General features: G+C 47.1%; 58 protein-coding genes and 5 tRNA genes (2 of these 63 only partly in view). 44 read left to right on the forward strand and 19 right to left on the reverse strand.

Annotation, left to right across the window (positions count from 1 at the left end; all coding sequences use genetic code 11):
* From mtnN to folE2, 3 genes are all read right to left on the reverse strand, one after another.
* Positions 1-235 carry the 5' portion of a 5'-methylthioadenosine/S-adenosylhomocysteine nucleosidase gene (mtnN, locus tag MHM89_RS13100; protein ID WP_022944142.1) on the reverse strand. It extends 473 nt beyond the left edge of the window, so 235 of the gene's 708 nt are visible here — the first part of the coding sequence; it begins with the start codon at positions 233-235; its stop codon lies off the left edge, out of view.
* 71 nt (positions 236-306) lie between these two features.
* Positions 307-924, reverse strand: coding sequence for a DUF2726 domain-containing protein (locus tag MHM89_RS13105; protein ID WP_022944141.1), 618 nt, complete (start codon positions 922-924; stop codon positions 307-309).
* Positions 925-992: 68 nt separating this feature from the next.
* Positions 993-1,916, reverse strand: a complete 924-nt coding sequence (gene folE2, locus MHM89_RS13110; protein ID WP_151172349.1) for a GTP cyclohydrolase FolE2 — start codon at positions 1,914-1,916, stop codon at positions 993-995.
* A gap of 237 nt (positions 1,917-2,153) precedes the next feature.
* Here folE2 and MHM89_RS13115 point away from each other — a divergent pair, with 237 nt between their 5' ends.
* Complete coding sequence (locus MHM89_RS13115; protein ID WP_138507774.1) at positions 2,154-3,944, forward strand: hypothetical protein; 1,791 nt, start codon at positions 2,154-2,156, stop codon at positions 3,942-3,944.
* A 42-nt stretch (positions 3,945-3,986) separates the two neighbouring features.
* A complete protein-coding gene (gene arcB, locus MHM89_RS13120) occupies positions 3,987-6,317 on the forward strand; it encodes an aerobic respiration two-component sensor histidine kinase ArcB (RefSeq protein WP_239409004.1) in 2,331 nt (776 codons plus the stop codon).
* On the opposite strand, the gene arcA is transcribed toward arcB, so the two are convergent.
* The 3 genes from arcA to MHM89_RS13135 all read right to left on the reverse strand — a co-directional run bounded on the left by arcA (position 6,318) and on the right by MHM89_RS13135 (position 9,281).
* Entirely contained in the window at positions 6,318-7,040 is a 723-nt protein-coding gene (gene arcA / locus MHM89_RS13125) for a two-component system response regulator ArcA (RefSeq protein WP_022944137.1), read from the reverse strand.
* Positions 7,041-7,147: 107 nt separating this feature from the next.
* Positions 7,148-7,660, reverse strand: a complete 513-nt coding sequence (locus MHM89_RS13130) for a YfiR family protein (RefSeq protein WP_026110996.1) — start codon at positions 7,658-7,660, stop codon at positions 7,148-7,150.
* A 1-nt stretch (position 7,661) separates the two neighbouring features.
* Complete coding sequence (locus MHM89_RS13135; protein ID WP_239409005.1) at positions 7,662-9,281, reverse strand: ATP-binding protein; 1,620 nt, start codon at positions 9,279-9,281, stop codon at positions 7,662-7,664.
* A gap of 69 nt (positions 9,282-9,350) precedes the next feature.
* On the opposite strand from MHM89_RS13135, the gene MHM89_RS13140 reads away from it, so the two are divergent.
* A complete protein-coding gene (locus MHM89_RS13140; RefSeq protein WP_239409006.1) occupies positions 9,351-9,845 on the forward strand; it encodes a DUF3293 domain-containing protein in 495 nt (164 codons plus the stop codon).
* On the opposite strand, the gene MHM89_RS13145 is transcribed toward MHM89_RS13140, so the two are convergent.
* Positions 9,808-10,854 carry a methyltransferase gene (locus tag MHM89_RS13145; RefSeq protein ID WP_239409007.1) on the reverse strand — a complete coding sequence of 349 codons (1,047 nt, stop codon included), beginning with the start codon at positions 10,852-10,854 and terminating at the stop codon, positions 9,808-9,810. The two genes, MHM89_RS13140 and MHM89_RS13145, sit on opposite strands and share 38 nt — an antisense overlap.
* 1 nt (position 10,855) lies before the next feature.
* Entirely contained in the window at positions 10,856-11,581 is a 726-nt protein-coding gene (gene trmB / locus MHM89_RS13150) for a tRNA (guanosine(46)-N7)-methyltransferase TrmB (protein WP_022944132.1), read from the reverse strand.
* A 109-nt stretch (positions 11,582-11,690) separates the two neighbouring features.
* Here trmB and mutY point away from each other — a divergent pair, with 109 nt between their 5' ends.
* The 6 genes from mutY to MHM89_RS13180 all read left to right on the forward strand — a co-directional run bounded on the left by mutY (position 11,691) and on the right by MHM89_RS13180 (position 13,650).
* Positions 11,691-12,788, forward strand: a complete 1,098-nt coding sequence (gene mutY / locus MHM89_RS13155; RefSeq protein WP_239409008.1) for an A/G-specific adenine glycosylase — start codon at positions 11,691-11,693, stop codon at positions 12,786-12,788.
* A gap of 56 nt (positions 12,789-12,844) precedes the next feature.
* The gene (locus tag MHM89_RS13160) at positions 12,845-13,117 is read left to right on the forward strand and encodes an oxidative damage protection protein (RefSeq protein WP_022944130.1); all 273 of its coding nucleotides are present in this window, start codon (positions 12,845-12,847) and stop codon (positions 13,115-13,117) included.
* A 117-nt stretch (positions 13,118-13,234) separates the two neighbouring features.
* Positions 13,235-13,310, forward strand: a tRNA-Phe gene (locus MHM89_RS13165).
* 57 nt (positions 13,311-13,367) lie between these two features.
* Positions 13,368-13,443, forward strand: a tRNA-Thr gene (locus tag MHM89_RS13170).
* 7 nt (positions 13,444-13,450) lie between these two features.
* Positions 13,451-13,526 (forward strand) — tRNA-Phe (locus MHM89_RS13175).
* Between the two features lie 48 nt (positions 13,527-13,574).
* Positions 13,575-13,650: transfer RNA gene (locus MHM89_RS13180), tRNA-Phe, on the forward strand.
* A gap of 283 nt (positions 13,651-13,933) precedes the next feature.
* Here the strand turns inward: MHM89_RS13180 and MHM89_RS13185 are convergent.
* Positions 13,934-14,467 carry a TetR/AcrR family transcriptional regulator gene (locus MHM89_RS13185; protein WP_045978544.1) on the reverse strand — a complete coding sequence of 178 codons (534 nt, stop codon included), beginning with the start codon at positions 14,465-14,467 and terminating at the stop codon, positions 13,934-13,936.
* Between the two features lie 88 nt (positions 14,468-14,555).
* Here MHM89_RS13185 and MHM89_RS18925 point away from each other — a divergent pair, with 88 nt between their 5' ends.
* Entirely contained in the window at positions 14,556-15,245 is a 690-nt protein-coding gene (locus MHM89_RS18925) for a glutathione S-transferase family protein (protein WP_239409009.1), read from the forward strand.
* On the opposite strand, the gene MHM89_RS13195 is transcribed toward MHM89_RS18925, so the two are convergent.
* From MHM89_RS13195 to MHM89_RS13205, 3 genes are read right to left on the reverse strand one after another with little or no spacing between them, the layout of a single operon-like run.
* The gene (locus MHM89_RS13195) at positions 15,215-15,901 is read right to left on the reverse strand and encodes an LrgB family protein (protein WP_239409010.1); all 687 of its coding nucleotides are present in this window, start codon (positions 15,899-15,901) and stop codon (positions 15,215-15,217) included. The genes MHM89_RS18925 and MHM89_RS13195 overlap by 31 nt on opposite strands.
* Positions 15,898-16,290, reverse strand: a complete 393-nt coding sequence (locus tag MHM89_RS13200) for a CidA/LrgA family protein (protein ID WP_239409011.1) — start codon at positions 16,288-16,290, stop codon at positions 15,898-15,900. Before MHM89_RS13200 ends, MHM89_RS13195 begins: the two co-directional genes overlap by 4 nt.
* A complete protein-coding gene (locus MHM89_RS13205) occupies positions 16,262-17,059 on the reverse strand; it encodes a crotonase/enoyl-CoA hydratase family protein (RefSeq protein ID WP_152441097.1) in 798 nt (265 codons plus the stop codon). The genes MHM89_RS13200 and MHM89_RS13205 overlap by 29 nt, the downstream gene beginning before the upstream one ends.
* 257 nt (positions 17,060-17,316) lie before the next feature.
* On the opposite strand from MHM89_RS13205, the gene MHM89_RS13210 reads away from it, so the two are divergent.
* From MHM89_RS13210 to MHM89_RS13230, 5 genes are all read left to right on the forward strand, one after another.
* Complete coding sequence (locus MHM89_RS13210; RefSeq protein ID WP_239409012.1) at positions 17,317-18,492, forward strand: efflux RND transporter periplasmic adaptor subunit; 1,176 nt, start codon at positions 17,317-17,319, stop codon at positions 18,490-18,492.
* A gap of 11 nt (positions 18,493-18,503) precedes the next feature.
* Positions 18,504-21,620 carry a multidrug efflux RND transporter permease subunit gene (locus MHM89_RS13215; protein WP_239409013.1) on the forward strand — a complete coding sequence of 1,039 codons (3,117 nt, stop codon included), beginning with the start codon at positions 18,504-18,506 and terminating at the stop codon, positions 21,618-21,620.
* Positions 21,621-21,741: 121 nt separating this feature from the next.
* A complete protein-coding gene (locus tag MHM89_RS13220; RefSeq protein ID WP_022944113.1) occupies positions 21,742-22,056 on the forward strand; it encodes an HI1450 family dsDNA-mimic protein in 315 nt (104 codons plus the stop codon).
* Between the two features lie 9 nt (positions 22,057-22,065).
* Positions 22,066-22,878: a DUF481 domain-containing protein gene (locus tag MHM89_RS13225; RefSeq protein WP_045978550.1), complete on the forward strand. Its 813-nt coding sequence runs from the start codon at positions 22,066-22,068 to the stop codon at positions 22,876-22,878.
* A gap of 33 nt (positions 22,879-22,911) precedes the next feature.
* Positions 22,912-23,352, forward strand: a complete 441-nt coding sequence (locus tag MHM89_RS13230; RefSeq protein WP_045978551.1) for a hypothetical protein — start codon at positions 22,912-22,914, stop codon at positions 23,350-23,352.
* A 42-nt stretch (positions 23,353-23,394) separates the two neighbouring features.
* Here MHM89_RS13230 and MHM89_RS13235 read toward each other — a convergent pair whose 3' ends face one another.
* The gene (locus MHM89_RS13235; RefSeq protein WP_022944110.1) at positions 23,395-23,883 is read right to left on the reverse strand and encodes a peptidylprolyl isomerase; all 489 of its coding nucleotides are present in this window, start codon (positions 23,881-23,883) and stop codon (positions 23,395-23,397) included.
* A gap of 12 nt (positions 23,884-23,895) precedes the next feature.
* Positions 23,896-24,804, reverse strand: coding sequence for a folate-binding protein YgfZ (locus tag MHM89_RS13240; protein ID WP_022944109.1), 909 nt, complete (start codon positions 24,802-24,804; stop codon positions 23,896-23,898).
* Between the two features lie 145 nt (positions 24,805-24,949).
* Here MHM89_RS13240 and MHM89_RS13245 point away from each other — a divergent pair, with 145 nt between their 5' ends.
* Together MHM89_RS13245 and MHM89_RS13250 are read left to right on the forward strand one after the other, a co-directional pair.
* The gene (locus MHM89_RS13245; RefSeq protein ID WP_022944108.1) at positions 24,950-25,201 is read left to right on the forward strand and encodes a succinate dehydrogenase assembly factor 2; all 252 of its coding nucleotides are present in this window, start codon (positions 24,950-24,952) and stop codon (positions 25,199-25,201) included.
* Positions 25,194-25,619, forward strand: coding sequence for a protein YgfX (locus MHM89_RS13250; RefSeq protein ID WP_151172366.1), 426 nt, complete (start codon positions 25,194-25,196; stop codon positions 25,617-25,619). Before MHM89_RS13245 ends, MHM89_RS13250 begins: the two co-directional genes overlap by 8 nt.
* Here the strand turns inward: MHM89_RS13250 and nadB are convergent.
* Positions 25,594-27,210: an L-aspartate oxidase gene (gene nadB / locus MHM89_RS13255; protein ID WP_022944106.1), complete on the reverse strand. Its 1,617-nt coding sequence runs from the start codon at positions 27,208-27,210 to the stop codon at positions 25,594-25,596. The two genes, MHM89_RS13250 and nadB, sit on opposite strands and share 26 nt — an antisense overlap.
* A gap of 203 nt (positions 27,211-27,413) precedes the next feature.
* Between nadB and rpoE the strand changes: the two genes are divergently transcribed.
* The 11 genes from rpoE (at position 27,414) to MHM89_RS13310 (ending at position 36,302) form a co-directional block, all read left to right on the forward strand.
* Positions 27,414-27,995, forward strand: a complete 582-nt coding sequence (gene rpoE, locus MHM89_RS13260; RefSeq protein ID WP_022944105.1) for an RNA polymerase sigma factor RpoE — start codon at positions 27,414-27,416, stop codon at positions 27,993-27,995.
* A gap of 1 nt (position 27,996) precedes the next feature.
* Positions 27,997-28,599, forward strand: coding sequence for an RseA family anti-sigma factor (locus MHM89_RS13265; protein ID WP_239409014.1), 603 nt, complete (start codon positions 27,997-27,999; stop codon positions 28,597-28,599).
* A gap of 60 nt (positions 28,600-28,659) precedes the next feature.
* Positions 28,660-29,547: a MucB/RseB C-terminal domain-containing protein gene (locus tag MHM89_RS13270; RefSeq protein ID WP_231658110.1), complete on the forward strand. Its 888-nt coding sequence runs from the start codon at positions 28,660-28,662 to the stop codon at positions 29,545-29,547.
* Positions 29,548-29,550: 3 nt separating this feature from the next.
* Positions 29,551-30,000 carry a SoxR reducing system RseC family protein gene (locus tag MHM89_RS13275; protein ID WP_022944102.1) on the forward strand — a complete coding sequence of 150 codons (450 nt, stop codon included), beginning with the start codon at positions 29,551-29,553 and terminating at the stop codon, positions 29,998-30,000.
* Between the two features lie 68 nt (positions 30,001-30,068).
* Positions 30,069-31,856, forward strand: a complete 1,788-nt coding sequence (gene lepA / locus MHM89_RS13280) for a translation elongation factor 4 (protein WP_022944101.1) — start codon at positions 30,069-30,071, stop codon at positions 31,854-31,856.
* Positions 31,857-31,877: 21 nt separating this feature from the next.
* Entirely contained in the window at positions 31,878-32,813 is a 936-nt protein-coding gene (gene lepB, locus MHM89_RS13285) for a signal peptidase I (protein WP_022944100.1), read from the forward strand.
* Between the two features lie 2 nt (positions 32,814-32,815).
* Positions 32,816-33,493 carry a ribonuclease III gene (rnc, locus tag MHM89_RS13290; RefSeq protein WP_022944099.1) on the forward strand — a complete coding sequence of 226 codons (678 nt, stop codon included), beginning with the start codon at positions 32,816-32,818 and terminating at the stop codon, positions 33,491-33,493.
* 1 nt (position 33,494) lies between these two features.
* Positions 33,495-34,394, forward strand: coding sequence for a GTPase Era (gene era / locus MHM89_RS13295; RefSeq protein WP_138547680.1), 900 nt, complete (start codon positions 33,495-33,497; stop codon positions 34,392-34,394).
* A gap of 6 nt (positions 34,395-34,400) precedes the next feature.
* Positions 34,401-35,096, forward strand: coding sequence for a DNA repair protein RecO (gene recO / locus MHM89_RS13300; RefSeq protein WP_130145174.1), 696 nt, complete (start codon positions 34,401-34,403; stop codon positions 35,094-35,096).
* A gap of 7 nt (positions 35,097-35,103) precedes the next feature.
* The gene (gene pdxJ / locus MHM89_RS13305) at positions 35,104-35,835 is read left to right on the forward strand and encodes a pyridoxine 5'-phosphate synthase (protein ID WP_022944096.1); all 732 of its coding nucleotides are present in this window, start codon (positions 35,104-35,106) and stop codon (positions 35,833-35,835) included.
* 71 nt (positions 35,836-35,906) lie between these two features.
* A complete protein-coding gene (locus tag MHM89_RS13310) occupies positions 35,907-36,302 on the forward strand; it encodes a hypothetical protein (protein ID WP_239385726.1) in 396 nt (131 codons plus the stop codon).
* 26 nt (positions 36,303-36,328) lie between these two features.
* Here the strand turns inward: MHM89_RS13310 and barA are convergent, their stop codons facing one another.
* Positions 36,329-39,088 (reverse strand): two-component sensor histidine kinase BarA, encoded by a 2,760-nt coding sequence (gene barA, locus MHM89_RS13315; protein ID WP_239409015.1) that lies wholly within the window; start codon positions 39,086-39,088, stop codon positions 36,329-36,331.
* A 79-nt stretch (positions 39,089-39,167) separates the two neighbouring features.
* Between barA and rlmD the strand changes: the two genes are divergently transcribed.
* The 5 genes from rlmD (at position 39,168) to eno (ending at position 46,520) form a co-directional block, all read left to right on the forward strand.
* The gene (gene rlmD / locus MHM89_RS13320) at positions 39,168-40,481 is read left to right on the forward strand and encodes a 23S rRNA (uracil(1939)-C(5))-methyltransferase RlmD (RefSeq protein ID WP_239409016.1); all 1,314 of its coding nucleotides are present in this window, start codon (positions 39,168-39,170) and stop codon (positions 40,479-40,481) included.
* Between the two features lie 8 nt (positions 40,482-40,489).
* Positions 40,490-42,655 carry a GTP diphosphokinase gene (gene relA / locus MHM89_RS13325; protein ID WP_022944092.1) on the forward strand — a complete coding sequence of 722 codons (2,166 nt, stop codon included), beginning with the start codon at positions 40,490-40,492 and terminating at the stop codon, positions 42,653-42,655.
* Complete coding sequence (mazG, locus tag MHM89_RS13330) at positions 42,655-43,416, forward strand: nucleoside triphosphate pyrophosphohydrolase (RefSeq protein ID WP_239409017.1); 762 nt, start codon at positions 42,655-42,657, stop codon at positions 43,414-43,416. Before relA ends, mazG begins: the two co-directional genes overlap by 1 nt.
* A gap of 107 nt (positions 43,417-43,523) precedes the next feature.
* Positions 43,524-45,158, forward strand: coding sequence for a CTP synthase (locus tag MHM89_RS13335; protein ID WP_022944090.1), 1,635 nt, complete (start codon positions 43,524-43,526; stop codon positions 45,156-45,158).
* 69 nt (positions 45,159-45,227) lie between these two features.
* Positions 45,228-46,520, forward strand: a complete 1,293-nt coding sequence (eno, locus tag MHM89_RS13340; protein WP_045978620.1) for a phosphopyruvate hydratase — start codon at positions 45,228-45,230, stop codon at positions 46,518-46,520.
* Between the two features lie 108 nt (positions 46,521-46,628).
* Here the strand turns inward: eno and MHM89_RS13345 are convergent, their stop codons facing one another.
* A complete protein-coding gene (locus MHM89_RS13345; protein WP_022944088.1) occupies positions 46,629-46,871 on the reverse strand; it encodes a hypothetical protein in 243 nt (80 codons plus the stop codon).
* Between the two features lie 216 nt (positions 46,872-47,087).
* On the opposite strand from MHM89_RS13345, the gene MHM89_RS13350 reads away from it, so the two are divergent.
* A complete protein-coding gene (locus MHM89_RS13350; RefSeq protein WP_022944087.1) occupies positions 47,088-47,411 on the forward strand; it encodes a hypothetical protein in 324 nt (107 codons plus the stop codon).
* Positions 47,412-47,416: 5 nt separating this feature from the next.
* On the forward strand, positions 47,417-47,848 hold the full coding sequence (locus MHM89_RS13355) for a fosfomycin resistance glutathione transferase (RefSeq protein WP_239409018.1): 432 nt from the start codon (positions 47,417-47,419) through the stop codon (positions 47,846-47,848).
* 39 nt (positions 47,849-47,887) lie between these two features.
* On the opposite strand, the gene mutH is transcribed toward MHM89_RS13355, so the two are convergent.
* Complete coding sequence (gene mutH, locus MHM89_RS13360; protein WP_045978562.1) at positions 47,888-48,556, reverse strand: DNA mismatch repair endonuclease MutH; 669 nt, start codon at positions 48,554-48,556, stop codon at positions 47,888-47,890.
* Positions 48,557-49,015: 459 nt separating this feature from the next.
* Between mutH and rppH the strand changes: the two genes are divergently transcribed.
* From rppH to MHM89_RS13405, 9 genes are all read left to right on the forward strand, one after another.
* Positions 49,016-49,537, forward strand: a complete 522-nt coding sequence (rppH, locus tag MHM89_RS13365) for an RNA pyrophosphohydrolase (protein WP_022944084.1) — start codon at positions 49,016-49,018, stop codon at positions 49,535-49,537.
* 9 nt (positions 49,538-49,546) lie between these two features.
* Positions 49,547-51,820 carry a phosphoenolpyruvate--protein phosphotransferase gene (ptsP, locus tag MHM89_RS13370; protein ID WP_239409019.1) on the forward strand — a complete coding sequence of 758 codons (2,274 nt, stop codon included), beginning with the start codon at positions 49,547-49,549 and terminating at the stop codon, positions 51,818-51,820.
* 75 nt (positions 51,821-51,895) lie between these two features.
* The gene (locus tag MHM89_RS13375) at positions 51,896-52,702 is read left to right on the forward strand and encodes a sulfite exporter TauE/SafE family protein (RefSeq protein WP_022944082.1); all 807 of its coding nucleotides are present in this window, start codon (positions 51,896-51,898) and stop codon (positions 52,700-52,702) included.
* A 12-nt stretch (positions 52,703-52,714) separates the two neighbouring features.
* Positions 52,715-53,530: a prolipoprotein diacylglyceryl transferase gene (gene lgt, locus MHM89_RS13380; RefSeq protein ID WP_239409020.1), complete on the forward strand. Its 816-nt coding sequence runs from the start codon at positions 52,715-52,717 to the stop codon at positions 53,528-53,530.
* A gap of 4 nt (positions 53,531-53,534) precedes the next feature.
* Positions 53,535-54,368: a thymidylate synthase gene (locus MHM89_RS13385; protein ID WP_022944080.1), complete on the forward strand. Its 834-nt coding sequence runs from the start codon at positions 53,535-53,537 to the stop codon at positions 54,366-54,368.
* Positions 54,369-54,447: 79 nt separating this feature from the next.
* Positions 54,448-55,041 carry a FlgO family outer membrane protein gene (locus MHM89_RS13390; RefSeq protein WP_239409021.1) on the forward strand — a complete coding sequence of 198 codons (594 nt, stop codon included), beginning with the start codon at positions 54,448-54,450 and terminating at the stop codon, positions 55,039-55,041.
* A gap of 12 nt (positions 55,042-55,053) precedes the next feature.
* Positions 55,054-55,779, forward strand: coding sequence for a FlgO family outer membrane protein (locus MHM89_RS13395; RefSeq protein WP_239385719.1), 726 nt, complete (start codon positions 55,054-55,056; stop codon positions 55,777-55,779).
* A gap of 60 nt (positions 55,780-55,839) precedes the next feature.
* Entirely contained in the window at positions 55,840-56,409 is a 570-nt protein-coding gene (locus MHM89_RS13400) for a FlgO family outer membrane protein (protein ID WP_022944077.1), read from the forward strand.
* Positions 56,410-56,475: 66 nt separating this feature from the next.
* Positions 56,476-56,550 (forward strand) — tRNA-Arg (locus MHM89_RS13405).
* Positions 56,551-56,698: 148 nt separating this feature from the next.
* Here the strand turns inward: MHM89_RS13405 and MHM89_RS13410 are convergent.
* Positions 56,699-57,096, reverse strand: the end of a protein-coding gene (locus MHM89_RS13410; RefSeq protein WP_239409022.1) for a dihydrolipoyl dehydrogenase. Its footprint extends 1,051 nt past the window's final position; the window shows 398 of its 1,449 coding nt (coding positions 1,052-1,449); its start codon lies beyond the right edge, outside the window — the gene reads right to left on this strand; it ends in the stop codon at positions 56,699-56,701.

The raw sequence follows: 57,096 nt of genomic DNA on the forward strand, positions 1-57,096 counted from the left end.
CGCCCGCTGAACCTGTATTGATAACGCAATCAGGGTGAAAGTGGTCGATCAACAAGGTGGTTGCAACGGTGGCAGCGACTTTACCTATCCCTGATTGCACTAAAGTCACAGTCTGAGTATTGAGTTGCCCATGGTAAAAAGTAAAACCACCGTGTTGGTGAGTTTCTACGTCGCTCATGCGTTCACGCAAAATCGCGATTTCTGGCTCCATGGCGCCAATAATACCTACTTTCATAGCATCTCTGATTAATTAGCAAAAACAGCCCTTAGTATATCAAAGGCTGTTTTAATATGGCATTGGCTTAATTAGATCTCTGCAAGTTGGGTCGATGTAGCGATAGCTGAGCCGCTAGTCTGCGCTTTGGCTTGCGAAGGCGAGAGCACTGCTGGGCGCGTTGGCGTGCGCGTCGGTTTACGTTTTGTTGCTGTTTCTGGCTTGCCAATCTTAAATAAAATGGCGTTGCGTACGTCTTCAACGCGGTAGCCACTTTTTACTTTCATACGAATATGAGGAATACCGGCGGTTTCTAGGGCACCGCTAACAAACCAATCGCGCTGTGCCTTGTGGCCGTCTTTATTGGCATTATTGACCAGATCCACGGCGGCGACTATGGTCATTTTCTGTTTATCTAACAATACATAGTCGAGTTGTTTATTCTTAGTTTTAGTCATGGCAATACGCCGTGATTTGCTAGAAAGTCCTGCCTTGCAATCAATGACATCTGCTAATTTGACTCGGCTGACGATCCGGTAGTTATCGCCAACTGCTCGCTCTAGAAGCGATAGAAAGGCGCTCTCAACCTGCGTATAGATCTCTTTTTTACGAACGAAAGGATAAGGGTTTTCGTTATTATCAGTGAACTTGGAAGCCACCACGGAAGCAACAACAACCAGCACCAATATAGATAAAAGCGCGAATTCCATTTTTTACTCCAAAACGAATTTTTGACACGCTTACATTAAAGCAATAAGCGTGCCTAAAATTGAATTGGTTAGGGTTGATAACCCTGGGGCAGGCCTTTGGTCGTGATAGCTACGGCGTCATGGGCGTGAAGCGATTCATAGTGGTTAATGCGAACCCAAAAATCGAGCACGTCTGCCCGCTCATCTAACGCTGCTTTCACCTTACGAGCGGCATCTTCACAAAACATCAAATTGGCGCCATTTAATCGTGCAAACTCTTGCTCGTCTTCTCGTTTCACGGCGGTTTGCACGGGGGTTTTTAGTGTTTGCTCAATTTCATCGATGATGGCGACGAAGTCAAATTCGCCAAGCTGCGCATCCAATAACACCTTGGTTTGTGCGACGGAGCGTTGAGAATGGGGGGTGGCGCTGATCCCCTCTGTTGTGCCCAGCCACTTTAGCACTTGTTCAAAGTTCAGGTTCTCGGCGTCAAAGTCACGTTTAAAGTTTTCTTGAATCAATTGCCTTGCAAGGGCTGCTGAACAGGGGCAAGTAGACGAGTAGGTTACTTCAACACCGGCTTCAACACGCAGCTGTCCTTGATTTAACTGCATGTCTAAGGTGATGGGGTAGAATTTCCAGCCGCTGTTATCGCTTAGTAACGCACTGCGGCGCAATGGAAGCTCAAAACTGAGGCTGAGTCGCGCTCTATCGCTAATATCGTCATGGGAGCTGATAAACGCATCAAGGGTTGTTTTGAGTTGCGCAGGAGTCACGCTGGGCTCATTAGAAAGTTGGTCCAGTGCCAAAAATAAGCGCGACATGTGAATGCCCTTGGCATGGGTGTCAATTAAGTTCACAAAGGCTTGTGCTTTGGCATTAATAACGGTTGCAGCCATGCCCTTAGTCGCAATTTTTAAAGGTATTTCAATGGCGCTCATACCCACCCAATCAAGCGTATGATGTACTGAAGACGCGCTGGTGTTGGCGATATCTGGCATTGGATGTGGCATAGCCTTCCTCATTATTAAAGCAACGAAAAGGCGACATTCTACCTGAAAATGCGCAAATGTGGAGCGGCTCAAAGTTGCAGGATAAAAAGCCAAAGAAGAGATATGTAAAGCAATGCTGGCAGCTAAGTGGCGACAACATGCTTCCTTTATTGTCCAGTAATTGTTAACATTGTGTGTTGCTGTTAAGACGCGCTATTTACACCCATAACTTGCAAAATAACAATAATGACCAGTCCGATGAAATCAATTCTAAAAAAAGCCGCCACTGTGGCGATGTTAAGTAGCTGTAGTGTTGCTGCGTTCGCCAAGCCTCAGCTGATGTTGTTTGCTGACGACCTGCAGGTGTGCTCCAGCGAAAGGCTGAGATATTGTAATTCTGAATCCCGCGAAAGCTTAAGTAAGGATACTTATAAACAACAGCCAATTTATCAAATTACAGAAGAAGGCCTAGGCCGTATTGCCGATATGGCCTGGACCGAGCAGCCCGATATTCGCGCCCAGGCAGTCGAGTTATTAAATGCGGCGAAAAAGCATTTTAATGATGAAGCATTCGGCCAACGTGAATTCGAACGTTATTTGCGCCGCAGTGATTTCACCCTTACTGGTAGCGATATATCAGCACGTGAATTTTGGTTTAATTTATTTGATTTCGAACAGCGTAACTTTTTTGATTTACTCGAGCAAAAACAAGCGAATGGTAAGCGTCGTCGTCAAGGCGAAGTTGATGTTCAGGGCACGCGTAATTGGGTAACCAAAGAAGCGTTTGCGCAGCTGCTTAGTGATGCGCAAAAGATTGCCGATGCCAAACGCAAACCGCGTGTTGCCTTTATCACCGGTGGCAGTCGCGACCCTTATCGCGATGTTGATTATTATCAGTCCTTATTTGAGCAGCTTGGCTTTGAAGCGCATTGGCTCGCAATCGATGGGGCTATGCAAACGGTAATGAGTGCTCAAGATACCAAGTTGTGCGATAGCTTGGCTGATTATCAGGTGTCGAAGTTAGCGAGCTTCCGCCGTGATGTGCTATACCCTGATCTTTATCAAAAACAGCAAAAACTGTGTCGCGACCCAGAGAAGCTATATAACCTTCTGCGTAAATCTGACGCGGTGTTTATAGCCGATTCAAGCCCGCTATTGCTATATCATGCGTTTTATAAAAATGCTAACCAGCCCAGTGAGTTGCTAACAAAAATACAGGATATGGTGGCAAAAGGGCAATTAATGGTCGCCGCGCAGGGTGATGCAGTACATGCCTTGGTCGGTGGTAAAAACAACGCCACTGTACTCTCTGGTGATGGCGTGCAGGTGTTGACTGGGCGACCCACGGTTTACAGCAATGGTTTTGAAGCTTGTCGCTTGGGAGTGGACTGTATCTCAGTGGTAAACAGCCGTGAACTAAGCTATATGCAATCGGGCGTGCTAGGTTTGTTTAACTGGGGCACCTTGGATACTAAAGTAGCCAAGTATGGTAATCAGCCGCGTCTAATTAAAACCGGTATTGATAACAGCAGTAATTTAATTTTTGGTCTCGATAGTGACAGTTATGCCCGCATCAGCAGTGAAAGTGATGACGGCGAGTACATGCAGATGCAAGTATTTGGCGAGGGTGGGCTATGGCTTGGTGACTTACGTCAAAGCAATGACTCTATGGCTACAGCAATGCAGTTTGGCCCTTTTGACAGTTACTTCTTGACTCATGAAGACAAAATCATGCTGCGTAATGACATGATTAACGTTGAATTAGCGCCATGGAAGCAAGCCATCAATACCACAACCGCCGGACCATTAGTGAATTCGTCCACGCCATTTAGCCGCTCTAATTACCATAAGCTCGGACAAATGCAGTGCAACACCGGAGCTGCAACTGCCAGTGGTAGCACGGATATTGATTCACAGCGCTTTGAGTTAACCTTAAAAGCCAGTGGCGCCACGAACATGCGAAAAGGCGTACTCGCAAAAGGCGGCAAACGCATCGGCGTATGCTCGTTTGCAAGAATCTCAACGCAGATACTGCCAAAGGCACTCTAAGTTGATTACAATAAAGGGGTTTGTAGCAAAACCCCTGTTTTTATGTTTGACTCTTCCCTGAGCCCTTGGGTTCGTGTATTAACTAATCTCCTTGCCCGATTTGGGATCTGGTACGCAGCCGCTATTGTCTATGGTGTGTTTATCGTCGCGGCCCTGATCCTTGGCTCAATGTATTACTACGTTGCCACCGGTGAAGTGACCCTACTGGATGTACTCGCAGTGGTGTTCTTCACGGCCATTACCGCACCTGTGGTGATTATGGTGGTGTTGCAATCAGTGGCACAGCTGCAAGACTCGCAAAAGTTTTTGGAAACCGCCACGAAGCAAGAAAAGCTATTAAACCAGTCACTGAAAGATAATATTCGTCTACTCAATACTGAGATTGATGAGCGTAAAATGGCGCTCAACGCTAAGCATCGGGCTATTGAAGAGTTGCGTCGTGAGATAGCGGAGCGCAAGAAAACGCAGCTAGAGCTAGCTCAACAAGGCATGCTATTGCGCTCAATTGTCGACTCGTCCCCTGACTTATTCTATTACCGCGACCAACAGGGAGTATTTGCCGGCTGCAACAAAATGTTTGAAAAGGTGATGAACCGCAGTTCAGGCGACTTAATTGGCAAAACTGCTGAAGATATTTACCCACCGCAGTTGCTACCTGAGGTGTTACGCACCGACCATCAAGTAGAAACGACGCATGAACCCATAACGCTAGACGTTCAGTACCCTGTGGATGGAGAACCCCATTGGTTTGAAATGCGCAAGCTACCCTTTATTAATGACGACGGCGAATATATTGGTCTACTTGCTTTCGGCCGTGATATCACGAGCCGTAAGGAAGCTGAACAGGCGCTCGAGACTGCTTACAAAGACAAAGGTAAATTCATTGCTACTTTGTCTCATGAGTTGCGCACCCCTTTGAATGGTATTGTTGGCCTCACTCGTATGCTGCTTGATACTGAATTAACGAAACAACAACGCAGTTGGTGCAATACGGTCTTCTCAAGCGCTGAAACCTTAGGCAACATCTTTAACGACATTATCGATTTAGACAAGATTGACAGAGAGCAACTTGATATTGTCACCGAACCGGTCGGTGTTACAGATTTTATAAATGATGTGGTGAATTTTGGCTCTCTAATAGCCGAGCAAAAGTCACTGTCTTTCGATGTATCCCGTGAAGGCGACTTGGACGTTTACGCCGAAATAGACCCAACGCGTTTGCGTCAAGTGCTCTGGAACCTCATCAACAACGCGGTGAAGTTTACCAAACACGGCGGGGTGACCTTGGGCTGTCGTCGACACGACACTGGCAAACAAGTGTGGCTTGAGTTAAGTGTTACAGATACAGGCATAGGTATTCCACAAGAGCAACTACGGCATATTTTCGATATGTATTACAAAGCGCCGGATGCCAGCGGCGCCAATGCCATAGGTTCGGGGATCGGCCTTGCGGTTACTAAAGCCCTAGTTAAAGCAATGGGTGGGGATATTCAAGTCAGCTCTATGGCGGGTGAAGGAAGTAGCTTTAAAGTACATATTCCTCTTAAGCTGACGCAAGCTCCGCAATTAGAAACATATGATTGTGCCAGCCTAAATATTCTTCTGGTCGAAGATGTTCCTTTGAATGCTGAAATTGCTACCAACTTGCTTGAACAACGGGGGCACGAGGTCATTTGGGCTGAAACCGGTGAGGATGCACTGTCTTTTGTGCAAACAGAGGATGATCTCGATTTAGTGTTACTCGATATGCAATTGCCCGATATTAATGGCGATGTGGTGGCTCGTGAAATCCGCACCGATGAGCACTTCGATAATCTACCTATTGTGGTGTTAACCGCAAACGTGCGCAGTGCTGAGGAAGAGCTGCGGGGCATTAAAGTGCAAGGCTCACTCGCCAAGCCGATTAATACCAACAAACTCGATAAGATGCTAGCGACGCTCTTTGGTATTGGAAAAGACTGTGCACAGCAGGCAGCAGCCAAACAACTAGTCGATGCTGTATCGCCGCAAGCACTGGATGTGGATGAGATACACCTAGATAGAGAGATTATCTCTGAATTCTTGGACTCTATGGGGGCGAAAGCCTTTGCCCGCAGCGTTGACTTGTTTGCAAAGTTGGCACCTGGGTATCAGCAGCAAATGCAAGATAACCTTGTCAGTGATGTGGATGAATACAAATCGGTCGCCCACAAATTGAAAGGGGCCGCAGGCTCAGTGGGGCTCAAAGCGGTGCAGTTGCAGGCCAAGGAAATGGAGAATAATTGTCAGCAGGTTGAACAAGGACAGCGCCAGCAATGGTTAACGCAGTTAGATGGGCAAATAAAAGAAGGGCTCAAGGCCCTTCAGTCATTCTTATCTCAGTTAGCTCAGTAATTACGAGTTGCTGTCGATTTTTCCGATAAAGCGATAACCTTCACCATGGATGGTGCTGATCAGCTCAGGCGTGCTGGCGTCGCTTTCAAAGTGTTTACGGATACGACGAATAGTCACATCAACAGTACGGTCGTTAGCACGAAGCTCACGGCCAGTCATATGTTTAATCAGCTGCTCGCGGCTAAAGATACGACCTGGTGAGTCTAACATTAGACGTAATGCACGATACTCACCTTTAGGTAAGCGCTTAGATTCACCCGCAGGAGACGTTAAACAACGGCTGTTTTCGTCTAATTCCCAACCGTTAAAGTTAAGCACACCATCAGACTCAAGTGCAGGGTCATCTTTGCTGGCTGCTGTGCGAGAAATAAGGTTGCGGGCACGAATGGTTAATTCGCGTGGGTTAAACGGCTTAGTGATGTAATCGTCCGCACCAATTTCAAGACCTAAAATACGATCGACATCGTTGTCACGGCCGGTCAAGAAAATCAAACCAACATTGCGTTTTTGACGCAATTCACGGGCGAGGATCAAGCCATTTTTACCTGGTAAGTTGATATCCATAACAACCAGGTTAATTTCATCATTGGTGGTGAGCTTATCATGCATATCATCACCATCAATGGCTTCAACTACAGTGTAGCCTTCCGCTTCAAATAAGCTAACGAGGTTCAGGCGGGTTACGTCTTCATCCTCTACGATCAGAATGACTGGCGTTTGCATTGTTAATTAACCTTTTCGGAATATTTTATTTACAGAAAAACCGGAAAAACGAGAATTCCGCGAATACTTGCGATTATAGGAGTATATCTAAATGTTAACAAGTAAAATCAATTTGGATAAAACTTAGATACTGTCATCAGCCTGGCTTGTACTTTAAAGCTTACTTGCTCGAGCTGCTCCCTGTTGATATACAGTCGAATCTTCTTACCTTCCTGAATTAAGGCAGCCACACCGCCTTGCTCAAGGAACTCGAAATTACTGCCAACGGTGAATGTTGTTAAAGGCCGAGTTTTGATCCAAGGCGACAGTATATCATTCTCTATTTTTCCATCAAAGTATGTGATGTCACATTGCCGAGAAAGTTCATCATTTTGTGAACTTTTACTGAGTTCGGTTATGGCAATTGGTTGTCCACGTATCAATAAGTTCTGTTGTTGCGCAAGAAATGCACCAGGTCCTTTGCTTAAGTTAGTAAAACAATAGCGCACCGAATCAGACTGAACATGAGTAAAGTCGATAAACTTGGCTATTTGAAAAAGCAGCGCCGAGCGTACTTGATCGGGCGTTCCTGCTTGCGCAGATAGGCTGCACATCAAGGCGGCTAAACAGACTACACGCATACTACTGCACCCCACTTAATGGGATCTGAACTATGAAGTGACTGCCTTGTTTATGCTCTGGAGCAAGCAGCACCTTGCCGCCAAGTGCTTGAGTTACGAGGTTGTAGACTAGGTGTAAGCCTAAACCACTGCCGCCAGAGCCTCGCTTCGTGGTCACAAAAGGATCAAAGACCCTGGGCTTTAATGTTTCGCTGATGCCGCTACCATTATCTCGGTAGTCAATCTGCAGCTGTCCGGAGTCGGTTTGTACATCAATATCTATACGTGGATCAGGGTGATCTTTGAAGGCGTGGATAAGAGAGTTACTGATAAGCTGCTGCAATATCTGTTGGATAGGCCCAGACTTTGATTGGATATGTAAATCCTCGGGGCAGTGCACGTTTATCTGCGGGCTAATGTCATCAAGGTCGGCACGCATACTAATCATGACTTCGCCAATGAGCGCGCTTAAATTAACGTCGGTGATGCTCTCACTATCTTGGGTCACAGCGACTTTTTTAAAGCTGGCGATAAGCTCGGCTGCGCGGTTAAGGTTGCGATAAATCAACGACAGATTTTCTTCACCATCTACCAAGAAGCGCCCTAGTTGTTGCGAGGTGAGTGTTTTTTCTTCAAATGAATGGCGAATATCACCGAGCTTGTCACGCATTAATGTTGATGCAGTTATCCCCAATCCCAAAGGGGTATTGACCTCGTGAGCGACACCCGCAACCATTTGCCCTAGTGACGCCATCTTTTCATTCTCAACAATTTGATTCTGATATTGGTGCATCCGCTCTAGCGTACTGAGTAGCTCTTGGTTAGCGTCGCGCAGGGCGTCGGTGCGCAGGTTCACTTTTTCCTCAAGGCTCTGGTTTAGGGCTTCTATTTCTTTTTTATCTGTCTCATTGCGCTCGATTTGCTTTTCTGTGCGCCGCAGCATGGTGTTGACACTTAGCGCCAGCTGATTGAGTTCTGCTATATTACTGCTCGGGGCGCGAACGGTGTAGTTACGGTTTTTGGCAACGTCTTGCAGTAACTGGCTCAATGTATCAATAGGATTACCGATATGGCGCTGGAAAATACGCGCTATAACATAGGCAACAACCAGCACCGCTACGCTCAACATAATATCGATAATTATTTTGCGGTGCAGGTAATTCTCAATACTCTCTAAACTGGCTCGAACATACACATAACCTATGGTGTTGTCTTGGTTGGTGATGGCCTTAATGATTTCTAAATGGCCATCTTCGACTTCTCCCTTACCGATACTCTCGAGACGTTTGGTTTTTACTGGCACTGGTGGCGTGCGGGGAGCGTTATAACTGGCAAAAAACTCAACTGCGTCATTGAATTCATCTATACGATAAATATGAATGTTTTTTATTGCCTCTACAGCCTGAAAGGCTTGTAGGCGCTGCTCTTCGGTTTTGCTGTCGTCAAAAAGAACCGTCACTTGAGCGTTAAAAGCGGTGAGCTCGGCAAAGGTTTCTACGCGCTCTTCCAGCTGTTCTCGCTGCTCTTGAATGTCAATGTAGGTAGAAATAGTAATAGACAAAATGAGCGACAATGACGCAACAGACATGACCGCGTAGATCAATGCCTTTCTTATACTAGTTGTTGAGCCTTGAATACTCATGAGTGTGCGCGGTTCACTAATAGCTGTGTTACAACATTAAACTAGTTTAGCAAATCATTGAATAGTCGAATGTTAAAATCAGAAAAATGCATAAATAAAAGCACTTTTGTCAGCATAGATAAGGATACCTTAGCGGCCTATGAAAATCCTTACTTCTGGTTTGCTCAAAAACCCAGTTATATCGCGTCTGGGTTTATTATAACCGCTTGGAATCCGCAGGGGCTGCGCCTTGGACAAAGACAAAATCGCTTACATACGCAGCGCTTGGCTAAACGGCTCGCAGGCTTTGACCTGCACTGGGGTTTTGGCGGTAACCAAGAGATGACCTATCGCGAGCGCAGCGCCTTAGTGCGAGCACCTCGCAGCTATGGCAAGAAGCTAATGAGGGAATTTAGCCAAAATGCTATCTACCTAATAAAAGGTGGGCGACTATATTTGTATTTCTATAATGCTCAAGAAACATCGGTCAACGGGGATTGGCAGCGCCGTGTAAGCCATCTAAGACAACTGCCACGGCGTAATTATGCTATTGGTTTTGATACACCGCAAAACGCTTCGTTTTAGCAATTGTTTGGTGAGTGTTAAATTGTTGCTGTAGTTGCTCTGGGTAGGCTAAAAAGCTATTAGCGACTAGAGTAAGCGCACCGCCTTTATTCAGGTGTGCTTTCGCGCTGGCAAAAAAGCGAGCGGTGATATCATAATCGGTCTTTAGCCCGGTATGAAAGGGCGGGTTACTGACGATGATGTCAAAGCGCTCGTTGATGTTGGTTAGGCCATCGCTGAGCACAATGTTGCCGTGCAGGTCATTGGCGCGCAGGGTTTGCTCACTGGCATATGCGGCTAAGGCGTTTACATCCAAGGCAATGCCTTTAATGTGGGCAAAGCGCTTCAAGCAAAAGCTGATAATAACTCCGGCGCCGCAACCAAAATCAAGTAAGGATTGGGTGTTAGTTAAATCAGGTAAGTTATCCAGTAACAACGCCGTACCATCATCTAGTTGACCATGGTTGAATACACCCGGTAGGCTGACTATATCACAGCTCACTTGTTCACCAGCTATGCTGCGAGTAAGACAAAAGCGCTTTTCGTAGCGGCTGATATCGAACTCGGGCAGCGGGGTAATATCGCTGTATTGGTATAATTGACAATGTTTGGCAGAGTCAACCTTATGGCCATGAGCGAGGCCTTTAAGCTGTTTATCAATGGATTTTACGCCGCCTTTTTTCTCCCCCACCACCAGTAACTGCGCATCATCATTAATACAAGCACGAATATTATCTAAGGTCATTAAAGCTTCGGCTTTGGCCTTAGGATAATAGTAAATTACTAAGTCGAAGCGGTGTTTAGGAAGCTCATGAGACACCAGAGTTTGGGCCTGATGTTGCTGGGCTTGGCGTTGTGCAAAGTCGCCATTCGCTTGGTTATAAGAGAATAAATGAATATCAGCTGTTGGGTTCAGCTCACGCAGTTCGCTTGCAAACCCATCACAGTTAAAATTGACCACTAAAATGGTTTGCGCGACTAACAGCTCAGGGCTGCGCAGTAGGATCTGCGACGGGTTGCTCAGTACCATATTATTTCACGCGCTCAAACATTAAGTCCCAAACACCATGGCCAAGACGATGGCCACGTTGCTCAAACTTAGTGAGTGGGCGAAAATCTGGACGTGGTACATAGTCATTCGTGCTTGATTGGTTGCTAAAATGGCTATTGCCTTGCATTACTTCGAGCATGTGTTCAGCATAGTTTTGCCAATCTGTTGCCATATGAAAGACCCCGCCAATTTTTAGTTTGCTGCGCAGGTTTTCGACAAATTCAGGTTGCACAATGCGACGTTTGTGGTGACGTTTTTTATGCCATGGATCGGGGAAGAACAATTGCACTTTAGCTAGGCTTTCATCGCTTATACAGTCCGCTAACACTTCCACCGCATCGTGTTCAAAAACGCGCAAATTAGTAACACCTTCGGCATCAGCGTCCATCAGGCAAGCACCTACTCCAGGGCGGTGAACTTCGATGCCGATAAAGTTTTGCTCTGGTGCGTTTTTAGCCATTTCTACAAGCGATTTACCCATGCCAAAACCGATCTCAAGAACAACATCATTGTCATTGCCAAACACTTGGCTGAAATCAAGTAAGCCATTTTGATGCTCAAGCCCCATCGTCGGCCAGCATTTCTCTAGTGCCGCTGCTTGACCTTTGGTCAGTCGGCCCTCGCGTTTTACGAAGCTGCGTACCTTACGGATATACTTTCCTTCGCGCTGTGCTTGCTCCAATGCTTGTTGCGTAGATTCACTCATGGTCTTGGCTGTCTCTGTAAAAATGGGTGCGTATTATCCCCAGTTGTAAGAGGAAGTACAAGTAAAGGGTATTGATATTTACCTGCACAATTATAGACTGAGCGCAAATATGTACAGGGGCGTTATAAAAGTAGTGGAAATAAGTAAAAGCACGCGTGATTGGTTTGCCACTCAAGTACTCGATTGGTACGACAAACATGGTCGCAAGACGCTGCCTTGGCAGCTAGAAAAAACACCCTATAAAGTTTGGGTATCAGAGATTATGCTGCAGCAAACGCAAGTTGCTACGGTGATCCCTTACTTTAACCGTTTTATGGCGCGTTTTGAGACTATTGAGGCGTTGGCTGAAGCGCCGCAAGATGAGGTTCTCCATTATTGGACAGGTTTAGGGTATTACGCTCGAGCACGTAATCTACATAAAACTGCACAGTTGATCTGTGAGCAGTATCAGGGTCAGTTTCCGCACACCTTGGAAGAAGTAATGGCTCTGCCTGGGATAGGGCGCTCTACTGCAGGTGCTATCTTAAGCCTATCGCGCGGCGAGCATCATGCGATTCTCGATGGCAATGTAAAGCGGGTATTAGCGCGGTTTTTTATGATTGAGGGCTGGTATGGTGTCAAAAAAGTGGAAAACCAACTTTGGCATCTAAGCGAGCAATTAACACCAAAGCACGGTGTCACTCAGTTTAATCAGGCGATGATGGACTTGGGAGCAAGCCTGTGCTCACGTAGTAAATATGACTGTCAGCCCTGCCCACTCAATGATAAGTGCCAGGCGCGAATCAATGACAAAGTAAACGAGTTCCCACATTCAAAACCCAAAAAGCAAGTGCCGAAGAAGCATTGCGTAATGTTTATTCCCGTTTATGAAGGGCACACCTACATGGAAAAGCGCCCCGATCAAGGCATTTGGGGAGGGCTACATTGCTTTATCGAGTTTGCGAACCAGGATGGGGTTAAAGAGTTTATGGCAATCAATGGTATTAGCGGTAAAGAACATAGGTTAGAGCCATTTACCCATGTATTTTCACACTTTCAGTTAACTATAGAGCCTGTTGTTGTGCATTTGCACAAACCCATACAACAGCTTGCAGAGCGCGCAGTACTAACTTATTCACTAGCGCAGCAACCTGAGGTGGGGCTAGCAGCACCGACAAAGAAATTATTGAAACAGCTAAAGCAGCACCTTGCAGGTGCGAGTGTTTAAGCATTAGGTTACACTACAGAGCAATATGTATTAGATAATCGTAAATGAGGATAAACATGGCACGTACGGTATTTTGTCAGAAGCTGCAAAAAGAAGCTCCGGGACTTGCTTTTCAACTTTACCCTGGTGAAGTAGGCGAGAAGATCTTCAACAATATTTCTCAACAAGCATGGGATGAGTGGCAAAAGAAGCAGACCATGTTAATTAACGAAAAGCATCTAAATATGATGGATCCGGAGCATCGTACCTATTTAGAAGAGCAAATGGTTGGCTTTTTGTTTGAAGGTAAAGATGTAGAAATTGAAGGTTACAGACCACCTGAAAAGTAGCAACTTAGCCGGGATTTTCGCCAATAAATCTCGGTTTGCATGAAAACTGTGCAAACGGTTTGTTTATTTTAAAAAATGGTTGACTTGATACCCTAAAAACCGTTTAATACGCCGCACGCCCAGATAGCTCAGTCGGTAGAGCAGAGGATTGAAAATCCTCGTGTCGGTGGTTCGATTCCGCCTCTGGGCACCATTATTAAAGGTGTTTTTGACAATTCAGAAGCACGTGCTTTTGCACACAGTTTTGTGTGCCTGCTTAGCTCAGTTGGTAGAGCAACTGACTTGTAATCAGTAGGTCGCCAGTTCGACTCCGGCAGCAGGCACCATTCATTTGCCCAGATAGCTCAGTCGGTAGAGCAGAGGATTGAAAATCCTCGTGTCGGTGGTTCGATTCCGCCTCTGGGCACCATTATTAAAGGTGGCGCTCAATGGGCGCCATTTTTATGAAAAAACTTTTGCCCAGATAGCTCAGTCGGTAGAGCAGAGGATTGAAAATCCTCGTGTCGGTGGTTCGATTCCGCCTCTGGGCACCACGATTTAAGAAACCCTGATCAGTAATGGTCAGGGTTTTTTATTGCCTGTAGCATAATGCAAGGCGTAATCTCACGCTTATTAGCTCGGGTGGTTCGATGGTAAAATACATCCATGTATTTCACCGCTTTGCGGGCAATTGCCATTGCCCAAAATTGCTCCAGACAATTTTGTCCGCATCTAAGCACCACGATTTAAGAAACCCTGATCAGTATTGGTCGGGGTTTTTTTATTGCCTGCAGCATAATGCAAGGCGTAATCTCACGCTTATACAGTCTATGTATCTTACTCGTGTTGAGGACTTTGACGTCCAACAGTTAATAGCTCTTCTTTAAGTGACTCATCGGTTATTGCACGAGAGACAGCGACGGTAGCGATCATCATAAGCGCTTGATGAATAGCGGCTGTGCGCGTCAGACCAGTATTTTCGAGTTTAGTGAGGATATTATTCAGCACTGCAGTGTAAGTTGCCCTGACTTGCTCATCTCGGTGGCTGATATCACTCACTAAAAACGCTAATGGGCACCCAGCATGTTCAGCATTGACGTGTTCATCTGCTAAGTAAAACTGGCGAATGTCTTCAGCGTCATAGCTATCATTGACTTGGTTAGCCCTTAACTTTGCGGCATGAATGAGGGCTTTGCTATATAACTCTGATTTCGATTTAAAGTGACTGTAAAAAGCTCCACGGGTGAGTTGAGCTGCACCCATAACATCGTCAATAGCCACTTTATCGTATCCATGCTGGCTAAAGAGATTAGCCGCACTAGTAAGGATTCTATTTTTAGAATTTTTCTTGTGCTCAGGGTGCCAAGCCATGATATTCCCTATATTTAAAATATGTTCTTGAACATATTGTCGCTTTTTTTATGCTCAAGCAACAGTGTCAAGAATAGGAATACGAACAGTGAATAAAGTACATATTATTGGCTTACCCTTTAGTACTTATACCCGCAGTGTCCAGCTTTTTTGTGAGCTAATAGGGGTTAATTACACGCTAGCGATGTCGTATGCTGACAAAGCTATAGAGATGCACGATAAGCATCACCGCAAACTACACCCGATGGCAAAAATTCCTATTTTAATAGACGGTGATACGCATCTTTGTGAGACAACAGCGATTTTACATTACCTAAACGACAGTTATGCCAGTGGGGAGTTCTTGAAGCTCGACCCTATTGGCAGAGCCCATCAGTTAGAACGTATGAGCTTATTAAGTCATTATGTTAACAACGCCTTGATTCGAGATTATGCCTTAGAGTTAGCCTTACCGAAGGGGAAGGGCGGGGAAGTTCGTGTGCAGTGGATGATGGAAAATAAAAGTGCAGCACTTGATGCAGTAAAAATTGTAGAGACCTGGTTAGCTGAAAATCAATTCCTAGCAGGTTCAACTTGGTCTTTGGTTGATATGATGGCATTGCCGTCTCTTTATTATGTAAGCTTACTTCCTCGAGAGCTTGCTTTGCTAACACCGTATTCGCCACTACATCAGTACCTGAATAACGTAAGAAAGCATTCAGGAGCCAAGAAGGTGTTGCAACCGGCCAGTATCAATGCCTCAGATAGTCAAAGCACTAAGCTGGCAAGCCAAGGGTAGTAGATAGGCACTATGATAGGCGAGAGTAGTGCACTTAACGCCATTGCTGCCGAGGCGTAGGCGGCGCTGGTTTCATTGTCGGCAATAGCGGTGGCGGTGCCAATGGCATGGCAAGCACCGCCGAGGGCCACGCCCTGAGCCCCCTTATGCCTGATGCCAGTCAGCTTAAGCGTGTTGAAGCCAGCAATAGCACCGACAATACCAATGAGAATGACCATGGATGCGGCAATGCTGCCAAGCCCGCCTAACTGCTCGGTGACAAGTAAGGTGATAGGGGTAGTGACTGCAAGGCTAGCAAGGGAGGCCTGCAATTGTTCGGGTACCCTAAGCAAAGAGGTGATCACAACGGCGGTGGTGGTGGCCGTGATTATTCCGGCAGCCACAGCGATAAACATCAATAAAAGCTGTCGCCTTAACTGGTGGATTTGCTTATAAAGTGGCACTGCTAAAGCAACGACGGCCAACTCCAAAAGATAATCGAAAATTTGTGTGTGAGCGCGATACTCGTTGATATCGATGTGCCAAGCCGACAAGATAAATGCCGAGGCGGCAATTGTGAGCAAGACGGGGTTACATAGTGGTGAGCGTACCTTGGCGTGCAGGGCTCGAAACGCTAAAAATAAGGCCACTGTCATAGGGATAGCCAAATACATCATTGCTCTTTACCCAAGCGTTGCATTATCGTCCCGATGATAAACAGGCCAATCAGCGGGACGATTACTAAGCACAACAACAGTGGCAACCAATAGCGGGCGACCAATTCGACATGCTCTATGATGGCAGCGGCTGCGGGCACAAAAAACAGCGGCATATAATTAAGTAAGGGATGAGCACCGCTAGTAAGCCAGTGCAGTTTAACAATGCCTAATTGCAAAGCTAAGAATAGCGCTAACATGGCACTGAGTGGTGCTGGGAAGCTCACTGAGAAGTAGTCGCTGAGGGCATGGGCTGAGAATAGAAAAGCGCTAATTATAGCAGCACTCAACATGAACCTAGCGCTGTGTTTAATGATCTTTTTACCAGCGCCGACGCGGTTGGTACTCATCGAAGGAATCATCCTTGCGCGAAGCATTTTTAATAGCAATACGGGTATTTTTACACATCAGCAGTTTAATTTGCGAGAAAGTTTCCTTAGCCAATAGTCTACGATGGGGCTGTCGGTAAGCGCTTTGCGTTAACCGTTTGATTGCACTGATGGCATCCGGTGAACGCGCGCTAAAGGTGTCGATGATGTGTGCAGCGCGTTGCTGCAAATTGTTATCAACATAAGATACCAAGCCTAAATTGAGGGCCTGTTGCGCTGTAACAGGCTCTGCAGACATGGCAAGCTGTAAGTAATTGTCGGCACTGAGGACTCCTGGAAGCACTAAGCTTGCCCCCATATCGGGGCATAACCCCCAGCGTGACTCCATGATTGCTAAGCTAGCATCCTCACTGGCGATGCGAATATCAGCACCTAAGGCTATTTGCATCCCGCCACCCCAACATCGCCCTTGTAGTAGAGCAATAACGGGAATACTTAACGACTGCCACCCCAGCACCACACGTTGAGCGAGGTTTTGGTTGCCTGGCAGCGGTTTAAACAGCAATTTGCAGATATCGGTGGGTTTGCTGATCACACTTTTAACGTCTAGCCCAGTGCAAAAATCCGGCCCTTGTGCTTGAAGTATCACCGCTCGCAAATCACGCTGCTTCTTGATTTGTTTAATCACCCCATCAAGTTGTTTGAACATCTCAAAGTTCAGTGCATTACGTTTACTTTCATTAGCCAAGGTTACATAGGCGACTTGCTTAGCAGTGGTTAGTGTTATCATTATTATCTCCTCTGACCAGTATCAATTTACCTCAACATCTGATTGATGTCATGTTCCCGTTACTAGCACTTGATATACTCTGCTTGCGCAATGCACTGTACTCATTTTTAAATATCGGTATAACTTAAATACAGTGAGTTACAAAATAGTCTATATTTCTCAGGGAACTAGATTTATTTTATGTCAGTCTATTGAGCGCCTATCTGGCCATTGAAAACAACATTGCTAGCGACATAACGATTCTAAGGAGACACGCGATGCATTTATCCCCTTCGGGCCCAAAGTATTTCTATCATTTAGTTTTAGCTGGGCTCTGTTCGTTAGCCTTGGTGGGCTGCTCTGAACCGCAACAACAAAACCAGAGCATGCCAGCGCCGGCGGTGTCTGTTTATGAAGTGGCGATGCAAGAGGTTGGTAATTATCGCGAGTTTGTCGCTCGCACCGAGGCCTTTCAGGAGGCAGATATTCGTGCTCGAGTTGAGGGTGAACTCATTGAGCGGACTTTCCGTGAGGGCGCATATGTAGAAAAAGGCCAAACGTTATTTAAAATTGATGCATCGGAATACACCGCCAGTGTGAGTGAAATTGAAGCGTCCTTAAAAAGTAATCGTGCAGCGGCCTCTCGAGCTGAGCGAGATCTTAAGCGAGGGCGTGAAATTGCCAAAGATGGGTTTATTTCTGAGGCAGACTTAGACAAATTGCAAACGAACTTAGATCAAGCCCAAGCCGCTGTTAAGTCCAGTGAAGCAGCGTTAGAAAAGGCCAAGCTGAACCTCAGTTACACCACTATCGACGCGCCATTTAGTGGCCGCATAGGTAAAGTGAGCTTTGATGTGGGCAATATCGTTAACCCACAGTCCGGTGCCTTGGCACAACTAACAGATATCGACCCCATTTATGTTAGCTTTCAAGTAGAAGAATCCGATTACATCAGTTACCAACAGTCGCATCAGCAAACCAATAATAGCCCTGAAGATGTCCCTTTAGATTTAAGCCTGCGCTTACCCAATGATACTGACTTTGAACAGCCGGGTACGCTGGATTTTGCCGATACTAAAATTGACCGTAGCACGGGGACGGTTGAGTTACGTGCCAAATTTGATAACCCCAATGGCATTGTAATGCCGGGTTTGTTTGTAACCTTAGTGGTTGAGAGTCAAGATAAGCAGTCGCAAGCCTTGGTGCCCCAAGCAGCGGTGCAGGAAAATCAACAAGGCAAATTTGTTTTGGTTGTCAAAGATGACAATACAGTGGCGCAGCGTTTGGTGGATTTGGGTCGACGCATTGATGCGATGTGGGTGGTTAAATCAGGTATTGAGCAAGGCGAGCGGGTTATTGTCGAAGGCCTACAAAAAGTGCGCTCAGGGGTGGAAGTAAATCCTGTTGTTAAACAAGTCGACGCCAAAACCGGCACCATCAGTGACCAACAATAAGCGAGTCGAGGATGATCAGTAAAACTTTTATATCCAGGCCCAAACTGGCGCTGGTGATCTCCATTGTTATTACATTGGCTGGGCTTATCTCTTTGACCCAGCTGCCCGTCAATATGTATCCGCAAATCACGCCGCCGCAGGTATCGGTGACCGCGATTTACCCCGGCGCCAGCGCACAAACCATTGAAGAGACAGTTATTCGTCCCATTGAAGAGCAAATTAATGGCGTCGAAGACATGATGTACATCGAGTCCACATCCAGTAACAATGGCTCGGCAACCATCACCGTTTACTTTAATGTCGGTACAGACACCGATATGGCCCAAGTGAATGTGCAAAACAGGGTGGCGTTGGCAGAACCTAGTTTGCCTCAGGAAGTACGCCGTCAGGGGGTAACGGTTAAGAAAAAATCTAGCAACATGTTGATGGGCATAAGTTTGTACTCAGAAGACCCCAACATGGATGCTATGTTCTTAAGTAACTACGCCACTAATTACCTTACTGAGCCACTCGGGCGTATCCCTGGGGTTGCCTCTGCCGAGGTGATGGGTGAGAAAACCTATTCCATGCGTATTTGGTTACGGCCAGATAAAATGGCCTCCCTAGGAGTAACAGTTGCGGAAGTGAAGGCTGCACTGGAGGAGCAAAACACCTTGGTCGCCGCCGGTAAGCTGGGCGCCGCTCCGGCGCTCCCCAACCAACAATTCGAATATGCGATTCAAGCTCAGGGGCGGCTTGTTTCTGCCGATGAGTTCGGACAAACCATTGTGCGCGCTAACTTGGACGGTAATTTTGTGCGTCTTAAAGACATCGCGCGCATAGAGCGGGGCTCAAAAAGCTATTCAGGTAGTGCTACATTCAATCAAAAAGACACCGGTTTTATTGTTATTTATCAGCTCACCGACGCCAATGCCACGGCGGTTGCTGAGCAAGTTAAAAAACGTATGGCGGAACTGTCTAAGCAGTTTCCTGATGGCCTTGAATACAAAGTGCCTTATGACACCACTGAGTTTATTAATCGCTCCATTGATGAGGTGGTTGTAACTCTTTATCAAGCGGTGGCATTGGTCATCTTGGTGGTGTTTCTATTTTTGCAAAATTGGCGTGCCACCTTGGTACCAACCGTGGCGATCCCGGTATCGCTCATTGGTACTTTTGCGGCGATGATGGCGATGGGCTACTCCATTAACCTGATTACGTTATTTGGTTTAGTACTGGCGATCGGCATTGTGGTGGATGATGCCATCATCGTGATAGAAAACGTTGAGCGTATACTCAGAGAAGACAAGCTGCCCATTAAGGAAGCAGTGACCAAAGCCATGGAGCAGGTGAGCGGGCCTATTGTGGCCACTACGTTGGTGCTGTTAGCGGTGTTTGTACCCGTAGGCTTTATGCAAGGGATCACCGGAGAGTTATACAAGCAATTTTCTGTCACCATTAGCTTTGCTGTACTGATTTCATCAATCAACGCCCTGACATTGAGCCCGGCGCTCTGTAGTTTGCTGTTGTCAGCTGAAAAAATGAAGCCAATAAAATGGTTACGACCTTTTGAAAACGCCATAACCCGCTCCACGAAGAGTTACACCGGTGTGGTTGGATTTATGCTCAAACGAGCAGGGCGGATAGGTATTGTTGTGGTGGCGCTATTTGTTGCTACCGGTTGGTTTGCTACTAATGTACCTACCGGATTTGTGCCCCCAGAAGACCAAGGCTTTGTCTTTGTTGATGTGCAGTTGCCAGATGCCGCCGCGATTAATCGTACCGATGCTGTGGTAAAGAAAATCAGCGATGTGATCATGCAAGACCCAGCCACCGAAGATTTTATTGGCGTCTCCGGGTTCTCTTTACTAGGTGGCGCTGGCTCAAACAACGCGTTGGGCATTATGGTGCTCAAAGACTGGGAGCAGCGAACGGCTCCAGATATGGGCTTAAAACAGATTATTACCCGTATCCAAGGGCAGTTATGGGCCATGCCAGATGCCCAGATTATGGTCTTTAATGCACCGCCTATCCCAGGATTGGGGAATAGCTCGGGGTTTGAGTATCGATTATTAGACTCCGAAGGTAGAGACCCAGCCGAGCTAGCGCAAGTCATGAATGGTTTGATATACGATGCCAACCAACGCCCTGAACTGCAAAATGTATTTAGTACATTCCGCGCCAATGTGCCGCAATACTTTTTAGAGGTCGATCGCAATAAAGCGAAAGCACAAGGGATCACCTTGAGCAATATCTTCTTAACCCTGCAAGCGCAGTTAGGCTCGCTCTATGTGAACGACTTTAATCAGTTTAGCCGCACTTATCAGGTCACCATTCAAGCTGAGGCACAATTCCGTGCTGAACCTGCTGATTTACAGCATTACTATGTACGCAATAGTGAGGGGGATATGGTCCCTCTGACGACCATAGCCACGCTGAAGCCTATTCTTGGCCCTACCAGTATGAACCACTTCAATTTATATAGAAGTACCAGTATTACCGGCAGTGCTGCACCTGGTTATTCCAGTGGGGATGCCATTGCGGTCATGAAGGAGCTCTCTGCACAGCTGCCCAATGGCTATATTTTCGATTGGGCAGGGCAAACACGACAAGAAATTTTAGCGGGCGACCTCGCGCCGGTACTTTTCTCATTAGCGATTCTATTTGTGTTCTTGTTCTTGGTCGCGCAATACGAGAGTTGGACGATACCGTTTGCGGTCATAGCCGCTGTACCCTTGGCTATTTTTGGGGCCATGGCTACCTTGTTTACGGTGGGAATGACAAACAATATCTACGCCCAAGTCGGCTTTGTACTGCTAATAGGTATGTCGACTAAGACAGCTATCTTGATTGTTGAGTTTGCTATGGAGCAACGCAAGGCGGGGCAGAGTATCTTTGATGCCGCGCAGATAGCCGCATCGCAGCGCTTCAGAGCGGTCTTAATGACGGCCTTGTCTTTCGTCCTAGGTGTGTTACCGCTGGTGTTGGCCAGTGGCGCTGGGGCGGCAAGTCGTGTGTCTTTAGGTGTCACAGTGATGTCAGGCATGATTGCCGCAACTGTGTTTGGTACCTTGTTTGTACCCCTGTTTTACACCTATATTCAGCATATGCGCGAGGGTGTCAAGAGGCGACTCGGCATTAATAGCTAAAGTTTAAAGCAGTGCACTAAGAGCCGGGAATTTCCCGGCTTTTTATTGGTCGCGAGACAATGCACATTCTTATCAAGTTTTGTTATTATCGCCAGAAATAAGCATCAACGGGATCAGCACCATGTCAGGGCCGCGCCTATTCACTGAACAAGAAATAACTCATCATGCCTATGAAGTATTCTTGGAGCTTGCACCTGAGCACTTGTCCGAGCAGGATATCAACGATTTTAACGAGCATCGTGAGGCTCTGGGGTTTATAGAAGAAAGTGCGCCAAGTGAGCAATGGCAAGGGATTGTGGCGATGGAAATCGAGCCGGAGTTCTACAGCGAGGTGAGCATCGGGCTCGAGCTGGAGAATGAAGACTTGGTATTCGCACGGGTATTGATCAGCCGTGATAAAGATGCGCCATTTTGTCACGTTATTTGGAAAGAGTAAGCACTAACTATGCGTTTTATCGCTCTATTAATTGCTTGTTGGAGTGTAAGTTGTTGGGCCGTTGACCCATTTGAAGACTTTCATGAATACGGACAGTTGACGGATGCAGAAATCCACGAAATTCACCAAGGTGAAATGTTTTACGGTGATGCCGAGTTTGGCTTTATCGTGACTCGAGGTAACACCGATTCAACGAGCTTTAAGCTACGTAGCAATATTTACCAAGATTTTACCCATTGGCGCAATCAGTTCAAATTTGACTCTTTATACCGTCGTGATGTTGATGCTGAAACCGGCGAAGAAACTATTTCGGCGCAACGATTTTTTGGCTCTGCACAAACAAACTACAAAGTAGGCGAAAAAAACGCCTCGTTGTTCTTTTACGCCGATTACGAGGAAGATGAATTCAGTGGTTTGGAGTACAAGGCCACAGTGGCAACCGGCTATGGTAATCGTCTCTACAAAGGGGTGAAAAACACCGTCGACTTTGACATCGGCCCGGGTCTATATCGCTCTGAGGGCAAACCCGCTGAAGAAGGTGAAGAGCCGACTGAAAGTGAAACTGGGTATTTATTGCGCTTAGCTTTACAGTGGGAGCGTACGGTCTCTAAACGTACTCGTTTTAATCAGTTTATCAGTGCTGAGCAGTCACTCTCAGGGCTGAATTCGCGGCTAAAATCAGAAACTTCTTTGATTAGCCAAATTATGGGGCAGTTATCACTTAAATTTGCTTATTTATATCGTTATAACTCCAAACCGGAAGAAGATAAGCGCAATTTCGACTCAGAATTAAGCGCCACTTTCGTCTATAGTTTCAATTAATGTTAGCGCTGCGCTGACACAAAAAGGAATAGTATGTATCAACATAAGCAAACTGCTTGGGCCATTCTCATTATTTTATTGTGGGTGGGTGGCTTTTTGGGATTAGCCTTTTACCTGATGGAAGGGGATGGTCCGATGATGCTGTTTGCGGCCATTTTAGTGATACTGGCATTTTTATTTCATGGCTTAACAGTGCGTGTAGATGAACAGGGTGTGGAATGGTTCTTTGGCCCTGGTATCGCTAAAAAGCGACTCGCATTTGATGAGATTAAATCGGTTGCTGTTGTCAGTAACTCGTTTCGTCATGGGGTGGGCATTCGCATTACTCATGATGGCTGGGTATACAATGCCAGTGGCTTTGCTGCTGTAGCCATCGAGCTGCATGACGGCACATTTTATCGCGTTGGCAGTAATGACGCTGATAATCTGGCTAAGCACATTAGTGCTCACTTACCGGCTCAGGAACAAAGCTAAAAAAAGGCGCTTAAGCGCCTTTTTTTAAAGAGTCACAGACAACTATTCGTGGTCGTGATCACATCCCCCTTCGCCGTGAACATGGCCATGGGCTAATTCATCAGCGGTGGCATCGCGTACATCTACAATTTCCACATCAAATTTTAGGTGGACACCTGCAAGTGGATGGTTACCGTCAACGATCACATCTTCACCTTGAATATCGACGATAATAACTGTTTGCTCACCGTCATCAGTGGTGGCGCGGAACTGCATGCCTACTTCAATATCCATACCATCGAACATTGATTTAGGTACAGCCTGCATCAATTGCTCATGACGCTCACCATAGCCATCTTCTGGCGCGATTTCGACACTCAGGGTATCACCTGCTTGTTTACCAATTAGCGCATTCTCTAAGCCCGGGATCAAAAAGCCAGTGCCAACGATAAAGACTAATGGCTCACCATCAAAGGTATTGTCGATGGTGTTATCGGCTTTGTCGACTACGCTGTAGTGCATAGTTACGACTTTCTTCTCGGCTATATTCATAACGTTTCCCAATTATTCTTCAGTGAGTGAGTAAGGGAGTGGCTCAATACTGAACATCACCTCAGGTGCGTGTTTTGCACGAAGTTGACTGTCGAGTTCAAGATCGTTTGGCAACACTGCCAAGCCATAAAGTCTGCCTTGATCAACCGCTTGTGCTATCAAGGTGCCACCGCGACGCCAATTGTCACCGACCTGACGTTCTAAATCCACTGGCTGTACTTGACCCTCTGTGAGCGGTGGCGCTAGTTTGCTGTCTGCTTGCGCAGAGAGTACGAACATCGCGCGTTTGTTTTTACCTAGGTACTTCATGCGCGCGACAGTCTCTTGACCAGTGTAGCAGCCTTTACTAAAACTGATGCCGCCAAGCGCATGTAAATTAACCATTTGCGGGACGTATTCATCAATTGCGGCAGCACATAAGCTGGGCTCTGCGGCCTTAATTTGCGCGCACAAAAAAGCCTCGCTTGAGTGCGCGGGTGCTAAGGTGTCGGCATCGGCTACAACAAGGTAACGGTCATCGGCAAGAGTGAGCACCAACCCTTCAGGTAGGTTGGTCGCGGGATTATCAAGGTTGACTCCTAAGTGCGCACCTAGAGCTTGTTTGTCACCTAACACGCCAGATACCTGTTGCGTCATAGAGGTGATTTCAACTTGGCTAAATACCGCATATTTCTTTAGCTCTCGCAGCGCTGCTTCGGCCTCATCGGCGCTACAAATTAATAAATAGCCTTGCTGATAAGCTGCGATGCGAAAGCAGGCCCATAGCTTTCCTTTTGCGCTGCATTGCCCTGCCCACAGCCAAGTGTTTGGCTCAACAAGGTTGATATCTTGTGTGAGTTGTCCTTGCAGGTAAGATTTAGCATCAACACCACTAACGTAGATCGCAACATAATCTGTTGCGTAAACAGTAAATGCAGACATACACGACTCCTTAGGTACGCAAGCTAATGACAAGCGCAAGTGTATCGTAAGCGTCGCAGTGATGACACCCGATAGACGCAAAATAGCTGTGAGTAGCAACAGTTTTTGCTAAACTGCGGCGCAGTAAACCATAAAGAGGTAAACCATGGCGAAGTTAGACAGTAAAGCACGCTTACGTTGGGCGTGTCGCAGAGGCATGCTTGAGCTTGATGTGTTGTTTATGCCCTTTGTTGAAGAGGCGTACGACTCCCTTAATGATGATGACAAGGCGACGTTTCAACGCTTGTTGGCGGCTGATGATCCCGATTTATTTGCTTGGTTTATGGGTCATGAGCAATGTGAAGACGCAGAACTTGCGCGTATGGTTAAAATCATTCTAGACCGCGTACGTGTATAGAGGTGTATTTTCTGCCAATACGGCGAATCACCGGCCATTGTTGGGGCTAGTCGGGCTTATCTACATAATACTCGTGTTTAGTCAGCCGCAATGGTTATGGGCTTTGCTATGTGCAATTGTGCTCATGATCGCGAGTTGGCATGGCTGGCGGGTATATAAGCGTTGCTGGCCGCGCTATGGCATTATTACTATTGATAATCAGCAAGTAGAATTACATGGCCAAGGCATTGAACTCAGTGGCAAGCTATTAAAGGGAACTAAGGTATTCAATGGCCTAGTATGGCTGCATTTGCAAAGTACCTACACCGGCGCCAAGCGGCACGTGTTTATAGCGGATAAGGCGATGGCGCCCGAGCAGTTTCGTGACTTCGCTCGGGCTGTTAACGAAAACCTTAACGACCCAGTGTCGCAGGATTAAGCTCGGTGATATGGCTGTGTGGTAAACGTTCTGGGTAGTCCAAGGTGTAGTGTAGGCCTCGGCTTTCTTTGCGCGCTAAGGCACTGTGGATAATAAGCTCGGCAACTTGGACGAGGTTACGTAGCTCCAATAAGTTATTGCATACTCGGAAATTCGCATAATACTCATGGATCTCTTGTTGCAATAACTCTACTCGACGCAGTGCACGCTCAAGGCGTTTGGTCGAGCGCACAATGCCGACGTAATCCCACATAAATAGCCTGAGCTCATGCCAGTTATGGGTAATGACGACCTCTTCATCGGAGTTAGTGACCCGGCTTTCGTCCCAATCGGGCAGGGTGCTAGGCTCTGCGGGTAACCCCAATTTTGCGACAATGTCTTTGGCTGCAGCTTGGGCAAAGACAATACACTCCAACAACGAGTTGCTAGCCATGCGATTCGCTCCATGCAGACCCGTGTAGGCGACCTCGCCAATGGCATAGAGGTTGTCCAAGTCGGTTTTGCCGTTAAAATCGGTCATCACGCCGCCACAGGTGTAGTGCGCTGCAGGGACTACCGGAATGGGTTCTTTGGTGATATCGATTCCCACACTTAGGCACTTGGCGTAAATGGTGGGGAAGTGCTCGATGATAAATTCTTTATCACGATGAGAGATGTCTAAATAGACGCAATCAGCCCCTAAACGCTTCATTTCAAAATCAATGGCTCTGGCTACGACATCGCGAGGGGCTAGCTCGGCGCGCTCGTCAAATTCCGGCATAAAGCGTGTACCATCTGGGCGCAATAAATAAGCCCCCTCACCGCGCATTGCTTCGGTAATTAAAAAGTTCTGTAATTTTGGATGGTACAAGCTTGTGGGATGAAACTGGTTAAACTCCATGTTAGCCACTCGGCAGCCTGCTCGCCACGCCATGGCAATGCCATCGCCACTGGCAACATCAGGATTCGAGGTATACAAATACACCTTACTGGCGCCGCCGGTGGCCAAAGCAATAAAGCGAGCGCTGAGAATTTCTACTTGCTCTTTGGCACGGTTATAAACATACACGCCATGACAATGTTTGCCGTCGCGCCCAAGCTTGGCGTCGGTAATAAGGTCGATGGCGTTGTAATTCTCTAGCAAGGTAATATTAGGGTGTGCTTGCACCCGCTCAATCAGCGTTGTTTGCACTGCTTTACCAGTGGCATCGGCAGCGTGCAGAATACGACGATGGCTGTGTCCGCCTTCACGAGTTAAATGGTAACGCTCATGACCTTTGTCATCGGTTTCCATATCAAAAGGGACACCTTGCTCTATTAGCCAACGCATACAAGCCTTCGCATTCGATGCTGTGTAATGCACGGCCTCACGATCGCACAGCCCAGCACCCGCTTCTAAGGTGTCTTCAACGTGCGACTCAATGCTGTCGTTTTGCTTGTCGAAAACGGCAGCAATACCGCCTTGGGCATATAAAGTCGACCCTTCTCGCAGTGCACCTTTACTAATAACCGTAACTTGGCAATGGTTGGCAAGTGACAAGGCCAGTGATAAACCAGCGGCACCGCTACCTATGACGGTAACGTCGCTGTGATGTTGTTTGTTTGGGTTCATGTTATAATGTGGCTTGAGGTTTTTATACCTACGTGGCTCTATATGTATCATATTTACGGGTGTCACACGACTTTAGTTGCTTGCCAATGCAAAAATATTTGCCTAAGCGCGAACTTTTTCATTTTACTCAGGTCAGACACAGTGTATTTGGTAGCAAAGATGCAGCAAGAAAAGCACGACAACGCAGAGGAGTACCGGCTCGAATGAGCGAGCAGGATTTGGATTTAGCGCTGGTAAGAAAGGTTCAACAAGGAGATAAAAATGCTTATAACCTGTTGGTCACCAAATATCAGAATAAGGTTGCAGGATTGATTTCTCGTTACGTTGCCAATCAAGGCGATGTTGCAGATGTAGCTCAGGAGGCGTTTATTAAAGCCTACCGGGCCCTGCCTAACTTTCGGGGCGACAGTGCGTTTTATACTTGGTTATACCGTATCGCGGTGAACTGTGCGAAAAATTACTTAGTAGCACAGGGTCGTCGGCCGCCTGCGAATGATGTAGATGCAGATGAAGCAGAGTTTTACGAGGGCGCTGATTTATTGCGCTCAAATTCAACGCCCGAGAATTTGCTTCTGAGTGACGAAGTCAGAGACGTTATTTTTGCAACCATAGATAAGCTACCAGAAGATTTAAAAACAGCCATCACTCTGCGGGAGCTAGAGGGGATGAGCTACGAGGAAATCGCTGCGGTGATGGATTGCCCTGTGGGTACGGTACGTTCGCGTATATTCCGTGCCCGAGAAGCGATAGATAATAAGTTAACTCCGTTAATAGGTGAGTCTTAATATGACTAAAGCAAAGTGTAGTGAGCAGGATAAGGCGTTTGTCTCTGCTTTGGTTGACAACGAAGTGTCTTTGGACGATGTCCAAACTGACGATATTGATTCGCAAACCTTAGCCCGCTACAGCCTAATTGGCGACGCGATGCGCTCAGAGACCGCGCCTTCAATTCAATTAGATATTGCCGCTTCGGTTGCTAAGCAAATAGAAAACGAACCTGTCCATGCTGAATTCGGCCAACAACAAGCACAACAACAGCCGGCCGCATCACAGCAAAGCGCTCAGGTTATATCTGGTGGATGGTGGCGTGGTATCGCCCAAACAGCGATTGCCGCAAGTGTTGCTGTGGTTGCTGTAGTGGGTGTGCAACAATATGGCACTTCTGGTTCAGAGCAAAGCGACTTGCCACCATTGCAATCGCAGCCATTTTTAGGTTCCGCATCGCCGGTAAGTTATTCTTCGGAGCCGGCGCTTGATAACGCCGAGCGTGGTTTAAGAGATTTGCAGAAGCAGCGTATTGGTGCGCTTGTTATGGAGCACCAGCGACAAACCCGTGAAGCGGCGCGCATCGCTGCTAACGACGAGTCACAAAGTAAAAAGGACCAGTAACGAGTAATGAAGTACCTGTATGTTGCGCTTTTTAGTCTGTGGCTGACTCCTGCGTTGGCCATGTCCGAGATGACCGCTAAACAGTGGTTGGATAACATGGCTACGGCCGTTAAGCAGCGCAACTTTGTTGCTTCTTTCGTGGTCGTCAAAGACCGTGCCATGGAGCCTTATCGTTGGAGCCATGGTATTTATCAAGAGCAGGAGTTAGAGCTTCTTACGCTGTTAAATGGCGCCGGCTTGGAAATGGTGCGAGTTGATGATCAGGTCACCTATTACGAGCCGCAAAATCAGCCATATTCAATCGCTACTAATACCATCGCTGGGCCTATTCCCGAAGTCTTATTTAGCGATATTGATAAGTTGCAAAGCAACTACCGCTTTGTGCTTGGAAATAAAGGACGTATCGCTGGGCGACCGGCACAGCAAATTCGCATCGAGGCAAAAGACCAAGATAAGTACAACTACTGGTTGTGGTTGGATACTGAGACCTCGTTATTGCTCAAATCCGCTTATGTGAATCACAGTGGTGAGTTGCTAGAGCAGTTACAGTTAAGCCATATCAGTGTGACCGAGCAACCCGCTCCGGAGCTGGTGGAAATCAGTCAACGTGAATTTCCCACGCCGCTGCCGAAACTAGATGGGCAAAGCGGTGAAAGTAGCTGGAGTATCGGATGGCTGCCGCAAGGATTTGAACTGCTTAAAGCCGACCGCCATAAACTGAACATGAATAATGAGCTGGCCGACTACTACCTTTATTCTGACGGCTTAGTTGATGTCTCGGTGTTTGTGCAGCGGCCTCTAGCTAGTCAGCGTCCTAGCGGTGCACTGACCTCGGGAGCAACTACCGTGTATATTCATAATGCCGGAGCTTACGATGTTTCGGTGATAGGAAATATCCCGACGGCAACCGCGAAAAACATTGCCGAATCCGTCCAGCGTCCTCTGTAGATTATGATTGAGCAAACCCTAACGGTGGTATCAGTGAAAGGGGATACCGCCTTTTTAAAAAGCGAACAAAAGCCAGCTTGTGCAGGGTGCAACGGTAAATGTGGCGCGCAAATCTTTGCCAAGTTATTCAAAACCGACAAAAAGACCTTCCCGTATCAATTTTCTGAACCTGTCGTTGTGGGGCAAAAAGTGAAGTTAGCCTTGGATGACTCCCACATTGTCAGTAGTTCGTTTGTTGTTTATATCTGGCCATTGTTGGCGGCATTGGTAAGCGCCGTGCTTGTACAAAGTGTTTTAGGCTTAGGCGAACTGGCACAAATTGGCACTGCTGTGGTGGCCGGTTTCGTTGGCTTTGTCATGGCAAAACAACGTCTTGCGCAGGTTGTTCATGATGTAAAAGTATTAAAAATTTACCCTTTGAGCCTACCTATTTCGCAAAGAGTTGGTGATTAGCGTCAATTAAAGGTAAAATCGGGCCTTTATTTACACGAGCTCAAGTTTAAGAAGTCAGAATCCAATTTATGAAGCATATCCGTAACTTTTCGATTATCGCCCATATCGACCATGGTAAATCGACCCTTTCCGATCGTTTGATCCAAGTATGTGGCGGGTTAACCGACCGCGAAATGCAGCAGCAAGTTCTGGATTCAATGGACCTCGAGCGTGAGCGTGGTATTACCATCAAAGCGCAAAGTGTAACCTTGAATTACACCGCCAAAGACGGTGAAACTTATCAGCTTAATTTTATCGACACCCCAGGGCACGTTGACTTCTCCTATGAAGTATCGCGTTCTCTTGCGGCCTGTGAAGGCGCGTTGCTTGTTGTTGATGCTGGCCAAGGTGTCGAAGCACAAACCTTAGCCAACTGTTACACTGCCATTGAAATGGACTTAGAAGTGGTGCCTATTCTTAATAAAATAGACCTACCACAAGCAGATCCACTGCGTGTTGCCGAAGAAATAGAGGACATTGTCGGGATTGATGCCACTGATGCCGTGCAGTGCAGTGCAAAAACAGGAATTGGTATCGACGATGTGCTAGAGCGTATCGTTCGCGATATCCCGCCACCGCAGGGCGACACCGACGGGCCTCTTAAAGCACTTATTGTTGACTCTTGGTTTGACCCTTATCAAGGCGTTGTGTCTTTGGTGCGCATTGTTCAAGGCGAGCTGAAAACGGGCGACAAGATTAAAATCATGTCGAACGAGCAAGTTCACATTGCTGACAAGGTGGGTATCTTTACCCCTAAACAAACTAATACTGGCACACTGAAAACGGGCGAAGTAGGCTTTGTAATCGCCGGTATTAAAGAAATCCATGGTGCGCCAGTCGGTGATACGATTACCTTGGCGAAAAACTCAGCACAAGAGCGTTTACCCGGCTTCCAGCGCGTTAAGCCACAGGTATATGCAGGCATGTTCCCGATCTCTTCGGATCAATACGAGGCATTTCGTGATGCTCTTGATAAGCTCAGTCTCAATGATGCATCGCTATTCTTCGAACCGGAGAACTCAACCGCATTAGGTTTTGGTTTCCGTTGTGGCTTCTTGGGCATGTTGCACATGGAAATCATCCAAGAACGCTTAGAGCGTGAATATGATATTGACCTCATTACAACCGCGCCTACGGTAATCTATGAGGTTGAGACCAAAGACGGCACGATTCAGATTGATAACCCATCTCAGTTGCCTGCTGTAAACGATATTCTTGAAATTCGCGAGCCTATTGTTGAGGCCAATATTCTTGTGCCACAAGAATACTTAGGCAGCGTTATTACTTTGTGTGTTGATAAGCGCGGCGTGCAAACGCGTATGAATTATCATGGTAACCAAGTGGCTATTACATACGAGCTGCCGATGGCTGAAGTGGTGATGGATTTCTTCGATAAGCTGAAGTCGACCAGCCGTGGTTTTGCCTCTCTGGATTATAACTTCAAAGAATTCCGTACCTCAGACATGGTGCGGGTCGATATTCTTATTAACGGCGACCGTGTTGATGCCCTAGCGATGATTTGTCACCGCGATAATGCTCAAGGGCGAGGCCGTGAGCTTGCAGAAGCACTGCGCGAACTTATCCCAAGGCAGATGTTTGATATCGCAATTCAAGCGGCTATTGGCAATCACGTTATTGCCCGCTCAACAGTTAAGCAGTTGCGTAAAAACGTAATCGCTAAATGTTATGGTGGCGACGTGAGCCGTAAGAAAAAGCTCTTGCAGAAGCAAAAAGAAGGTAAAAAGCGTATGAAGCAGCTTGGTAATGTGGAAGTGCCACAAGATGCCTTCTTAGCAATTTTAAAAGTTGGCAAATAATAACAAAAGGAAATGCCTCTGATGGCCGGATATTTCTCCATATTTTTGGTGTTATTAACCCTTGGCTCTGGGTTAATTTGGTTGGTTGACCATCTTGTATATGCACCTAAACGTAAAGAGCGTATAGCCCTAGCTGAAGGGGCGGCAGGTAAAGAACTTGATGAAGAGTTGAAGCAAGAAATCGCACCTGAGCCTGTGCTTACCGAGCATGCTAAGTCGATTTTCCCGATGATCGCTATCATTACGGTGTTTCGCTCTTTCATTTTTGAACCCTTCCAAATTCCATCGGGGTCAATGATGCCGACCCTTTTGGTGGGGGACTTTATCCTCGTACAGAAATACTCCTACGGCGTTAAAGACCCGGTCTGGCGCAGTGAACTTATTGAGACCGGCAAGCCGGAGCGCGGAGATATTGCGGTATTTAAGTTTCCACCAGATCCTAAGTTAGACTTTATTAAACGTGTCATTGGGCTGCCTGGCGATGCCATTGTGTATCGCAATAAGCAGCTGTATATCAAACCAAATTGCGCCGAGGGTGAACGTACTCAAGGTGCATTGCAATGTGGCGAATATAATAAAATTGCGCTAGAGATCATCAATAAAGATGAGTTCTCGCTCAGAGGACAATCGCTGGTGCGGCTGCAAGAAAGTTTGGGTGAAGTTGAGCATGACATTCTGATTAATCCAACTTTGCCAGAATTTAAGAGCAAATATTATCGCCAGCAGGGATCAAAAATTGATGAATGGATTGTTCCCGAAGGCCATTATTTTATGATGGGTGACAATCGCGATAACAGTCAAGATGGACGCGCTTGGGGGTTTGTACCTGAGGCTAACCTTGTAGGTAAGGCCGTGTTTATTTGGATGAGTTTTGAATTTGAACATGAACCAGATAGCGCGCTTCCAAGTTGGGTTCCAACCGGCGTACGATTCGAACGCCTAGGTAATATTCAGTAACAATGAAGAAAAACGTAGCAGAACTTTATAAAAAAATTGGTTATACCTTTAGTGAGCAAAACTTACTAGAGCAAGCCCTTACACACCGCAGCCATAAAGGCCAGCATAACGAGCGCCTGGAGTTCTTAGGTGACTCTATCCTCAGCTTTGTTATTGCCGATGCGTTGTACCACAAGTTCCCCAAAGCGCGAGAGGGCGATTTAAGCCGTATGCGCTCGACCTTGGTTCGTGGGCAAACACTTGCCGAATTTGGCGTTGAATTTGAATTGGGTGATTACCTGCGCTTGGGACCCGGTGAGCTAAAAAGCGGCGGTTATCGCCGTGAGTCTACACTAGCTGATGCGGTAGAAGCGATCATCGGTGCGGTGTTCTTAGACTCCGATATCGATACCTGCCGTGACCTAGTGCTAAGCTGGTATGCCACTCGCCTTGAGTCAATTTCCCCAGGAATGAATCAAAAAGATCCAAAAACTCTACTGCAAGAGTTTTTACAGGCGCGCAAACTCCCCTTGCCGGGCTACACTGTGATTGATACGAAAGGTCAAGCGCACAATCAAACATTCACGGTTGAATGTATTGTTGAAGGCATGGACAGCATTATTTCTGTAGGCAGTTCACGCCGTAAAGCAGAGCAAAAAGCGGCGGAAAAAGCCTTAAAGATGTTAAAGAATGACAGCTGATATGCAAACAACTACCCATTGCGGTATGGTCGCCATTGTTGGCCGCCCCAATGTAGGAAAATCGACCTTGCTTAATAAAATTGTTGAGCAAAAGGTCAGTATTACCTCGCGTAAGCCACAGACCACGCGCCATCGCATTATGGGTATCCACACCGAAGATAATTACCAAACTGTTTACGTTGACACACCTGGCTTACACGTAGAGGAAAAACGTGCTATCAACCGGCTAATGAACCGCGCAGCATCAAGCTCAATTGGTGATGTTGAATTGGTGATTTTCGTTGTTGAGGGGACGCATTGGACTGATGATGATGAAATGGTACTCAGCAAAGTCAGTGGCGGCAAAACACCGGTGTTGGTCGTGATCAATAAGACCGATCAAGTGAAAGACAATAACCTGATTTTGCCGCACATTAAGTGGCTCAGTGAGAAAGGCGATTTTGCTGGCATTATTCCAGTATCGGCAAAACACAACCGCAATCTTGATTTGATCAAAAAAGAGGTACGCGCTCGCTTGCCAGAAAGTGAGTTCTACTTTCCAGAAGATTATATTACCGATCGCTCAATGCGGTTTTTAGCGGCTGAAGTAGTGCGTGAAAAGCTGATGCGCTTTATGGGTGATGAGCTGCCTTACTCGGTTACTGTAGAGATTGAACAGTTTAAGTGGCAAGACAATGGTGTATGGCATATAAATGCACTGATCCTTGTTGAGCGTGAAACGCAAAAACGTATGGTGATCGGTAACAAAGGTGAAAAGTTAAAAACTATCGGCCGAGAAGCACGTAAAGACCTTGAGCATATGCTCGATAATAAAGTGTTTTTAGAGCTTTGGGTGAAGGTCAAATCAGGTTGGGCAGATGACGAGAGAGCACTGCGCAGCTTAGGTTATGGCGAAGATTAAACGCCGATGGAAGCCGGTTTTGACCGTGCCTTTTTACTTCATCGTCGAGCCATTAGTGACTCGCAGTGGCTCGCTGATTTTTTAGTACAACACCGTGGTATGATGCGCATGATAGTGCGTCTCAGTGGTAAACACGCCGTAAAACATAAGGCTCAGTTACAGCCTTTCCAACCTTTGCTCATACGCTATCAAGGCGGCGGCGATCTTAAGTATTTGCAGCATTTCGAACTATCAGGCTCACAGCCCGCTTTGATTGGTGACAAACTATATTGTGGTTTTTACATGAACGAGTTGGCCGTGCGTATCGTACCTTTGAACGAGCCGCTGGAGCAGGTGTACGACCTTTATCAAGCACAGCTCAAGGCCCTAGCGGCTACTAACCACATGGCAGCGAGCTTACGCCATTACGAACTCACTTTATTGGAAAGCTTGGGTTATGGTGTTGATTTTGAATACGATAATATCGGTAAAGAAATCAGCGCTGATTGTCATTATGACTACTATCCAGAGCAAGGGTGGGTGATGCAACAACAGCCTAAATATGGCTATGGTTTTAGCGGTAAGCAAGTGCTTGCAATGGCTGCGCGTGAGTTTACAGATCCTGAAATTCAACAGGCGGCGAAGCATTTTTGTCGCTTTCTACTTAAACCCTTGCTAGGCAATAAGCCATTGAAAAGCAGAGAGTTATTTAAATCAAGGTAAGGCAGCAATGAAAGAAATTCTATTAGGCATTAACGTTGATCATATCGCCACCTTGCGCCAGGCGCGCGGCACTCGTTACCCTGACCCTGCCCATGGCGCAGCAATCGCTGAGCATGCGGGCGCTGATGGTATTACTATCCATCTGCGCGAAGACCGTCGTCATATCCAAGACCGCGATGTGTATGTGATGAAAGACACCATTCAAACCCGTATGAACTTAGAAATGGCGGTGACTGAACAGATGCTGGCCATTGCCCTTGAGGTACAACCCGCGTTTGTATGCCTAGTACCAGAAAAGCGTGAGGAGCTCACCACCGAAGGGGGGCTTGATGTGGTCGGTCAATTCGATAAAGTTGCCGACGCGGTTAAACGACTCACAGCTGCAGGTATCAAAGTCAGTCTATTTATTGATGCCGATAAAGCGCAAATTGATGCCAGTGTGAAAGCGGCGGCACCCTATATTGAAATTCACACCGGAGCCTATGCCGATGCCGAGAATGACCAGCAACAAGCGAAGGAACTAGAAATTATTCGTGAAGGTGTGCGTTATGCTCATAATCAAGGGCTCATCGTCAATGCGGGACATGGCTTGCACTATCATAATGTGAAGCCAATTGCCGCGATGGAAGAAATCTATGAGCTTAATATTGGTCACGCCGTTATTGCTCGTGCGGCCATTGATGGCATGGAAAAAGCGGTTCGTGACATGAAGCGCTTGATGTTAGAAGCGCGGGCGTAATTAGACCCTAAGCACTGGCGCCGCCCAGTTCGGTGGTATGAGTGCTTTGCAGTAGCTGAAGTAAACATAACATGCGCAGCGCCTCAACCGATCTCGATAACAGGGCACCTGTTTGGCTGGCGCTGTCGGAATTGTTTTTAGATACCGCAGTGAGTGATCACTATGATGCTATCGCCCGGTGCTGTGCGCACTCACCTTACAGCCTCAATGAACTTGCCTTTATTTTACATTATGAAGTTGCCCCAGTGCTGTGGCGAAACTTATTATCACCTGCTGGGCACTGGAGTGGTTTTGATGAGCAGTGGCTTATCAGCGCAGTCAAAGCGCATGTACTTAGCGCACGCACACCGCTAAGGCGGGCGTTACTGTATCTGTATTCGCTTTGTTATCGTCGCTATCTGCACCATCATTGGCAGGCATTAGTACCAAGGATAAAGCACTGGCGACAAGTGCAAGGCAATGCTTAATGCACTGCCTTCACGTATCAGCACAGTTAAGATGAGCTGCTTTTCTCTAAACCGGCGTCAGCCATCAAATTGCTTAACTCGTCTTGTAGCTCTAACAGCTCGGGCTCAATATCATTAATGCTGGCTTTTTCTTTCATTGCGGTTTCAATCAGCTCGGCGAGTTTTTTCAGCTTAGGCACACCGGTATAGCAACAAGCACCATGAAACTTGTGGATTATCGACAGCAAACGTTCATGGTCACCTTTTGCCATCGCCTCTTCGATAAGGTTCAGTGTTTCAGGAATACTTAATAGCAACATATTCAGCATCTCTTGGGCCAAATCTTCCTTGCCACCGGCACGTTGCAATGCCAGCTCCCAATTTAAACTGTCGCTGATAAAGGGGGGCTCGCTTAGTGGCGGTTTAGCACTGACGCGCTCACGAGCAAGCTTGTCATTGGGGGCATAATGCAATAGAGCATCGCTGAGCATATCCTCATCTAACGGCTTAGTAAGGTAACTGGCAAAGCCGACATGTTTTAACTGCTCCTTTTCACCATCTAAGGCATGGGCAGTGACCGCTATAATCGGGGTATCTTCATTCAGAGATGACTCTAAGATTAGTTTACACGCGGTAATGCCATCCATAATCGGCATTTGAATGTCCATAAAAATTAAGTCGTAACGATGGCTTTTACATACTTCGACCGCTTGCGCGCCGTTATGTGCGGTATCTAGACTCTCCACTTGTTCTTCGAGTAAGGCACAGATCAGTTTTAGGTTGGCATCATTGTCATCGACCACCAAGGCTTTGAGCGGCAAACGGGTCGTATGATGGTCGTGAGTATGAATAGTTGGGTGATCCAAGCGAAATGGCGCGGCCAACATTTCGCAAAATTTGCGATGGTTAATTGGCTTACTAAGACACCCATCGGCTCCACTGCCAACGAGTGCCTCACGCATATTATGCGACACTGTGTTGAGTAACAGGTAGAGGTAGTCACTGCATTGACGAGCAATGGCAATGAGCTGCTTCATTCTGGCCATGGACTCTGCGCCGCCGGGGTCACCAAGCACGCAGATATCGTAGTTGAATGCGTTACTAGCAGCCTGCTCGAGCTCTTCTATGGTGCGGCACCCGGTTAAATGCACGCCCCAAGCCGCCAAAATACTGCTGGTTGCCATATAACTGTGTTCGTTCTGCTCGAAATACAGCACCCGCTTATTGACCAACGAAGCACAAGGCAGGTCAAGTTCAAAGTGATGTTCAGGTACTTTGAACACGGCGTTGAAGGTAAAACAGGTGCCCTTGCCAGGAGCCGAGTTCAGAGTGATGCGACCGCCCATAGCCTCGACTAAATGTTTGGTAATGATAAGGCCGAGGCCTGTGCCGCCAAATTTTCGGGTAATGGAAGAATCGGCCTGAGCAAAGGGCGTAAACAAAGTGTCTTGCTTGTCCATGGCAATGCCCACACCCGTATCCTTAACAGATATTAACAATGAGACACGTTCGTCGTTCAACAACCGGCTACTAATATCAATATTGACTTCGCCGTGTTCGGTAAATTTAATGGCATTACTGACTAAGTTAGTCAGTATTTGCCGAAAGCGTGTGGGGTCGCCAACAAGGTGATCGGGCACGTTTGGGTTTACGTGAATAGACAATTCCAGATTCTTCTCATGAGCGCCGGGGGCTAATAAGGTGAGCACTTCATTAACGGCATCACGGATTTGGAATTGAATGCTTTCTAGTTCCATGGCGCCAGCTTCAAGCTTAGAAAAATCGAGAATGTCACTGATGATTGTCAACAGGCTATTCGCTGAGAGCTCAATGGTATCGAGGTAATCTTTTTGGTTTTTATTCAGTGGAGTTTTATAAAGCTGGCGGGCAAACCCGATGACTCCGTTCAGTGGGGTGCGCAGTTCATGACTCATTTTCGCTAAGAAGTCTGATTTAACTTGGTTGGCAGCCAATGCATCACGCTTGGCGATATTGAGCTGGATGTTTTGCATCTCATACTGCTCGAGGGTTTCTTGATAATCAGCAGTGGCTTGGTCAATATGACGCTGCATCTCATCCTTTTCTTCGGCCATATGCTGGTTAATATGCAGTAACCCTTGGCGTAGCTGTTCGAGCTCGCCCTGCATTGGCTTTTGAATATTGTCGGCCTCTTTCCCATGAGCGACTTCTTGAGTTGCTTGAACTAAACGCGACAGTGGCTGAGTGATCATACGGCTCAAACGAATCGATATCACCACGGCAAAGCCAATGGCTAGCAGAATGACCGCAGCACTGATCAGCACCGCCTTTTGCTGCTCGACTACCGCAACTTGGCGATTGAATTGCACCATGACAATGCCATTAGTTTTAAAAGGCTGATGACTCGGCGCATTGGGGTCAAGTATGCCATGGTAGATAACCAGGAAATCGCCTTCTCGGGTTGTTTTGCTACTGGTTTTATTATCAAGCGTCGGTACTTGGGTTAAACGCGCAAACTCACGGTGTAAATTGCTGGCCAACACCAGTTCATCGTTGCTATCGAAAATAGCAACGGACTTAATAAGAGGTGAGTGTTTGTTATGAATATGCCTGGCGATGCGCTCAAGTGCGCCTTGGTCGTTGTTCGCCAATGGGTTTTCCAGCGCTATACTTAAGGGCTCGATGATCGTATTACCTTGCTCGATAAGAAATTCATCCAGCTCAAGGTAGCGATTTATAGTAAAATAACCGCCAAGTAACAGACCAATCACCACAGTAGGCACCAAGGTCAGGATCAATACCGAGTCCCGCAGGCCTAATCGGTTCATAATCAACCATATTTTTTGTCTGTGATAGGTTTAGGTTATAGCTTTCACAGGCCTTTCGCAATGTTAATTAGGGTAGTCAATGGCGAAGTTCTTTAAGCCCACAAAAAAATCAGTCAGTCAGCGCTTTCGTACCTTGTCGATATCCGGGCTCGACCACCATGGTCGCGGTGTCGCCAAAGATAAAGGTAAAGTGATCTTTGTTGCCGGGGCGCTCGGATCGGAGCAAGTCAAAGCAGAAATACTCAGCGATAAAAAGAATTACGCTGAAGCACGCTGTGTGAAAGTATTAAGCCCCAGTGCTGAACGAGTGGAGCCAAAGTGCCAACACTACGAGCACTGTGGTGGTTGTAACTTGCAGCACCTCGAGGCAAGTGCACAGTTGGCTGAAAAACAAAAAGCGTTGGCGGCGTTATTTCATAAGTTCACTGGGCTCAGTTCATTGCCATGGCAGAGTCCCATTGATAGCTCACCTTGGCATTATCGTCGTAGTGCCCGGGTAAGCGTATATTGTGATAATAAGCAAGAGACCATCAAAGTCGGCTTTCGCCAGCAGGGGTCAAAACAGATCACTAATATTGTTACTTGCCCGGTGCTTGATGCAGGGTTTATGGGTGTCTTTGACTTCTTTCGTGATGTTATTGGTGCGCATCGTGCTTTGCGCTGTATTACCCATTTACAGTTGGTGAGTGCCAAAGAACATAATTTCATTGTTGTACGCCACACTAAAACAATAGCGCAAGCACTGCGCGAAGATATAAACGCGCAGGCGCAACAACACAACTGGCAACTTGTTTGGCAAAGTGAAACGCAGCAGAGCTTGCCTAGCACTTACTATGAGCTGGAAAATAGTCAGCTCCGCCTTGGCTTTGGACTGCAAAATTTCATTCAAGTAAATGCCGAGGTTAACGACAAAATGCTCACGCAAGCCATGTCATGGCTTAATTTAGCGGCGCATGAGCGGGTATTAGATTTGTTTTGTGGGGTGGGCAATTTCTCGTTGTTAGCGGCCATGCAAGCACAGCATGTTACGGGTGTCGAAGGAGTTGAATCGGCCGTCTCTCATGCGCGCGACAATGCTCAGCATAATGGCATTGATAACTGTGATTTTTATTGCAGTGACCTCACGCAGCCATTAGCGCAAGCACAGTGGTTTTCTAGTGAGCTTGATGTGTTGATCCTCGATCCATCTCGCACTGGTGCTGAAGCGGTGCTTGCGCAATTACCGTGCAATCAGTTTAAACGTATCTTGTACGTGTCGTGCGATCCCGTTACTCTGGCCAGAGACAGTAAAATTATACTCGCCAGCGGACACCAGCTAACTAAGCTTGGGATAATGAATATGTTTCCGCATACCGGGCATATTGAAACAATGGCCTTATTCGAACGGGGGTAGTTGCGGCCATGGTGGCAACCAGACAATCACACCGTACAGCACAGATAGAGAGCTTTGATACGGCGCTAAATCAACTAGCTCTGAGCGATGACAAACATGCGTTAGTTAAAGCGGCCGCCGACTATTGTGGTGAGCGCCAGTGCGCCGAGCATGACCGTCTTGCCTTAGAGATGGTAGAAATTTTGGCGCAGTTAAACCTGGACGCCAATTCATTGGCGACGGCCTACCTAACGCCCTATTTCCTTGCTGGTTGTATAGATATTGAAGACACTCGCAACACCTTCAACAAAGACGTGGGTCTGTTACTCAAAGGGGTGGAGCAAATGGCGACCATCAGCACCTTGGCTCATGCTGGCAGCGGCCAAGTGCAGGTGGATAAAATTCGCCGCATGCTGTTGGCAATGGTGGAAGATGTTCGCGCGGTGGTGATTAAACTCGCGCAGCAGGTTTGCTATTTGCGTGAAGTGAAAAATGCCGAAGAAGAAGAGCGCGTAATTGCTGCCAAAGAAACCGCAAATATCTTCGCCCCTCTTGCAAACCGTCTTGGTATTGGTCAGTTAAAGTGGGAGCTAGAAGATTTAGCTTTTCGCTATTTGCATCCACAAACCTACAAACGCATTGCTAAATTGCTTGAAGAGAAGCGCTTAGACCGTGAAGCGTATATGCGCGATATGGTCAAGCAGGTAGAAGACAAGCTTACCCAAGCGGGAATTCAGGCGCAGGTATATGGCCGCCCGAAGCACATTTTCAGTATTTTTAAGAAAATGAGCAAAAAGAACTACGAGTTTGATCAATTATTCGACATTCGTGCCATGCGCATCATCGTCGATGAAATTCAAGATTGTTACGGTGCCTTGGGTATCGTACACACCAGTTGGCGTCATTTACCCAAAGAGTTTGACGATTATGTTGCCACACCCAAACCGAACGGCTACCAATCCATTCATACCGTGGTCTTCGGGCCGGAAGGAAAAACCGTAGAAATTCAGATCCGTACCCAGCAAATGCATGAGGATGCGGAGCTAGGTGTGGCGGCACATTGGATGTATAAAGAAGGTGCACTGCCTGGTCGGGACTCGGGTTACGAGCAAAAAATTAATTGGTTGCAGAAGATTCTGCAGTGGCAAGAAGAAGTCGTGGATGGCACCGACCTAGCGGATGAATTGAAAAACCAGGTGGTCGAAGACCGGGTCTACGTGTTCACCCCGCGCGGCGATATTTTCGATTTACCCCATGGGGCAACCCCCTTGGATTTTGCCTATTACATTCATTCCAACGTTGGTCATCGTTGTGTTGGCGCTAAGGTATTTGGCAAAATTGTGCCTTTCACCTACCAGTTACAAACTGGTGATCAGGTCGAAATTCTTACCCAAAAAGAGCCCAATCCGAGCCGTGATTGGCTTAACCCTAGCTTAGGGTATATCCGCTCCTCACGAGCACGTTCGAAAATCCACCACTGGTTTAAGCAGCTAGATCGAGACAAAAACTTACAAGCTGGTAAGGATATTCTCGATGGCGAGCTGCAAAAGCTCGATATTCACTACAAAGACCTCGAGCCGGCGATTAAGCGTTTTAATTTCTCAGCTCTTGATGACCTCCTGGTCGCTATTGGCGCGGGCGATGTGCGTCTAAATCAGCTGCTTAACTTTGTGCAAAACAAAGGTGAAAGCGAACCACAAATCAAGTTCAAGCCGCACCGAGGTAATCACAAAGGCGATAAAAATGGCATCGTGGTTGATGGCGTTGGCTCGCTGATGAGCCATATGGCAGGTTGCTGTGAGCCGGTGCCAGGCGATAGCATTTGTGGCTATATTACTCAGGGTCGAGGCATCGCGGTGCATCGCAGTGACTGTGAGCAATTTGCGCAGCTACAAGAGCGTCACCCCGAGCGCATTGTTGAGGTCAGTTGGTCGCAAAAAACCAGCCAAGACTTTGCTCTGTCAATTAAGGTCGAGGCCAACGATCGCCAAGGGTTAATTCGCGATATCAGCGCGGTGCTCGCCAATGAGAAGGTCAATGTGATGAGCATGAATGTGAATACTATTGATGAGAAGCAACTGGCGATATTTTCGATGAAGATCGCGGTCTCAGACCTAAGCAGCACCAATCGACTGCTAACGAAGTTACTGCAAATTGATGGCGTGTACGATGCCAACCGAGTTGGAGCTAGCTAATGGGCTCTGTTGATGAACTATTGGCGATTATGGCCAAGCTGCGCTGTCCTGAGTCGGGTTGCGAATGGGATTTGGGGCAAGATTTTCACACCATAGTGCCGCACACTCTTGAGGAAGCCTATGAGGTCGCCGACACCATAGAGCGTGGTGATTTTACTGCCCTTAAAGCCGAGCTTGGCGACCTGCTATTTCAGGTGATTTTTTATGCGCAACTGGGAAAAGAACAGCAGCTGTTTGATTTTGAAGACATCGTCAGTGGTTTAAATCGTAAGCTCAAGCAGCGTCATGGTCATATTTTTGCCGATGAAGCCGAGCCCGGAAATTGGGAGCAGCGCAAGCATCAGCAGCGCCAAGCGCAAGGGCAAAAGCAGCTTCTAGACGATATTCCTAGCAATCTTCCAGCGCTCAGTGCGGCTCACAAAATTCAAAAGCGGGTCGCCAGTGTGGGCTTTGATTGGCCCTGCATTAGCGGCGCTTTGGATAAGGTGAATGAAGAGGTCGAGGAAGTGCGTGAGGCCATCAACATTGATCCACACAGCGATCACAGTGCTGAAGAAATTGGTGACTTGCTGTTTGCCACCGTTAATGTCGCTCGCCATCTTGGTCGTGACCCTGAGCAGTTACTGCGCCAAGCCAATCGCAAATTCACTAAGCGATTCAACCAAGTGGAAGTACACATCAATGAGCAGCAGCACTGCCTTAAGGACGCCTCATTAGCGCAAATGGAAGCAGCGTGGCAAAAGGTCAAATCACAAGAGTAAGGCCGCACCCGTAGGCCAATTTAAACTGGATTGGCGCAGGTGGCTTTGCTATACTATCGCCCCGTCTTGATTCTATTTAATCCATTTCCTGATATCTTAGGGTTCGCATGAGTACAAAATTTATCTTCGTTACGGGCGGGGTGGTTTCCTCGTTGGGTAAAGGTATTGCCGCAGCGTCTTTGGCCGCAATTTTAGAAGCACGTGGCTTAAAGGTGACCATCTTAAAGCTGGATCCTTATATCAACGTTGACCCGGGCACTATGAGCCCGATTCAACACGGTGAAGTGTTTGTTACCGAAGACGGGGCTGAAACAGACCTTGACCTAGGTCACTACGAGCGCTTTATCCGCACCAAAATGACCAGCCGCAACAACTTCACTCAAGGACGCGTATACGAAGATGTGTTGCGCCGTGAGCGCCGTGGTGAGTACCTAGGCGCCACCATTCAGGTTATTCCACATATCACCAATGATATCAAACGCCGTGTGATTGAAGGTGCTGAAGGGCATGATGTCGCCATCGTGGAAATTGGCGGCACGGTTGGTGATATTGAATCGCAACCTTTCCTAGAAGCAATCCGTCAGCTTGGTACCGAGCTTGGACGTGAAAATGCGCTGTTCATGCACTTAACTCTAGTGCCTTTCTTAGGCCCTGCAGGAGAAGTGAAAACCAAGCCTACACAGCACTCGGTGAAAGAGCTTCGTTCCATCGGTATTCAGCCTGATGTGCTGGTATGCCGTTCGGCGTGTAAATTGCCGGCCAACGAGCGCGCTAAAATAGCACTATTCACCAATGTTGAAGAAAAAGCGGTTATCTCACTGCAAGATGTCGACAGCATTTACAAAATTCCGGCGTTATTAAAGTCGCAAGATTTAGACAATATTATTTGTCGCCGTTTTTACTTAGATTGCCCAGAAGCGGATCTGTCTGAGTGGGAACAAGTACTGTATCAAGAGTCGAACCCAATTGGGGAAGTGACCATAGGTATGGTCGGTAAGTATATTGAGCTTCCTGATGCTTATAAATCGGTGAATGAAGCCCTTAAACATGCCGGTTTGAAGAATCGCTTAACTGTTAATATCCAGTATGTTGACTCCCAGGATATTGAGAGCAAAGGCGTTGAATTACTGCACGGCTTAGACGCTATCCTCGTGCCGGGTGGCTTTGGCGGCCGAGGTATTGAAGGCAAAATTCGCACAGCGCAGTATGCTCGTGAAAACAAGGTGCCTTACCTAGGTATTTGTTTGGGGATGCAAGTCGCATTGATTGAATACGCACGCAACGTTGCTGGCCTAGAAGGGGCGAACTCAACCGAATTTGATGCCGGCTCTGCGCATCCGGTGGTTGGCCTTATCACCGAGTGGCTGGATAAAGACGGTAATGTTGAAATGCGTGATGCAGACTCTGATTTAGGCGGCACTATGCGTTTAGGCGCGCAGTTATGTCACCTTAAAGAGGGTTCAAAAGTACGCGAGGTGTACGGCAGTGACCAAGTGGTTGAGCGTCACCGCCACCGCTACGAAGTAAACAACAATTATGTTGAACAACTTGAGCAAGCGGGTCTGAAATTCACCGGTCTCTCCGAAGATAAAAAGCTGGTGGAAATCATCGAAAATGAAGATCATCCATGGTTTATTGCGGCGCAATTCCACCCGGAATTCACCTCAACACCACGCGATGGTCACCCACTATTTGAAGGTTTCGTGGCAGCAGCAAACAGCTTCCAGAAACAATCTTCGTAATTGTCAGATAAAGCCGTGCTCATGCACGGCTTTTTCGTTTTACACTTGGGACAAGAGGAATCAAGCAAGATGTCAGAAATTGTTAAAGTGATCGGCCGTGAAGTGATGGACTCACGAGGTAACCCAACTGTTGAAGCTGAGGTTCACTTAGCCAGTGGTGCATGGGGCCGTGCCTGTGCTCCATCAGGTGCATCAACCGGTACGCGAGAAGCATTGGAGCTGCGCGACGGCGACAAAGCACGTTACCTAGGCAAAGGTGTGCTAACCGCAGTCGGTTACGTAAACAACGAAATTGCCACCGCATTAAAAGGTCAAAATGCCCTTGAACAACGCGCTATAGATGCGGTGATGTTAGAGCTAGATGGCACTGAAAACAAAGAAAAACTAGGTGCAAACGCGATTTTGGCTGTGTCTTTAGCGAATGCTAAAGCAGCCGCTCAAGAAAAGGGCGTAGAGCTATTCGAACATATCGCTGATATCAATGGCACCTCAGGTAACTACTCTATGCCTGTGCCAATGATGAACATTCTTAACGGTGGTGAACACGCCGATAACAACGTTGATATTCAAGAGTTTATGGTTCAGCCAGTAGGCGCGTCTAGCTTCCGTGAAGCGCTGCGTATGGGCGCGGAAATTTTCCATAGCTTGAAGAAAGTACTCAGTGCTCGCGGCTTAAATACGGCGGTGGGTGATGAAGGTGGTTTCGCCCCTGATCTGAAGTCGAACGAAGAAGCTCTGGAAGTGATCGCTGAAGCGGTTAAAGCTGCCGGTTATGAGCTCAACAAAGACGTGACCTTGGCGCTTGATTGCGCTGCGTCAGAGTTTTACCACGATGGTAAATATGACCTTAAAGGTGAAGGTAAAGAGTTTGATTCTGCTGGGTTTGCTGACTTCTTGGCTGACTTGGCGGCGCGCTATCCAATCATCTCTATTGAAGATGGCTTGGATGAGAGTGACTGGGACGGCTGGAAAATTCTGACTGACAAAATTGGCGATAAGGTGCAATTGGTCGGCGATGATTTATTCGTAACAAACACGAAAATCTTAAAGCGCGGTATTGATGAAAGCATTGGTAACTCGATTCTTATCAAGTTTAACCAAATAGGTTCTCTGTCTGAAACCTTGGATGCGATCAAAATGGCGCAAGATGCGGGCTTCACAGCGGTTATTTCACACCGCAGTGGTGAAACTGAAGACGCCACCATCGCTGATTTGGCAGTAGGCACAGCAGCCGGTCAAATTAAGACGGGTTCATTGTGTCGCTCTGACCGTGTCGCTAAGTACAACCAGTTGCTACGTATTGAGCAGCAACTGGGTGATAAAGCGGTATATAAAGGTCGCTCGGAAATCAAAGGTCAATAACCAGTTGTTGAACAAAAAAACCGCAGCTCAGCTGCGGTTTTTTATTTCTTTTATTATCAAGCACTTAAAAGCTTGGCTTGTGGTTAAATAGCACCACCAATACGAAGGTTATTGAAGGCTGTTGGTTGTACCGCGATTGAGCTCACGCTTTACGTAATCTTGACCTGCTTTTTCTTGTGCTGCTTTTTCTTCAGCAGTCATACAGACACGCTTGGGTATGTTCGAGCCAGTCGGCCTTTTCAACTCACAAATCAGGCCGTCATTATTAGCGGTTTGTCCTTCATTAGCTTGGCCAGCGCAACCACTTAATAGCACCACTGCACATCCTGCCAAAAGCAATCCTAATTTCATTATTATCTCCTTAATAGTCCGTTAGCCCTCTTTTGGGGCCACCTTCATGTTATAAGGGAATTACTTTTCAGTTGCCAGTAAAGTAAGTGTTATTAATTGTTTTTAATAGTTAAATTAACCTGTTGTTAATATTGTTTACCTTTCATTGTTGTGTCACTATGAGTCTAAATCGGAACAGTCGCTGTATCTGCATTGGTAACGCTCAAGGAGGGCAGGGTGACAGTACTTTATTTTCTCGGATGTCCAGAATTAGACACGCTTAATACCGATGAGCGTAGTCAGGTCGTGGAACAGGCCTATAAAGAGTTTCGGGCAGTGCACCCGGTAAAATGGGCGATACGCTGGTTGTTAATTGTCTTGGCGCTATTACCTTCTGTGATACTAGGCGTGTTGATTGGCACTGAGGCTGCGCTCGCCAGTGCAGTGATAGCTATGGTGCTACTGCATATTGTCATTGCAGAGAAAGAGAGCACCTTAGCCCGTCATTATTTGCATCAGCATTTCAGCGAGCTCTGCGCGAAAGTGTTGCTTAAGTACTAAAACTGATGTTGCTAGGCATCAATCACCTTACTTTGACGGTGCATGATTTGCGGCGTTCGTTACAGTTTTACTCCGAGCTGCTATGTTTCACTCCGTTAGTGCGTTGGCGTCAAGGTGCTTACCTGCAAAACCAAGAACTGTGGCTATGCCTTAATGTTGGCCGACCCCAACCAGCGCAAGATTACTCCCATATTGCTCTAACGGTGGAGCCAAACCGTTTTTGTGAATTGCAACAGCGATTAACCGCCGCTGATGTGTGTTTTTGGCAGGAAAATAGCAGTGAAGGAAGCTCTTTGTATTTCCTAGACCCTGATGGTCACAAGTTAGAAGCGCATGTTGGCGATTTAGGTAGTCGATTAGCAGCGATAGCGCAAAAGCCCTACGAACACTTGCATTGGTATCCACAAGGGCAGGCAGTGATAAAAGGCTATGATTGATACCCAAAGCGGCGCTAGTTAGTCCGTTACAGACTGGGTTTATAAGGCGAAATGGTTGGCTAGAATCTGTCTCGTAAAATGGGTTTTAAGGTAAAAGCCACGGGGCAGAGTTTGAATTGTTTTGCCTTGTGGGCCAATGGCGTCGGTTAACGCTTGGCTGTTTGCTGCTTTAGGACGCAGTTGCAATACTTCGCCATAATGGCCGTTGAGCGTTTCTATTTTCCCCAATGCAATCAGCTCGGTGAGCTCCTCCCAATCACGTTTAAGCTGTGCAAACTGTTGCTCATTGGGACGCCACAAAAAGCCACTGCCAATGACTCTGTCGATTACTGCGATATCACGTTCGGCCAGTATTGGCAGCCACAGTACGTGATTAAGCTTCTTGTACACTGTGCTTTGTTCAAAGGTCAGCCCTTGTAGATTGGTTAAGGGGGCGACACTGACAAAGGTCGTCTCCAGTGGCAAACCTTTTTGCGAGATGGGCAGCGTTTTCAGTTCGACACCTAATGACACAAAGTCGGGTTCGGGCAGTGAGCCAGCACTGGCTCCTAACGCAAGTTCAATAAGCTGACCAACCCAGCCTTTTTCACGTAGCAAGTCTTGCGGTGTTTTAAAGCCCAGCTCACCTGCCAATTGTCCCAGCGTTTTACCTGCTATAGCATCGACCCGTTGTTGCAGTTGACTAAGGGTTTGTGGCGGTGCGTTCATGTCTTTGTCTCTAGAGTATTTCAATCGCTATGTTAGCAAACTCTAGCGTAGCGGAGAATGTGTCACCTTACTATCTCGGCTAAGTATTGCTAGCAAGTGCCTTAGTTGGTGTTATTTTGAACATGTTTTCAGTGGTTAAAATAACATCGCTTTATAAGTCCTTGTCGAAAAATAACATTATGAAAAATAAAGATATTTTCCATTGTTCCTCTCGGGCTTTAATAATGTGCTGTTGTTTTAATCCACAAAATACAGTCCTATAAACATATTTATCCACAGAATCTGTGGAGAAACACCTTTTTATGATCATCAATTGTGGATTTGTTCTATTTTTACCCTTGTTTTTTAAAAGTTATGCACAACTTGTGAGTAAGTTGGTGTTTAGTGCGAATAATATTTGCTGTGCTTTAGGGATTATGGAACAATCGATAAAAATCGACTTACAAATGAGGCACTAAGGTGATTGATGCCGAAGGTTTTCGTGCCAATGTCGGAATCGTAATTTGTAATAACCAAGGCCAAGTCTTTTGGGCTCGTCGTTACGGACAGCATTCTTGGCAATTCCCGCAAGGTGGCGTAGACGATGGGGAAACGCCCGAGCAAACCATGTATCGTGAATTACACGAGGAGGTTGGCTTACTCCCTGAAGATGTAGAGATATTGGCAAGTTCTAGACATTGGTTGCGTTATAAGTTACCGAAGCGGTTGATCCGCAGAGATTCCACACCTGTGTGTATTGGCCAAAAACAAAAATGGTTCTTGCTAAAATTAAAGTGCAAAGATGAAGACGTGGATTTACTTAAAACTCACCACCCTGAGTTTGATGACTGGCGTTGGGTGAGTTATTGGTATCCTGTACGTCAGGTCGTGGCCTTTAAACGCGACGTATACCGCCGGGTAATGAAAGAGTTTGCGCCGGTTGCTATGCCTTTTAATCGCAAGGAGTCACAGCCGCAAGGGCAGTGGCGCCAACGCCGATAGGAGAACACCATGTTAGCCACCATGCGCACCATCGTCGAGCAAGTTGCTCAGCAACCGAGTTTGGAAAGCGCATTGGTGGTATTTGTATCGCAAGTAAAAAAAGCGATGCGCACCGAGTGTTGCTCAATTTACTTCGCTGATTACAGTAAAGATAACTTCGTTTTAATGGCCACCGATGGCCTCAATCCTGGTGCTGTGGGTCAGTTTCGAGTCGGCTTTACTGAAGGCTTGGTGGGCTTAGTGGCGCAGCGTGAAGAACCTATTAATTTGGCTTATGCCAAATCGCACCCGCGCTTTGTCACCTCCGATTTAGTGCAAGAAGATCAGTACAATGCTTTTCTCTCTGTACCTATTGTGCATCAACGCCGCGTGCTCGGTGTTATTGTCGTGCAGCAGCAGGCTGCGCGCGTATTCAGTGAAGATGAAGAGTCATTTTTAATTACTCTTTCTGCTCAGCTAGCACCTCAGTTGGCCGACGCACAACTGCAAACCCTGCTCAACCAAGATGGGCAAAGCCAGCGCTCCACAACTCTTAAAGGCATATCCGGCTCGCCGGGTATCGCTTTAGGGCAGGCCTATGTGGTGTTGCCTAAGGTTGACTTTTCGTCGGTTGAAATGCGCAAAGAGCCTAACAAACTCAAACAAAAGCAGCTATTTTTCCAGGCGGTAGCCGCCACTCACAAAGAATTCAGCACCCTGGCAGCGTCGATGCAAGGGCACCTTCCCGATGAGGCTGTGGCCGTCTTTGAAGTGTATTTACAGCTTCTTGATGCGAAGAGCTTAGGACGTGATGTTGAATTAGAAATAGCCGATGGTTGGTGCGCCAAAAGTGCGCTGAAGCGGGTTATTGAGCGTCTAGTGCAGCAATTTAATGCTATGCAAGACCCTTATATAAAGGAGCGCGCTGTTGATGTTAAAGACATTGGTTTACGGGTTCTGCATCACCTATTAAATACCGAGAAGGCCACCAAGGTGTATCCAGACGATACAATTTTGGTGGCGCACACATTAACCCCAGCTATGCTAGCTCAGGTTCCCAAAGAAAAACTCAAAGGGGTGGTCAGCGTCCATGGTGCGGCCAACTCCCACGCCTCTATTCTTACCAAGGCGATGAACATTCCCACCGTGTGGGGCATCAATGATATTCCTCTATTGCAGTTTGACCAAAAGGAATTGATTGTTGATGCTTATGCGGGGCGCGTCTATTTATGTCCTAGCGAGGCTCTTAAGCAAGAGTATGCGCAAGTACAGCATCACGATGCTAAATTACATGACCAGTTTGAGTCTGAGCACCATCTCGAGGCGAAAACCGCAGACGGGAAAAGCATCGACTTGTTGCTTAACGCTGGCTTGGATTTAGGCAGTGAGCTCAATAGTGCCCGATATTGCGATGGTGTTGGGCTGTACCGCACCGAATCATGGTTTATGCAAAAGGGAACGTTTCCGTCTCAGCATGAGCAAGAGGTGTGGTATCGCCAAGTACTCAGCAGCTACCACCCTGCGCCAGTTACTATGCGTACACTGGATATTGGCGGCGATAAGGCACTGGATTATTTCGATATTGACGAGGAAAATCCGTTCTTAGGGTGGCGCGGTATTCGCGTAAGTTTGGATCATCCGGAGCTTTTCCTCGATCAACTGAAAGCCATGATCAAGGCCAATACTGGCTTGGGTAATCTACGTATTATGTTGCCGATGATAAGTGATATCGGGGAGGTCGATGACGCGTCTGCGCTGATGGAACGTGCTTATTATGAGTTGCAACAAGATGCACCGGATCAATTCAGCTATATTGATAAGCCGCTAGTGGGAGTGATGATTGAGGTGCCCTCGAGCATGTATTTACTCAAGGAGTTAGCGGCCAAAGTTGATTTTTGTTCGGTGGGCAGCAACGATTTAACTCAGTATCTGTTAGCTGTGGATAGAGCTAATTCCAGAGTGGCTGGGCTTTTTGATCCTTATCATCCTGCGGTTTTACGAGCTTTAAACGGTATTGCCCAGCAATGCCAAAACGCCAACTTTCCCTTTAGCCTATGTGGTGAACTTGCCGGTGAGCCTGAAGGCGCGGTGCTCCTTATTGCTATGGGATTTGACAGCCTAAGTATGAACTTCAGCTCGTTACACAAAGTGAAATGGGTGATCCGCCGTGTCGGCTTGGCCGCTTGTGAGGTGCTATTGCATCAATGTTTGGCTGCTTCCAGTGCAAAGAAAGTGCACCGCTTGGTGCGTGAATTTATGCTCGAAAACCACCTTGGCGCGCTTCTTTATACGCAAAAAGAGTGATCAATAAGTGGTCGTGAAATTGCCTTTATAACCTGATATATTAGCGCTATAAGAAAAGTTTATAAGAAGGGCGGTATGGCTGACCTGATATGGCTATTTTTGCTATGCACAGTGCTTGGCAGCGTAGTAGGCTTTTTAGCTGGATTACTGGGAATAGGAGGTGGCTTACTTATTGTCCCGGCGCTTTCGGCGTTATTGGTGCACTTTCATGTCACGGATGTTGAGCACGTGTTAGTGATTGCCATTGCTACCTCCTTGGCTTCGATTTTATTTACCTCCACCTCTTCTGCTTTGGCGCATCATCGTAATCAAAATGTCCCCTGGCAAGTTGCACCTTGGGTGCTTGTAGGCGTCTCACTGGGCGCCCTGATAAGCGGCTTTATGGCAAGTTATATACCTCAACAGGGATTGAAAACCATATTTGCTGTCTGTGTGATGTTCATTGCAATGCGTATGATTGTCTCTACGCGCAGAGTGATGAAGACTCGGGCCATGCCTAAAGGTCCTGTGGTTGCTGCTAGTACCTCGGTACTTGGGGCCATATCCGGGTTAATCGGTATCGGCGGCGGCGCGCTTGTGGTGCCGCTTTTAAATTATTTTTCTGTGGATATGAAAAAGGCCATTGGCTGCGCCGCAGTCAGTGGCATAGCCATTGCGCTGTTTGGCTGCTTGGGTTACATTGCCTCCGGGTGGCAAGTGAAGAGTTTAAGCGATGGCTTCTTGGGCTTTGTGTATTTACCTGCTTTAGCGGGGATTGTTGTCACCTCCTGGTTCACTGCTCCTTTTGGCGCGCGAGCAACGCATTTTTTACCAGTATCGCAAATTAAGAAAATCTTCGCCGTGCTATTGGTGGTGATCGCCTTGCGAATGGTGTTTAGTTAGGCATTGGAATTTATGGCTTTAGAGTTTCCGCAAATCGACCCCATTATTTTTGAAGTGGGTCCGGTGGCTGTACGTTGGTATGGCTTGATGTATTTAATTGGCTTTGCTTTCGCTCTATGGCTGGCAAACCGACAGGCAGCAAAACCTGGCTCAGGGTGGAGCAAAGAGCAGGTAAGCGATCTGCTGTTTTACGGCATGCTCGGTGTGATCCTCGGCGGACGTGTGGGCTATGTGCTGTTTTATCAGTTTAGTTATTTTCTCGAAAATCCATTGTATTTACTGCGTATTGACCAAGGCGGAATGTCCTTTCACGGAGGCACCCTCGGCGTGATCGCGGCGATTGTGTGGTTCGCTAAAGCCAAAGGTAAGTCTATCTTGGCGGTGGGCGACTTTGTGGTGCCTTTGGTGCCGCTGGGGTTGCTGGCCGGGCGCATTGGTAACTTTATCAATGGCGAGCTTTGGGGGCGCACATCTGATGTGCCTTGGGCTATGGTATTTCCTACTGGCGGGCCTGAGCCAAGACACCCTTCACAATTATACGAGGCATTTTTTGAGGGCCTCGTGCTGTTTCTTATTTTGCAGTGGTTTATACGCAAGCCACGCCCAGCAGGCAGTGTCGCCGGATTGTTTTTACTCGGTTACGGGGTATTCCGTTTTGCCATTGAGTACTTCCGTGAACCTGACGCTCATTTAGGCCTGTTTGCAGACTTTATTTCCATGGGGCAAATTTTATCCTTGCCAATGATTATCGTGGGTGCTGGGCTGATGTATTGGGCATACCAGCGTAACAACAGCTCAGAGAAACACGGTTCACAACAACCAAGCTAATACTATGAAGCAATATTTAGATTTAATGCGCCATGTGAAAGAGCATGGCACCAAAAAAGAAGACCGGACCGGTACCGGTACCCTTAGTGTATTCGGCTATCAAATGCGCTTTAATTTGCAAGAAGGGTTTCCCTTGGTGACCACCAAGAAATGTCATTTGCGCTCGATTATCCACGAGTTGTTGTGGTTCCTTAAGGGCGATACCAATATTGGTTATCTTAACGATAATGGCGTGCGCATTTGGGATGGTTGGGCGACGGCAGAAGGTGAGCTGGGCCCAGTGTATGGCAAACAATGGCGCAGCTGGGAAGGTCCTAATGGTGAAGTGATTGACCAGATTAAGGACGTGGTCGAGCAAATTAAAACTAATCCAGATTCACGACGCTTAATTGTCAGTGCCTGGAATCCAGCATTGTTGCCAGACACTCAGTTTAGCCCTAGCGAAAATGCTGCTAAGGGCAAGCAAGCACTGCCGCCGTGTCACACGCTATTCCAATTCTATGTGCTTGATGGCAAGCTGAGTTGTCAGCTATACCAACGTAGTGCAGATATTTTCTTAGGTGTGCCGTTTAATATTGCCAGCTATGCGTTACTGACCATGATGATAGCGCAAGTATGCGATTTAGAATTAGGCGACTTTGTCCATACCTTTGGCGATGCGCACTTGTACTTGAACCACTTACAGCAAGTAGACGAACAGCTTGGGCGTGAACCCTTCGCCAAACCGACCATGAAGATTAACCCTGAAGTGAAAGATATCTTTTCTTTTAGCTTTGATGACTTTGAGCTGGTGGATTACCAGTGCCATCCTCATATCAAGGCGCCTGTTGCTATTTAATCTAGCCTCAGGTTATTGCTGGCACCTTTATTGCAGGCACATTAAATAATATTCATAAATGTGTTTCGATGAGGGTGTCATGCGACTCTTAATCACGATTTTGCTAGCGGCGCTGGTGACGGCTTGTGCGCCTTCACAACGCATAGAAATTGTGCCCCGTGTCGGTGAATACCGACCTGTACAAGAAAATACTATTCACCAATATAGTATCCGTCTTGCCAATAATATGACAACGGCGCTGCAAAGCATTGCTCCGGGTGCCAAAGTCGCAGTCGGCACCTTTTTGCCGCCTCAGTCTTTAACGCTCAAGCAAATGACACCTCAGCAACATCAGATAGCTTTACAACTTCAAGAGAGTTTTATCACCCTCTACAATCAAATGGGTTTCTCTGTGGTTGAATATCGAACCCGTAATAGTATTGCTTTGCGTGACGGCGGAGATGTTATGTTGAGCCGAGAGGTAGGGCAGTTAGCAGCCCGTCACGGCATCGACTTTTTTGTTACCGGGACTATGACCCCACAGCAAGATGCTTATGTGGTCAATGTGCGGATGATTAATATCAGTAATAATGAGGTGGTCGCGGCGGCGACGGACTATTTACCTAATAATGTGTTAACTAGTGCCGATAAAGTACATATGCAAAATGGCCATATTGAGCGCCGCGCTTATTAACGAGGAAAGACTATGAACACTCCCGCAATTTCAGGGCTTTTATCGCTGACCTTAGCTGTAGCTGGTTGTGCCAGTATGAATCAATGGACCGCGCATGAAGATGAAGTAAAGCGCCAGGCAATTGAAGAGTATGAAAGTGCTCATCAGCAGGTTAAAGTGATTGGTGCCCCAGAGCAATCCGTGGCTGGTAATACAGCTCAGTATCAAGGCCTTAACAATCCTCTTAAAGTACATTCTAGCCGCCAAAGTTACGCGAAACATTCTGTGAAAAACATTAACCATTATGTGCGCGGATTGATGCAAGATATGATGAGTAACATTGATGCCAGCGCACAAAACCAGGTTATGGCAGTATCAAGCTTCGTCTACTTAGATACCGACTACCAGCAGGGCACATTATTGGGCAACCAATTGGCAGAGAGCTTTATGCATGAGTTGCATGAATTTGGGGTGCCTGTAGTGGATTACAAGACCACCGATTACATTCGTGTAACCCCTGATGGCGACTTCGCTTATAGCCGTGACTTTTTAGAGTTGCAGCAAGATCACCCAATGCGCTTAGTGTTAGCGGGCACGCTGGTGAAACACCAAGGCGGAGTCTTAGTGAATGCGCGGATTGTTAGCGTCAATTCGAAAATGGTCATTGCCAGCTCTCAAGGTTTGATCCCCAACGATGTAGTAAACGCGTTACTGAGTAACGCCAGCTATAATGGTGTGGAGCTCAGCCAAGCGAATTAGTTATAAAGTTTTTAGCCCTGGCGCCGATAACCGACTATATGGCTTAAGTGGGTAAAAACAATGATAAAGCGTTTTCTTGTTGGCGCCATGGTAACAACCATGGCCATGGCTGCATGGGCTCAAAGTGAGCCAAGCAAGGTCGAGATAAACCCTCTGTATATCAGTGTTGATAGAGGGTTTAACAATGCTCACCACAAACACCTAGGGGATTACACTCAACAATTGGCATTGAAACTCAGTGATACCATGGCGACACAACATGTCAGCCATATTGCAGTGACCAGTTTCGTTGACTTTGATCATCGCCTTGATAACGCTGGCGCCCTTGGTAACCAGTTAGCCGAAGGGCTGATGACAGACCTGCAACAATTTGGTTTTGCAACGGTCGAGCACAAGCTTAAACGCGCTATTTCTGTTCAACCATCCGGTGACTTTGCCCTTTCTCGTCATGCCAGCGAGTTGGCTGAGTCGGTGGGTGTAGACCATGTTCTCACCGGTACACTGGTGTACCGCCCCAATGGTGTGGTGATTAATGCTCGAGTGATCAGTAGTCAGGATCAAGTCATTAAAGCCAGCGCCCGCCAGTTTATTCCTTACTTTGTTTTAGACGACCTATTGCCGCATGGTTAATAGCTCAGCGTTTATGCCTTAAGCTATTGCTATTTAAGGTGAAGTTATTTGATAATAGAGGCCAGTGGCCTCTTAGTTAAATGGATATAACAACCCCCTCCTAAGGGGTAGTTGCAGGTTCGATTCCTGCAGGGGCTGCCAGTTTATCCGCATCGACCTATCACCATAAAAGCACTTTTTATTCGTGTTAAAGACAGTACTTAGCAGATAAATACGATAACGGTCTTGCGATGCGTGCTTAGGTACCTATGCCTCTGGGTCGTGGACTCAGAGGCCGAAACAGGTATTACTAGGCGCCAGGGCCGCACTCTATACAGTGTCTAATAATATCAGGACCAAACTTTAGCTTGGCGTTAACGTTTCGTAGCGCCGTGCGCACGCCTTCCTCTATGACTGGGTGGTAAAATGGCATCTCTAACATTTGTGGTACAGTCATTTTGTTTTGCACCGCCCAGGCAAGCAAGTGAGCGATATGCTCGGCTGCAGGGCCTATCATTTCGGCGCCCAAAAATAGGCCGCTGCCTTGCTCTGCGTAAACTCTTAACATCCCTTTATTTTTTAACATAACGCGGCTGCGTCCTTGGTTTTCAAAGCTTACTTCGCCGATTTCATAGCAGCCACAATCACCAAAGCGTTTACTTACTTGCTGATAAGACTCGCCAACCATCGCAATTTGTGGGTCGCTAA

The sequence above is a fragment of the Pseudoalteromonas sp. CNC9-20 genome (assembly GCF_022347875.1).
Lineage (GTDB): Bacteria > Pseudomonadota > Gammaproteobacteria > Enterobacterales > Alteromonadaceae > Pseudoalteromonas > Pseudoalteromonas ruthenica.

Coding starts and splice junctions, on each gene's coding strand:
- MHM89_RS13115 (WP_138507774.1), top strand. CDS start 2,154: ATGAAATCAATTCTAAAAAAAGCCGCCACTGTGGCGATGTTAAGTAGC.
- nadB (WP_022944106.1), bottom strand. CDS start 27,210: ATGAACCCAAACAAACAACATCACAGCGACGTTACCGTCATAGGTAGC.
- MHM89_RS13215 (WP_239409013.1), top strand. CDS start 18,504: ATGATCAGTAAAACTTTTATATCCAGGCCCAAACTGGCGCTGGTGATC.
- barA (WP_239409015.1), bottom strand. CDS start 39,088: ATGAACCGATTAGGCCTGCGGGACTCGGTATTGATCCTGACCTTGGTG.
- ptsP (WP_239409019.1), top strand. CDS start 49,547: ATGTTAGCCACCATGCGCACCATCGTCGAGCAAGTTGCTCAGCAACCG.
- MHM89_RS13145 (WP_239409007.1), bottom strand. CDS start 10,854: ATGGTACTGAGCAACCCGTCGCAGATCCTACTGCGCAGCCCTGAGCTG.
- lgt (WP_239409020.1), top strand. CDS start 52,715: ATGGCTTTAGAGTTTCCGCAAATCGACCCCATTATTTTTGAAGTGGGT.
- folE2 (WP_151172349.1), bottom strand. CDS start 1,916: ATGCCACATCCAATGCCAGATATCGCCAACACCAGCGCGTCTTCAGTA.
- MHM89_RS13160 (WP_022944130.1), top strand. CDS start 12,845: ATGGCACGTACGGTATTTTGTCAGAAGCTGCAAAAAGAAGCTCCGGGA.
- MHM89_RS13210 (WP_239409012.1), top strand. CDS start 17,317: ATGCATTTATCCCCTTCGGGCCCAAAGTATTTCTATCATTTAGTTTTA.
- lepA (WP_022944101.1), top strand. CDS start 30,069: ATGAAGCATATCCGTAACTTTTCGATTATCGCCCATATCGACCATGGT.
- recO (WP_130145174.1), top strand. CDS start 34,401: ATGGAAGCCGGTTTTGACCGTGCCTTTTTACTTCATCGTCGAGCCATT.
- MHM89_RS13385 (WP_022944080.1), top strand. CDS start 53,535: ATGAAGCAATATTTAGATTTAATGCGCCATGTGAAAGAGCATGGCACC.
- MHM89_RS13220 (WP_022944113.1), top strand. CDS start 21,742: ATGTCAGGGCCGCGCCTATTCACTGAACAAGAAATAACTCATCATGCC.
- pdxJ (WP_022944096.1), top strand. CDS start 35,104: ATGAAAGAAATTCTATTAGGCATTAACGTTGATCATATCGCCACCTTG.
- mutY (WP_239409008.1), top strand. CDS start 11,691: ATGTACAGGGGCGTTATAAAAGTAGTGGAAATAAGTAAAAGCACGCGT.
- MHM89_RS13395 (WP_239385719.1), top strand. CDS start 55,054: ATGAACACTCCCGCAATTTCAGGGCTTTTATCGCTGACCTTAGCTGTA.
- MHM89_RS13270 (WP_231658110.1), top strand. CDS start 28,660: ATGTCCGAGATGACCGCTAAACAGTGGTTGGATAACATGGCTACGGCC.
- MHM89_RS13195 (WP_239409010.1), bottom strand. CDS start 15,901: ATGATGTATTTGGCTATCCCTATGACAGTGGCCTTATTTTTAGCGTTT.
- MHM89_RS13185 (WP_045978544.1), bottom strand. CDS start 14,467: ATGGCTTGGCACCCTGAGCACAAGAAAAATTCTAAAAATAGAATCCTT.
- mazG (WP_239409017.1), top strand. CDS start 42,655: ATGGGCTCTGTTGATGAACTATTGGCGATTATGGCCAAGCTGCGCTGT.
- MHM89_RS13265 (WP_239409014.1), top strand. CDS start 27,997: ATGACTAAAGCAAAGTGTAGTGAGCAGGATAAGGCGTTTGTCTCTGCT.
- arcA (WP_022944137.1), bottom strand. CDS start 7,040: ATGCAAACGCCAGTCATTCTGATCGTAGAGGATGAAGACGTAACCCGC.
- MHM89_RS13310 (WP_239385726.1), top strand. CDS start 35,907: ATGCGCAGCGCCTCAACCGATCTCGATAACAGGGCACCTGTTTGGCTG.
- rlmD (WP_239409016.1), top strand. CDS start 39,168: ATGGCGAAGTTCTTTAAGCCCACAAAAAAATCAGTCAGTCAGCGCTTT.
- MHM89_RS13240 (WP_022944109.1), bottom strand. CDS start 24,804: ATGTCTGCATTTACTGTTTACGCAACAGATTATGTTGCGATCTACGTT.
- MHM89_RS13140 (WP_239409006.1), top strand. CDS start 9,351: ATGTTAAAATCAGAAAAATGCATAAATAAAAGCACTTTTGTCAGCATA.
- MHM89_RS13390 (WP_239409021.1), top strand. CDS start 54,448: ATGCGACTCTTAATCACGATTTTGCTAGCGGCGCTGGTGACGGCTTGT.
- relA (WP_022944092.1), top strand. CDS start 40,490: ATGGTGGCAACCAGACAATCACACCGTACAGCACAGATAGAGAGCTTT.
- MHM89_RS13275 (WP_022944102.1), top strand. CDS start 29,551: ATGATTGAGCAAACCCTAACGGTGGTATCAGTGAAAGGGGATACCGCC.
- lepB (WP_022944100.1), top strand. CDS start 31,878: ATGGCCGGATATTTCTCCATATTTTTGGTGTTATTAACCCTTGGCTCT.
- MHM89_RS13355 (WP_239409018.1), top strand. CDS start 47,417: ATGTTGCTAGGCATCAATCACCTTACTTTGACGGTGCATGATTTGCGG.
- rpoE (WP_022944105.1), top strand. CDS start 27,414: ATGAGCGAGCAGGATTTGGATTTAGCGCTGGTAAGAAAGGTTCAACAA.
- era (WP_138547680.1), top strand. CDS start 33,495: ATGCAAACAACTACCCATTGCGGTATGGTCGCCATTGTTGGCCGCCCC.
- mutH (WP_045978562.1), bottom strand. CDS start 48,556: ATGAACGCACCGCCACAAACCCTTAGTCAACTGCAACAACGGGTCGAT.
- MHM89_RS13335 (WP_022944090.1), top strand. CDS start 43,524: ATGAGTACAAAATTTATCTTCGTTACGGGCGGGGTGGTTTCCTCGTTG.
- MHM89_RS13205 (WP_152441097.1), bottom strand. CDS start 17,059: ATGATAACACTAACCACTGCTAAGCAAGTCGCCTATGTAACCTTGGCT.
- MHM89_RS13375 (WP_022944082.1), top strand. CDS start 51,896: ATGGCTGACCTGATATGGCTATTTTTGCTATGCACAGTGCTTGGCAGC.
- eno (WP_045978620.1), top strand. CDS start 45,228: ATGTCAGAAATTGTTAAAGTGATCGGCCGTGAAGTGATGGACTCACGA.
- trmB (WP_022944132.1), bottom strand. CDS start 11,581: ATGAGTGAATCTACGCAACAAGCATTGGAGCAAGCACAGCGCGAAGGA.
- MHM89_RS13235 (WP_022944110.1), bottom strand. CDS start 23,883: ATGAATATAGCCGAGAAGAAAGTCGTAACTATGCACTACAGCGTAGTC.
- MHM89_RS13225 (WP_045978550.1), top strand. CDS start 22,066: ATGCGTTTTATCGCTCTATTAATTGCTTGTTGGAGTGTAAGTTGTTGG.
- MHM89_RS13105 (WP_022944141.1), bottom strand. CDS start 924: ATGGAATTCGCGCTTTTATCTATATTGGTGCTGGTTGTTGTTGCTTCC.
- MHM89_RS13230 (WP_045978551.1), top strand. CDS start 22,912: ATGTATCAACATAAGCAAACTGCTTGGGCCATTCTCATTATTTTATTG.
- MHM89_RS13245 (WP_022944108.1), top strand. CDS start 24,950: ATGGCGAAGTTAGACAGTAAAGCACGCTTACGTTGGGCGTGTCGCAGA.
- arcB (WP_239409004.1), top strand. CDS start 3,987: ATGTTTGACTCTTCCCTGAGCCCTTGGGTTCGTGTATTAACTAATCTC.
- MHM89_RS13345 (WP_022944088.1), bottom strand. CDS start 46,871: ATGAAATTAGGATTGCTTTTGGCAGGATGTGCAGTGGTGCTATTAAGT.
- rnc (WP_022944099.1), top strand. CDS start 32,816: ATGAAGAAAAACGTAGCAGAACTTTATAAAAAAATTGGTTATACCTTT.
- MHM89_RS13400 (WP_022944077.1), top strand. CDS start 55,840: ATGATAAAGCGTTTTCTTGTTGGCGCCATGGTAACAACCATGGCCATG.
- MHM89_RS13130 (WP_026110996.1), bottom strand. CDS start 7,660: ATGCGTGTAGTCTGTTTAGCCGCCTTGATGTGCAGCCTATCTGCGCAA.
- MHM89_RS13200 (WP_239409011.1), bottom strand. CDS start 16,290: ATGAGTACCAACCGCGTCGGCGCTGGTAAAAAGATCATTAAACACAGC.
- MHM89_RS13135 (WP_239409005.1), bottom strand. CDS start 9,281: ATGAGTATTCAAGGCTCAACAACTAGTATAAGAAAGGCATTGATCTAC.